Consider the following 57,671-nt stretch of genomic DNA (forward strand, 5'->3'; position numbering starts at 1 on the left):
AACGTCCGGATATTCCTATGTTTATTGTCTAGTTGTTTGGCGCTTGGCACGGCTGCGCCGCGCCCTCGCTTGTGACAGTTGCGTAAGTCCTGTAATTATCAATAAATTAGTAATATTTAAAATCCTTTAAAATATGAAAAATCAATGTGTTACCACGGGAAACCGCAGAGGTTAATCGTTCCTTTTTTGGGAGCTTTGTCATTCACAGGCAATACCATCGGCTGGTTGATCGTAAAAGGGACTGTGCCACCTGGTTGCTCAACCAAAAGAATGCCATTGAAAGATTGCCATCGCAACCGAGTATAAAAGGGTACTAAATTCTGACGACATACGAGCAATGCGAAAGTTAAACCGCACTTATCTAAGAAGGCCTCTGCATACCGAAGGGCAGCAGTTGCAAAGCCTTGACCCTGTGCTTCTGGGCTTGTCATTACTCCACCAATACCGCCAATGCGGATTGATACATCATCTAGCGTTACCTTGCGGATAACAATCCCGATGTGCGAAACAAGCCATCCACTTCCATCTTCTACAAGTAATCTCCATTGTGGTAAAGACCATTTAATGTGCCGTCCTGGGCGATGAGCAATGACCTCTGGTGGGTAAATTGCTGCTCTGAGAACACGCAACGCTTCTTCCTCATCCACAGTCAGTTCGGTGATAAGTTTCAAATTAAATCTTAAAGGGCAGTTTTTTATCATCAATCATTCACACTCACAAGTTTGGGCAGTCTAGATATAGGGACATCCAAGAAGTAAGAAAGAACCTCTTGCCGCCAAGTATCATAAAGTACTGGCAAATCATCAATTTCAATACCAATAGCTTTTTGACTCAACTGCCAATGATCCCAAAGGTAAGGATTGCGTCAGCGTTGACCTTCTTCGTCTGCTTCTATGACTTGTGCAATTAAATCTTCTTTCTCTGCTAGCGAAGCTTTATCAAATTTTCGTTGCCACCAATCCACAACTCCTAAGCGGTGGACTGCTTCATCTGGCAGGATTCTTTCTGCTGCAAACTTGGCTGAGTCTGGGTCATTGATTTTGCTGGTACGACTATTGATGAATAGCAAAGCCACAATATGAAGTTCGTAATGCAACTCAAATGCTAAAAAGCCTTGCCAATTACGAATGGGTAAATCACCCATATAATCCCAATGCTTCTGCACCTGCTTTTGGATATCCTCAATTGGGTCACGTCCTGATATAGCCTGCGCTCTGAAACGAGTATTTTGAGCGTGTGCGCCATCATCACCTATTTGTCTACTCAAAAATAGCTGTAATTCTGGGTCAGGAAAGGAGTCAATTATCTTAGCGCAGACTTGTACAATAAACAGGTCATGGGCTGCACCAGCTACACGGAAGCGGTAAAAATTCTCTTTTTCCTCTTCAGTTTCCGGCGATCTAGGTTCTTGCGTTCGCTTTTTCGGAATGTGAGGGGCGTACTTATCAAGCAGTTTATCAAAAATTTCCAGTTCTAAATCAGTAGTCCAAGCTGGACGAGTAAGTATTGCTGTCATAAAGTTCCTTTGGGTAGTGGGGAGTGGAGAACAATTTAATCCAAAATCTAAAATCTAAAATTCTTAGCCTCTAGCCCCTATTTTCAAATTGGTGTCTACCGTTAACGTTCGCACTCTTGGTATGATTTCCGCAGCAAAACGCTCCATTTCTGTAGCAAAAGGCTGGAATTGCAGCATGAAAGTACCAATTCCTACTTTGGTGAATTCAGCAATTCGATGGGCTACAGTTTCATAGCTACCAACCAATCCTGCTGCTGTACCGCCATTGCTACCAACACCAGGGTACTTAGCCATGTTTTTGAACATAACTACTTCAGAATCTACTCCTTTGAGTAATTCTGAGCGATCGTCTTGTGCTAGTACCATCGCTCTGAGGTTTTGATATTCCGCTTCCGCTTCTTCGTCTGTCGGTCGAGCAATGACAAAAGCTGACATGGCGAAGCCCAGAGGTTGAGAGCGAAACTTAGTTTTTTGAGCAACAGCTGCAATGGTTTCGCGGATGACTTCAATCGGACGACCATTGAGAAAAAATGTATGGGCTTCTTTTGCAGCTAGTTCTTGGGCTGGTTCTGACTCTCCTCCTACATATACACGCGGATGTGGTTTGGCTATAGGTGGAGGATTGAGCTTCAAATCATTGATCTGAAAATATTCACCGCAGAAATTGACTTTTTCTCCACTCCACAAAGCTTTTACGACCCTAATCCATTCATCCGAATAGCGATAACGTTCATCGTGGGTAAGGAAATTTATCCCCGGTTTTTCCATTTCTGGCTTGAACCAGGCACTTACTAAGTTAATCGCAAAACGTCCACCACTGATTGCATCAATACCTAAAGCCATCTTTGCTAAGACGGCGGGATGAAACAGTAATGGCTTAACAGCTGCAATAATCTCGATAGAGTTTGTTGCTTCTGCAAGTGCTGCTGCTGCTGTCCAGGTTTCTAGCTGGTCAAGTTCTTGGTTTCTGGGATTGATGATATGTTGCGCTATTAAAGTTGTGGTAAATCCGCACTTTTGGGCCAATTTGATTAAATTCTTGGCTCGTGAGTAACTAGCATCACGAGGTTCAAGAGGATGGTTGATCACGCCGCAGTTGCCGTAAACGGGAATCCAAATCCCATAGCGTGGTTCAGACATAGCTTTCTAGAACCTTTGTAGTGGGGACTAAAACTTTATTTTTGCAAATAAAACATACTATAAGCCGATAGATTTATAGTAGTATACTATGTATGAGATTTGCATAGGTGAGGATAAAAAACAAGGTGTATCTCCCCAGTCCCCATTTAATTTGGAGGCAAGAATGTCAGAACCACGCTACGGTATTTGGGCCCCTGTTGGAGGTAACTTTGGCCCTCTAAAAACGCCAGATGAACCGATTGATGCTAGCTATGAACGCACGCGATCGCTAGTATTAGAAGCAGAACGTTTAGGATATGTTACAACCTTAGTCGCCCAGCACCTTGCCAATCCCCGTAGTCTGGATTTAGAACAGTTGGAAACTTGGACAGCTTGTGCCGCGTTGGCTGAAGCTACAGAAAGTATAGAAATTATCGCCGCGATTAAACCTTTATTATTTCATCCAGCCGTTCTAGCCAAGATGGCTTTAGGTATTGATGCTATAAGTCATGGACGTTTTGCCATAAACCTAATTAGTGCTTGGTTTCGGCCAGAAATGGAGCGTACTAATATCCCCTTTCCTCGCCATGATGAACGTTATCGCTATTCTAATGAATGGTTGCAGGTTGTTAGGGCTTTGTGGAGCGGTGAGAGGGTAAACTTCGAGGGTGAATATTTCAAAATCCAAGATTTGAGCCTTCGACCCTTCTCTGTTGCTCAACCCTATCCTCGTATCTACCTGGGAGGAGCATCAGACCCAGCACAGATTTTAGCAGCTCAACAAGCTGATGTTTACTTTATCAACGGTCAGCCGATTGAAGATGTCCGCCAAGTAATTAAACAAGTTTTGAGCCGACCACGTTTCTTACCCCAACCAGTGCGCTTTAGTCTGTCAGCCTTTGTTATTGCCCGGACTACAGACGAAGAAGCGCAAGTAGAACTAGAACGACTCATGGCACTGCAAAAGTTGGAAGAACAATATAAGTTAAGTGTTACTAAGGGAGTTGACCCAGAAGTAGCCATGTTTAAACTCTTCGCTAAAAATCCGGCTGTCGGCGGCAATGGTGGCACAGCCGCAGGATTGGTTGGCAGCTATGATACAGTTGCAACTCGCGTTGCAGCTTTCGTTGATGCAGGTATTGACACTTTCATGCTGCAATTTAATCCCTTTGTGCGGGAGATGACACGTTTTGCCCAAGAAGTTATGCCCCGTGTGCAACACTTGCAAAAAGTTGCTTAGTTAGTTGTTGACCGAAAAAAGGCAGGGGGCAGGAGGAAAGAATTTATTTTCTCGCTGTCATTCGGTTTCAAGTACACCAGTTCCAACCGGATAAAAAATTAACTTGCAACACTTAATGTTTGATAAGCTAACAATTAGAGTATCATTTTAAATGTAACTTACCGTATACACTCTTTGTATATATTATGCAAATATCTACTAGATAATTTAGTCAGACAAATCAGCGATACCTCCGGTATAGCGATCGCTAGCGCAAGTTTATAGACAAAAAAGCAGATGAGCAAAACACGCCAGTCTAAAAGCTCATTGGCGAAGACCGCACTGATGACAAATTACTAGCAAAAAGTGGTGCTTAAAGGTTGTGGAAAATGTAGGTGGGTGGATTTTTGCCTGTAAAAGCCGCTCACTGTGGCAAAGAAATATGTGACTGCCAAAAAGGAGAAAAAGAATTGCTAACAGAAAATGAACTACAACTATCTGCTGATGTGCTGGTAATTGGTGGTGGCCCTGCCGCAGCATGGGCAGCATGGGCAGCCGCATCCCAAAGAGTCAAAGTCATCATTGTTGACAAAGGTTTTTTGGGTACAAGCGGTGCTGCTGCTGCTAGTGGTAACGGCATCATGGCTCCTTCTCCAGAGAATTGGGACAAAGTTGTATCGGAGCGTTATCGCGCAGGAAAAAACCTCGCTAACTCACGTTGGATCGAGCGTGTTATCGAAAAAACTTGGCTCAGTTTGCCCTTAGTGGAAGATTGGGGCTATCGTTTCCCCAAAGAAAATGGGGAATCTGTGCGCCAGAGTTATTATGGCCCTGAATATATGCGGGTACTTCGTAAAAACCTCTTGCGTGTTGGTGTGCAAATTTTCGACCAAAGTCCGGCTCTAGAACTTTTATTGGCTGACGATGGCTCAGTAGCTGGGGCAAGAGGTGTGCAGAGGCAACATCATCGTAGCTATACTGTTCGTGCTGGTGCAGTAGTCTTGGCGAATGGCGGTTGTGCATTCTTGAGTAAAGCATTAGGGTGCAATACTAATACAGGTGATGGACTGCTGATGGCAGTGGAAGCTGGTGGCGAACTCTCTAGTATGGAAGCTTCTAATCACTATGCAATTTCGACCGCTTTTAATGCCACAGTGACGCGGGGTGTTCCCTTTGGCTGGGCTAGTTACACCGATGAAGCAGGTAATGATCTTGGTGGTTATGTCGATGGTCGTCGCGATCCATCGTTCCTTCCCAATGCCCTGATGAAAGGCTCCGTTTATGCCCGTTTGGATAAAGCCACACCTGAAGTCAAGGCAGTAATTGAAAAGTCTCATTTCATCTCTTTTCTACCGTATAAAAAAGCTGACATTGACCCCTATACAGAACGAGTGCCTGTAACACTAATTTTAGAAGGTACAGTCCGTGGTACAGGTGGAATCCGTTTGACCGATGATAGTTGCGGTACAAAGGTTCCTGGCCTCTACGCCGCCGGTGATGCAGCATCACGGGAGTTCCTAGCCGGTTTAGCTTCTGGAGGCGGTGGTCCCAATGCTGCTTGGGCAATTTCCACAGGTCAATGGGCTGGAGTTGGAGCAGCGGACTTTGCTAAGAGTCTGGGCGCTCAAGCAAATGAACGGGTTGCGCGTCCTACTGGTCAAGTGGGATTGCATTCGCCTATGGCGGGGCGTAGCCCATCGCCTTCACCATCTTCTGAAACATTCGATAGTGAGGCGATTGTGCGTGGTGTACAAGCCCAGATGTTGCCCTTAGAGAAGAACTACTTGCGTTCTGAGCAGGGACTTCTGGATTCCCTCGCCAAATTAGAAACGCTGTGGCAGCAAGTACAAGGGAACCCGAAACAAGATACAGTGCGCGATGTAGAATTTTCTCGTCGAGCAGCTGCTCTGACGGCTGTAGCGCGATGGGCATATTTTAGTGCTTTACATCGCACGGAAACGCGCAGCGAACATATTCGTATGGACTATCCCGAAACTGATCCAAATCAGTGTTATTACCAAGCAACGGGCGGCTTAGAAAGACTTTGGGTAAGGCGTGATTGGATAACAGAACCGCAAAGCGTCTACGCTACACCACCAGCACTAACCACTCAAACCACACCCTCTGTATCAAAGTTGTAGTAGGAGCAGAATCATGATCGAGCTTGTCAGCCATAAACTCTGTATTAATTGCAATCTGTGCGTCCAAGTATGTCCGACTAATGTTTTTGACTCCGTACCGAACCAACCACCTGCGATCGCCCGACAGGAAGATTGTCAAACTTGTTTCATGTGTGAAGCATATTGTCCTGCGGATGCACTCTATGTTGCGCCTGAATCTCATACCAATGTTGCAGTCAATGAGGATGATTTAATTGAAAGTGGCATCATGGGTGAATATCGTCGCATCTTAGGTTGGGGATATGGCAGAAAAAACAACAGTGAATTAGATACTGCTCATAAACTACGCCAACTGCCGCGCCCCTATCAAAGTTAGTTAAGTAAGCTTGATTCTTAGGAGAGAGATACAACTAAGAATCAAGCCTTTGCAGTCCTAGAGTGTAAGTTTTTAGTCAGATATCGACTCAATAGCACCCTGAAAAGTAATTTTTGTGACGTTATCAGAGTTTTCATTGGCTGGAAAAGTTGCCTTGGTAACTGGAGTGGGACAAGGTTTGGGGCTAGAAATTGCCAAATCACTTGCTAAAGCTGGTGCGTGTACTATCCTCAATGGGCGAAATTTTGAACGGCTTAATCAAGCAGTTGCAGTCATTGAATCAATTGGCAGATTAGGTTTTTCGTTACCGTTTGATGTGACAGATGAAGTTGCGGTTCAAAGTGCGTTTATTGAGATTCGAGAAAAGCACGGTTGTTTAGATATTCTGGTTAATAATGTGGGAATGCGCGATCATCGTGGATTGTTCGAGTTTGAAATGGATGCAGTGCGTCGATTAATCAATGCTGATTTGATTGCACCATTCAATTTGTCACGAGAAGCGGCAAAACTGATGATGCACAGGGGTGAAGGTCGAATCATTAATATTACGTTAATTGCAGGACAACTTGCAGGTGCAGGTGACGCAGTTTATACGACAGCTAAAGGAGGACTCGAAGCCCTAACCCGTACACTTGCGGCAGAACTTGGGACTTTTGGAATTACAGTCAATGCAGTCGCTCCAGGCTTTTTTGCAACAGAGAGTAATGCTGATGTAGTGGCTGATCCAGGAGTCACGGAATGGTTGAAACATCGAACTTCTCTCGCACGTTGGGGATCTCCACAAGAAATTACAGGCGCTGTTGTGTTCTTCGCTTCTCCAGCCGCATCTTACATCACCGGACTGGTTTTAGCTGTTGATGGTGGCTACCTTTTCCATTTCTGATTAATTGTTTTAGCCGTAGACATACTTTTTCGGATCTTGCATTTGCAGCTTATCTATGTGAATATTCTATGAGCAAAATACGGCAAATGGCTCGATTTATCGTAGTATTTATATTGATTGTAGTCTAAATGTACTTATGTTAACTAAGTATTTACCACATCGACTGATGAAGATTGTCAGCAGCTTTCTTCAAAATTATGAAATATCCAGAATTGGCATATTTGCCTTATTTTTTGCCTGCGGGTTAAGTTTGACTCTTGTAATATCTGCGTGTTCTTCCAACAACACAAGTAATTCTGCCGCAACGCAGACAGCAAATCAAAGCCCGACAAATCAAGGGGTTGTAGTTCGGATTGGCTATCAAAAAGCAGCAACTATTCTCAACACCATGAAAGCGCAAAAAGATTTGGAGAAAGCTTTTGCTGCTAGTGGCGCTTCGGTGACATGGGCTGAATTTCCTTCTGGGCCGCCAATGTTAGAGGCAATTAACGCTAAGAGTATTGATTTTGGCTATACTGGTGAATCACCGCCAATATTTGCCCAAGCTGGAGGTACTCCCATAGTTTATGTTGCTTACGATCCTTGGAGTCCCAAAGCAGAAGCAATTCTTGTGCCGAAAAGTTCATCTATTCAAACTCTGGCAGACCTCAAGGGTAAACGAGTTGCTGTTGCTAAAGGTTCAAATACTAACTACTTATTGGTAAAAGCCTTAGAAAAGGGAAAAGTAGATTACAAAGATATCAAACCAGCTTTTCTCCAACCTCCCGATGCTCGTGCAGCTTTTGAAGGTAATAATGTTGATGCTTGGGCAATTTGGGATCCTTACTTAGCTGCGGCGCAAGCTGCTACAGGCGCACGCACTTTAACTGATGCAACTGGGTTAGCACCCAATCGTGGTTATTATCTAGCTGCAAAATCTTTTGTTGACAAATATCCCGATGCCTTGAAAACAGTTCTCGATGAAGTAAAAAAAAGAAGCAACTGGGCGCAAAATAATCCCGCAGAAGTTGCCAAATTTCTCTCACCAGAATTGCGTATTGATGCTGGGGTTCTAGAAGTCGCAGAAAAACGACGTGAATATGGTGTACTACCGCTAACAGAGGAAGTAATTCGCGCACAACAGCAGATTGCCGATACCTTTTACAAAATCAAGCTGATACCGAAATCTATCAATATTAGCGAAATTGTTTGGAAAGGCAATCAATAGAAGGCAGGAGGCAGGAGGCTTCTCTTACGTCGAACTCAGGTTTTGGTAAAACAGAGAAATTCTTCATGAGGAGAATATCATGTCGGAAGTTGTGAAGTCGGATATAAAAGTACGAAGTTGTCTGCCATCAGATGCAGAGAGCGTCTTAAAGGTACACCGAGCAGCAATTCATGAAACCGCTTCATCGTGTTATCCAAAAGAAATTATTCAAGATTGGGCATCTCCAATTACGCCCTCTAAAATCAAAGCTTTTGCAGACAACACTGAAGAAACCCGAATTGTGGCAGAAATTAATAGTCAAATTGTGGGCTTCGGTGCAATTATTGTCAGTAATAGCGAACTACGTGCTGTGTACGTGTCTCCAAGTTTCGGTCGTTCTGGAGTAGGAACTGCAATACTTCAAGAGTTAGAGCGATTAGCACGTGAGCAAGAATTGTCGGAATTACATCTGAACGCTTCGCTCAACGCTGAATCGTTTTATCAAGTTAATGGTTATATGAATGAAGGTTTTGAAGAACATACCCTACGTTCTGGTCGAAAAATGCCATCTATTCGGATGAAAAAAAAATTGTAATTAGAGGATTTGAAAATTCAATTTATAATTTACAAAGTTCCATCTCCCGGTTGGTGAGCGAAGTCGAACCACATCCTCCTTATCTTCCCTATTCCCCACTCCCAAAAGCTTATGGACATTAACACCCAACAAATAAAAACTGATGTACTTGTCATTGGTGGCGGTACAGCTGGGACAATGGCTGGAATTAAAGCCAAACAAGCGAATCCTGATGCAGAGGTGCTGATTTTAGAAAAGGCTAACATCAGACGGAGTGGTGCGATCGCAATGGGTATGGATGGGGTGAATACCGCAGTCATTCCCGGTCATTCTACACCAGAACAATACGTGCGTGAAATCACCCTTGCTAACGATGGGATTGTCAACCAAAAAGCCGTATATCAAACAGGTAAATTAGGTTATGAAGTCATCCAAGAATTAGAAAGCTGGGGTGTGAAATTTCAAAAAGATGCCCAAGGCAACTATGACTTAAAACAAGTGCATCGTGTGGGTAAATATGTCTTACCCATGCCAGAGGGAAAAGACCTCAAAACCATTCTTACCCGACAAGTTAAACGCCACAAAGTCAAAGTTACAAATCGCGTCATGGCAACCCGTGTATTAGTCAAAGCAGGACGTGCTATTGGGGCAGTGGGATTTGATGTCAGAAACGGTGATTATATTGTCATTCAAGCTAAAGCAGTCATCCTGTGTACAGGTGCTTGTGGCAGATTAGGATTACCTGCTTCCGGCTATCTCTACGGCACTTATGAAAATCCTACCAATGCTGGAGATGGCTATTCAATGGCTTATCATGCAGGTGCAGAACTTAGTAATATTGAATGCTTTCAAGTTAATCCTTTAATTAAAGATTACAACGGCCCCGCCTGTGCTTATGTCGCCGGGCCTTTTGGCGCTCATACTGCTAACGCCGAAGGAAATCGCTTCATTAGCTGTGACTATTGGAGTGGTCAAATGATGTTGGAAATCTGGAAAGAATTAAATTCTGGAAAAGGGCCAGTCCAATTGAAAATGACCCATTTGGATGAAGATACAATTGCAGAAATTGAATCCATACTTTGGGCGAATGAACGACCGAGTAGAGAACGTTTTCATCAAGGTAGAAATGAAGATTACCGCACTCACAGTGTAGAGATGCACATTTCTGAAATAGGCTTATGTAGTGGTCATAGTGCTTCTGGTGTGTGGGTGAATGAAAACGCTCAAACAACCATCCCAGGTTTATATGCAGCCGGAGATATGGCCAGCGTTCCCCATAATTATATGATTGGGGCATTTGTTTTTGGTCGCATAGCCGGAACTCATGCCATTGAATATATCCAAAATTTAGATTTCCTTGAACCAGATATAGAGTTTTTAGAAGCAGAAAAAGCCAGGATTTATGCACCTCTAACTCGTCCTAATGGTGTACCTCATACCCAAGTCGAATATAAATTAAGACGTTTAGTGAATGATTATCTGCAACCACCAAAAACAGGTAATAAAATTGATATTGGCTTGAAACATTTTGTTCAATATCAACAAACATTAGATGTAATGGGCGCTCGTGACCCCCATGAATTAATGCGTTGCATAGAAGTACATTTTATTCGAGACTGTGCAGAAATGGCAGCCAGAGCATCATTATATCGTCAAGAAACTCGTTGGGGACTTTATCATTACCGTTTAGATTATCCCGAAAAGAATGATGATGAGTGGTTTTGTCATGTCAACTTAAAGAAAGATGAGTTAGGGAAAATGATATTGTTTAAGCGTCCTGTTGATACTTATATTGTGGGTGTGGATATACATCATGAAGTTTATGATATAGCAGCGAGACAAAAATGAAATATTTATTTTGGGATTTTGATAATACACTAGGTTATCGTCAAGGAATGTGGAGTGAAACATTACATTCAATTTTAATATTGAATGGAATCCACAATATAGATTTAGAAGATATTCGACCATTATTGAAGAATCGCTTTCCTTGGCACTCGCCTGAAACTCCCCATAGTTTATTGTTTAATGAAAAAACATGGTGGGAATACATGAATGAATACTTTGCAGAAATATATGAGAGAGTAGGGATAAATAGAAGTCAGGCAATAAAATATGCTTTCCAAGTCCAAAATGAATATAAGAATATTGAAAAATGGCATTTATATGATGATGTAATTCCTACTTTACAATATACAATCAAGAATAATTATAAAAATATAATTTTATCAAATCATATACCTGAGTTACACGAAATCATCGACGAATTAAATATTACAGAATACTTTGAAGAAATATATACGTCTGGAAAAATTGGACATGAAAAACCCAGCCTCAAATTTTATACTCATGTCATCAATGATTTAAAGATAGAAAAAACAGAATGTATAATGATAGGTGATAGCTACAATGCTGATATCACTGGAGCATTACGGGCAGGTATACAAGCAATTTTAGTCAGGAAGCCTAATGATAAAAACTATAAACTTTATAGTCCAGATTTCAGAGAAATACTAAAAATAATTAGAAAACTTTCAACTATGGAAGAAAGCATTTTTGTGAATTAAAGAATTGAATGAGTTATAAAGCCATAATTTTTGATCTCGATAATACACTGTTGAATTTTGAGCTATGTGAACGCCAAGCTATACTTGGCGCATTGGAAGATTGTGCAGTATCTTTAGATTTAAATGGAGTCAGTGAGATTATTTTTCTTCAAGTCTTTGAAACTTATAATTCCAAGTATTGGAGACAGCGAGATATCTTTTCTCCTAGTGAGTTAATCGAGATGTCTTATCGAAGTACACTTGCTCAATTAGATATACAAACAGATCAAATCAGCAATCTTAGTCAAAGTTTTTGGCATATTTTTAATCATTCGGGCGTAATGGAACCTAATGTAAATGAAGTGCTAACTGTTCTCGCACGCAATTATCGTTTGGCTGTCATTACAAACGGTTTTGTATCAGCACAACTACCGAGAATGCAAGCTGCTGGAATTGAGCATTTTTTTGAAGCAGTTGTAGTTTCTGAAGCAATTGGTTTTGCTGAACCATCCCCTGAAATATTCCATCATGCTTTATGTAGGTTAAATTTAACACCAGAACAAGTTATTTACGTTGGAGATTCTCTGAAGCACGACTATGCAGGAGCAACACAAGTAAAAATGGATTTTTGCTATTACAACAGAAAAAATCAAGTTTTACCACAAGTATCTCAACCAAAGTTTATGATAAATGAACTCTTAAAGTTGTTGGAATTGTTTAACTAACAGCTTTTTGATTTATTCATTTAAACTTAAAGCTTAAATGTTTTTTTAAATTATTTTGATGATTTTTATAATATGTCTATATATAATTCAATTGGTCAACAATACTCAAAAACTCGCGTTCCTGATATCCGTATTGTCAATAAATTAATTGATTTACTCAATTTATCCAAAGGTAGCATTATTGCTGATATCGGCGCTGGTACTGGTGGTTACAGTTTAGTGCTAGCTAATAAAGGATTTATTCTTAATGCTGTTGAACCTTCTGTAGTTATGCAAAAACAAGCAGTAAAATATCAGCAAATTAAGTGGTTTACTGGCTATGCAGAAAATTTACCTCTACTAGATAACTCTGTTGATGCTGTTGTAAGTATCCTGGCAATTCATCACTTTTCTCATCTCGAAAAAGCTTTTCAGGAAATACAAAGAATAATTAGAGAGGGGGCAATAATTTTATTAACTTTTGATATTAGATTAGCTCAAAAGATATGGCTTTATGATTATTTTCCGTTTTTGTGGGAAGATGCTTTACGATTTTTACCACTTAACGAACAGGTTAATTTAATTCAGAGTAATACTAAAAGGCGTGTTGAAGCCATACCCCTTTTGTTACCATACGATTTATCTGATTTATTCGCAGCAGCAGGCTGGAGACGACCAGAGTTATATCTTCAACCAGAAGTACGTGCAGGAATATCATCTTTTGCTTTAGCTAATCAAGATTTAATAGAGCAAGGAATAAAGTTACTTGCAGCAGATTTAAGTAGTGGAGAATGGAGCAAAAAATATGGTGATATTCACAATTTGACAGAGATTGATATAGGCTATCGTTTTATCCGTGCAACGTTGGATAACTAAATAATTGTAATTTAAAATTAAATTATGATAAACAAAGTTAGTGTAAGTGAGAAAATTAAAATTAGACAAGCTGAGATTAAAGATGTAAAGAGAATTGCTAGTCTTTGCGAACAACTTGAATATTCTGTGACAAATCAACAAATAGAGCAGCGCCTTATTAAAATTAAAAATAACGATGCTCATATTGTGTATGTTGCCACTTTAGAAGATGAATATATAATAGCTTGGGTGCACGCTCATATTTGTGAGTCAATAGTTATTCCGACTCCAGCGATTATTTTAGGATTAGTTGTAGATAAAGATTATCGTCATAGTGGAATTGGACGTTTTTTGATGCAGCAAATTGAACAGTGGGCTTCTCTGGCTGGATGTGATAGTGTTTTATTACGTTCTAATATTAAACGCAAAGAAGCTCACTTGTTTTATGAGAAAATTGGCTATACCAATATCAAGCAATCATTAACTTTTCATAAAAAATTGCTGTAGTGACAAATATGCAGTTAATTAATACATTTGCGACTTACTGTCTGCTTGCTGATCGTCTGCGATTTAAATATTTGAATGAACTACATCCTATGCATCTAAACAACCTACAATCGTGAGATAATTCATGCAAGCTTACACTATTTATTTTACCGTTTAGCAGTTTCAGTACAAAATCATGGAGTTATTTTATGGCTTTAATCAATCAAAGAATAGATGTTCCTGTGATCGTTGATGAATCAAAATGTTTAGAAAAATGCACAGCCTGTATTGAAGTTTGTCCCTTGGATGTATTGGCGAAAAATCCAGAAACAGGTAAAGCTTACATGAAATATGATGAGTGTTGGTTTTGTTTACCTTGTGAAAAAGAATGTCCAACCAATGCAATTACTGTACAAATTCCCTTTTTGTTACGTTAACTATCTGTGGTAAAAATTAATGAATGATGACCTAAAGCATTGGCTAGAAATGTTGCGATCGCCTGACGTAAATGACCGCTTAGTAGCTGTCAAAACCTTACAACATTTAGGTGATGAAGAAACAATAGACGCTTTAATTATCGCTTTGAAAGATGAAAATATCGCTGTTCAAAAAATAGCAATATCTGCCCTTTGGGAAATTGCTAATCCTGTTGCCATCCCTGCCTTAATTGAATGCCTCGGTTCAGCAGATACAGATATTCGCACTGAAGCCGCATCAGCATTAAACGAGTTAGTTACACAAGACGAATTGTTACTTTTACTAGATAAACTCCAAAGTAATGATGTAAATATTCAATTAAATATTTTAGTGCTTTTGCGGAAGATACATGATATTCAATCTTTACCCGATATTTTACCATTTTTAGAATCAAAAAATCCTGAATTAAGAGAAGCAGCCGTTACGACACTGCGATATATCAATCAACTAGAAAAATGTCCGCAAGCTTTAAATTTAATCTTTGATCAAGAAGCAAGTGTACGTCGTGCTACTGCTTTAACTTTAGAACATTTACAAGATGCAGAAGTGATTACAATACTTGGTCAAGCACTTACAAATGATAGCGACTGGCAAGTTCGCCGGAATGCAGCTAAATCTCTGGCTATTCATGAAAATCAGCAAGCAATTTCAGCATTAGAAATAGCTTTAGCTGATGAACATTGGCAAGTGCGGAAATCAGCAGCACAAGCTTTGCAAAAAATTCCAGATATTCAACTTATGCCAAGATTAATTCAAGCATTAACGGATGAATATGCAGATGTCCGCAAAGAAGCTGCGATCGCACTTGGGAATTTAGCTCATCCTGACGTTATTAACCCCCTACAACAAGCCTTAGATGACCCTGACAAAGAAGTGTCTATCCAAGCGCAACGTGCAATTCAGAAGATTCAAACAGATAGAATAGTCTCAAGGGAGCAGTAAATAACTAAGGGAAAGTGTAATGGACAATCCATTTCCTGGAATGAACCCGTATTTGGAACAGCCTGAACTTTGGCATCAAGTTCACAATCGTTTGATTGTAGCGATCGCTGATGACCTAACTCCCCAAATCGTCCCTAAATACCGAGTTTCCATTGAAGAGCGAGTTTACACTAGTGTAGATGATGTCTTACTCGTAGGAATTGCTGATGTAGCAGTTGCTAAACGTAACACTACAGATAACAGTACAACTTTGACTGCTGCGAAACTTGCTGAACCCAGTAAAGTGAAAGTTCCTGTACCTGAACAGATAACTGAGCGATTTTTAGAGGTACGAGCAACTCCAACCAAAGAAGTTGTCGCTGTGATTGAAATACTTTCTCCTAAAAATAAACGCTCCAAAGAAGGTAGAGCCGCCTACGAAAGCAAACGACAGAAAATTTTGGCTTCTGCAACCAACTTAGTAGAAATTGACCTCTTGAGACAAGGGCAGCCAATGCCTATTTTCGCAGCATCAACCACAGATTATAGTTATAGTATCTTGGTCAGTCGCAGCTACAACAGGCCTGACGCAGATTTATATACTTTTGATTTAAAAAACCCAATTCCTGTTTTTCCTGTACCTTTGCGTGAGGGAGAACCTGAACCTATAGTTGACTTGCAAAGGTTATTAAATGAAGTTTATGAACGTGCTAGATTTGACTTGGCAATTGATTATTCACAACCTTTAAAGATAGTGCGTAGGCGTAGCCAACCGCAGGCATTGTCCGAAGAAGAAGCTTGGGTGAGAGAAGTTTTGCAGAGGATCTAAATCAGAGCGATCATTCTTGGTAACTCAGTAGTGCCAACCCGATCAAAGCTTTGCTAATTTCGCAATACAAATTCTTTACTCCAAATTATTGACCTCTGCTTATCATCAATATTTATCAGGTGAACTTTATCGACAAAACAATGATAATTTAAATCTAAATGTTGTGCTTCTTCTAACACTTGCAAAAATTTATCTGTATCTTTTGTAAATTTTCCTAGCGTTAAATGCGGAATGAATGGTAAATTTTTCCTGAAATATTCAGCTAATATACCTGTATACAATTCGTTGTGTAGTTTTACCATATCTACTTTTCCTTCTTCAACCATTAAAAACATATACTCATCCCATGATTTTTGTAATCCTTTGAGACAAATAGGAAATATTTTCCACTTACTCAAGATACTATCAATATGAAAAATGAGATTGTTTTGATTAATAGATTTGATGATGGGAAATACAAGTGTAATATGTGGCTCAATTAAATCAGATTGTGGGTCATATTTCTGCCTTATTTTATTGATATCCTCTGTGTTAATATTGGGGTAATGTACGAGTGCATAAGACATACTCATAAATTATTAAAGGTTACACATCAGATTTCAAATTATCTACGAACGCGAACAGCGTGTACAAAGACAGAGCTTACACCAACATGAGGTACAGAAATATCCTTTCTAACATCCAGAAGATATGACTACAGTCCATCAGCAAGAAGTCGTCCAACTACTCAAACAAATCATTGAACCTATTTTAAAAAATGACATCGTTAGTTTAGGAATGGTACGAAACTTACGCATAGTTGATGACTATATTTACTTACGTTTATATATTGGTTTTCATCAGCACCAATTACAGCCAGAAATTAAATCTAAATTATCATCTCTATCTTGGTGTAAAAAAACTTATATTCAAATTTGTACAATTCCCGGTGTTAAAACAACTCTTGCAGTCTCTAGTGGTAAAGGTGGTGTGGGCAAATCCACAACAGCCGTTAATATCGCCGCAGCTTTAAAATTACAAGGTGCAAAAGTAGGACTATTAGATGCTGATATTTATGGCCCCAATGTTCCCCAAATGTTGGGTTTAGGACAAGCTGATATTCAAGTGATTAATACTCCCACTGGTGATAAGTTTTTACCTCTAGAAGTTCAGGGAATAAAAATAATGTCAGTGGGTTTACTTGCAGAAGCAAATCGTCCTTTGGCATGGCGGGGGCCTGTATTGCATAAAATTATCACGCAATTTTTGCAAGATGTGGAATGGGGGGAATTAGATTATTTATTGATAGATTTACCTCCCGGTACAGGTGATGCTCAAATTACAATTATCCAAGAAAGCCCAATTTGTGGAGTCATTTTAGTGACAACTCCTCAACAAGTGGCTGTTGCCGATGTACGACGTAATATATATATGTTTCGCCAAGTGGGTGTTCCTGTCCTTGGCATCATTGAAAATATGAGTTATTTAATTTGTGGTGATTGTGGTTCACGCACACCGATTTTTGGTAGTGGTGGTGGCGAACAACTGTCCGTAGAATTACAAGCGCCTCTGTTGGGACAAATTCCCATTGATCCCCGCATTTGTAGCGGTAGTGATACTGGAAATCCGATTGCGATAAGCGAATACGCTTCACCAGCAAAGCAGGTTTTTACACAAATAGCTACTTCATTAAATACTACTTTTACGTTACACAATAAAACTACGCAGCTTGACCAAGTTTAGTAGCTTCAAGAACTTCAATTAATTGCCCTGTTTTAACATCGTAGATATAGCCATAGATAGGAATTTCATTCGGAACTAATGGATGCAAACGAATCCGTTGTACATCTGTATAGACACTTTTGGCTTGGTCATCAATAGTCAACCAATTGATAAACTTGCCTTCGCCTGATCCTAACCCAAATCCAATATCTGACCAACCTATTTCATCTAGCTTGGCTGTTTTGAGGCTACTAGAAAGTAAATTACTGATGATTTCATTAGTGAAGGTTTCCATCCCGCAATTAGTGTGATGAATTACAAACCATTCACGCGTACCAAGTAATTTGTAAGAAATCACTAAAGAGCGAATTGCATCATCGCTAGCACGTCCACCTGCATTACGAATTACATGGGCATCTCCTTCAGCTAGTCCAGCAAATTTAGCTGGGTCAAGTCGAGCATCCATGCACGTGAGAATTGCAAACCGACGAGATGGGGGTATGGTGAGATGAGATTACCTTTATCACCGAATTTATCAGTGTAATTAAGATTAGCTGCCAGAACTTCTTCTACAATTTGGCTCATTTTTAGTTTATGTGGGCGATCGCTAGATTAGCAAACCAAAAGCTAAATTCCTACCTAGTAAATAGACCACAGGGTAGGGGCGCAAGGCCTTGCGCCCCGACGACAGGTGTGGTTCAAATACATGAAAACTGCTGTAATTTATTTTACGCAGAGGCGCAGAGAGTAGGAGTTTGAGACAAGTTTTTGCGATCTATGCGGGGTAAAAGACGAATGTTCGTAGTTCGATGCTTTCTCTTGGAGGAGCGTTGGCTGGGCTGGTGGGGTCTTCAAAGGCTGTATGGGCGGCAAAACGGGCGTGTCCTTCTTCTGCGGAGTCAAAGCATTTGATAAATAGTGCTTCGTCTCTGTGCATTTGCGGGAAGTAGAACCATTTATGTTTGGAGTTATACGTGACTCCGTATGTTTCACCGACGCGATCGCGGTAGACTAAATCACCAGCTACAAGGTCAGTTATTGCAATGCTTTGTGCGTCACACACTGTTAAGGGTGACTCTTGGATTGGTTGTGCGATCGCTCGCCAAACATTGATGATGGCAAATCGTTGTTTTAGTAGCGCATCAATATCCTCTATACCTCGCGCTGCTAATTCCAAACGGGCGCGAGTATAGCCTGATTTGGCAGTGAAGTCGTTGTGTACGCGCTTGGCAGGTTCCTTAATATTATTTTCACCTGGCTTGGAGTTACCAGCATTACGAAGGGTGTGATCGAATATCACTACCTTTGTTGCACCCGTCACCTCTTTTAACAATTGCTCGGCTTCTGGATAGTAGACTCGGCGTACTTCGTCTTCATCGTAAAAGTCGCGGACATTAGTATTATGTCCAGTAAAGGCGAATCCTTCTCTATCTAACGAGATGTTCTCTGAGATGGAGCGAGCGTTGTAAATTGGCAGTTTGTGCGTCTGATAAGTTGCATTTGTGCGAGGAATCCCGGCTGGCGGTTCGTAAATATAGTTAACAGGTTTTTCTGCCATTGGAATCAGGTAACTGAGGTTAGCCTCTACGTATGGCAGTTCTTGGGAAATCGGTCTATCTAGAACTTGGTTATTTAAGCTCATAGGTCATCCCATTTTGGATTTTGGTTAATTTTTGGTCAATACTTAACACTTAATGATTCACTTCCATTGTGTCCTATTTTTGAGATGCACCAACAGGAACAGGTTCACCGAGAACTTTGGCGAATCTTTGCAAATAGAAGTCCACAGGGTTTGCTACTGCTTGGATTGAGGAGCGATCGCGTACCAGATTCCACCATGTCTGCAAACGAGGTGTTTCTGCCGGTAGTGCGAATTTGCGGAAGTGTTCTAAGAGTGGTAAACGTTCAAACCAAGGATAGAAGCTGATATCAACTAGGCTAAACTGATCTCCTAAGAAGTAATCACCTTGGCCTAATCCTTCCTTCTCAATATATAAAAGTGCTTCTGTGAACTCTCTTTGTCCTTGTTCCTGTTCTTGGCTATCTTTACCACGCAGAAATTTGTTAAAAGCTGGGACAAAGCGAGTATTGGCGTAGTCTATCCAAATCCGAGCGATCGCTTTAGCTGCGGGATCGCGGGGTAACAAAGGTGGTTCTGGAAAAACTTCATCTAAATATTCATTGATAATAGCGGACTCGTAAATTTCAACATCCCCATGTTTGATAGCTGGAACTTTACCATAGCGCGAAATTTGCGTATACCCATCTGGTTTATTTTGTAAGTCAATTTCTATCGGGGTGAAGTCAATACCTTTTTCCAGTAAGACGACACGAGTACGTTGAGAGAAGGTAGAGGCTTTGGCGAAGTATAGTTGTATGTTGCTCATGAAATTTTTTCCTTATAATAATCGTGAATCCAGACTATTAGATTGCACAACTCAACCTAAAGCAATAAAACAGAAGCTGTTCGTGAGCCATCGCCCACTATGGATGAAAGAAACCATTCTGTTTTCTGATTAGTGCAGTTAAATAATTCACTGGCAGGTATCTACATCAGTTATATAAGATACTACAGCTTGTCGGTCGGTTTAAAGTATTATATATATTATACAGTCTTTCTGAAAATATGCATACCTAATTATTAGTGCAACTAAATAAATAGCTAGATATACAGCAACTTTGTGAAGCAGCGCGGTCTTGGGGGTTTCCCCCATGAGCGACTGCTGAACCCGCAGGGTGAGGTACAGATAATCGTAGGGAACATGGCTGTGTCCCTACCCGTATACTTAATTTACCTGAAATACGTTTTAATCAGGCGTTTGTACTTTGGGATTCTTTTTGTTGGCTGTGGCGTTTATCGCTCATTTCAGTGTACGGAAGAGAAAATCTCAAGCAGAGAATATGACGCTGTGCGTCTGTTCCTCTAGGGCTTTCACGCTCTTGCTAAGTTTATTGTAAAGACCTCTTGATTTTTATCAGCGATTGTGAGAAAGTCTGATTTAATATCTAATAAATACGGTAAATCGATAGATTTACCGTGTTATATAGCTTGACTGGAAGCAAGCCGTGGTTTTAGCTGTGCTTTAATCTCGGCAACATCCGATCGCACTGATTAGAACTACAAAAGTATAACAGCCATGCGATCAAAGCATCATACGAGCACTGAATGCCGATATTACTGTCAGGAGAATCATATCAAGTTTGGGTGATTACTTCTAATAAAATATATCAATTTAGGTTGGATTAAACGGCAGTGAAACCCAACATGAATAAGGATTAAATGTTGGGTTCCCCTGCGGGAAGCCCCTTCTCTACGAGATGCTGTTCGCATTCGGTTCTACGTTCTTCAACCCAACCTACAGATATTATTAAGTGCTTAACCAAACTGATATCGCTCCTATGTAAGTTACCTTTCAGTAAAGTAACCCCAGATATCATCCCAAATCTAGTTCGATTTCCCTGTTTCTCTAGAGGTGAGCATTTCGTGTGTGGCTAGTTGTTCTAGTTTTCAGATGCTCATGTATTCACTTATGACTAGATTTTTGCATTATTTTTTTCCAGTGGAGAACATCTCATGCAATTAGATCCAAATTCTCATCAAGGTTCCGAACAAGATACTCAGGCTAATAGCGAAATAGATAAACTGAAACAACCCCGTGTAGCTAGCAAACGTTTCTTTGGTAGTTACGCCAGCAGACGCTCATTTCTCGGTCGCGCCGGTTTGTTTAGTGCAGCTAGTGTTGTGGCAGGGGTTTTCAGCTCATCCCTTTCCTTGAAGAAAGGAGGAAATGTTGTTCAGGCCCAAAGACCTCCTGCAACGTTTACTCCTGCAACGTTTAACTATAGCAACTTTCGTAATAGAGCTTTTCAAGTACGTACAAGAGCAGCCAAGGTTAATTCGGAAGTTCCTATTCCTCCTCATCCCACCAATGGAGATGAGGCGAAGTATGCTAACAAAATTGCGACGGATACACGAGGATTACCGCATAACAAGCTGGGCGAAGTGGATCTGAAGGCTTATCAATCTTTTATTAATGCGTTGAACTCCGATGATCCCAATGAGTATGAAAATATCATCCTGGGTGGCAAACGGAAGCTGGTACAACCCCTCGGTCCATTAGCGGTTAGCTTGAGTGGGCTGAATCCGACCCAATTGACAATTCCAGTGCCACCTACCCTCGATAGTGCAGAGCAGGCGGCTGAATTCCTCGAAATTGCTTGGCAACAACTGTTGCAGGATGTACCCTTTAGCGAGTTCCGCAATAATACAACTAACCCGCTGATTCTGGCAGCAGTTCAGGATCTGAATCGGTTGTCAGCATTCAAAGGACCTAAACAGAACGGACAGGTTACACCCGAACTCCTATTTCGAGGCACCGCGATTTACGTTAATGCCTCTGGTGGAACAACTTACCACACGTTACCAGGGGTAGATGTGGGACCATACGTTTCCCAGTTTTTACTGCGTCCTGTGCCCGCAGGAACACAGAGTTATGTTCAGCTTAACCGTGTTCCCCTAGCTATTCCCGAAAACAGTTTTCAAACCAACTATAACGAGTGGTTGCTGGTACAAAATGGTGGCGATCCTGGTCGAACGATTAAATTTGACCCAACCCCTCGTTACTTTATTAATGGGCGCGACCAGTCAGAGATTGCCCACACGCCACCACCCGTCTATGCAAATGCTGCTCTAATTCTACTCGCCAAGCCAGTCATTAATGACCTCCTAGCTGGTGGCGTTGGCTCACCTTACAATCCCGGTAATCCTTATAACAACTCGAACACCCAAGCGAGTGGTTCTGCGACATTTGGCCCAGGGTATTCACAATCTATCATCGCTTGGGTTGCTCCACATGCAATCAGAGCGGCTTATTGGCAGAAGTACTATGTTCACCGTCGTCTGCGAGCAGAGGCTTATGGTGGGTTGGTTCACAACAACAAGGTGAATAAAACAAACTATCCGATTCACCCCGATGTTTTCAAGTCAGAAGTACTAGACCGCTTCTTCAGCAAAAACAAATCCTATCTGCTACCGCAAGCTTTTCCTGAAGGGGCACCATTCCACTCTTCTTATCCAGGGGGCGCTTCGGTGTCTGCAGGTGCCAGTGTCACGATTTTGAAAGCACTATTTGATGAGAGTTATGTGATTCCGAATCCGGTGGTACCCGATCCCAAAGATCCCACCAAGTTGATTCCCTATCAAGGCCCACTGCTGACCGTGGGCGGCGAATTGAACAAACTGGCGGCAAATATTGGCTTGGGTCGTGATAGTGCTGGGATTCACTGGCGCACAGATGCAGCAGCGTCGTTGGCCCTTGGCGAAGCGATCGCCATCAGCATTCTCAGAGATGAAAAGCTAACGTTCCGCGAAAAATTTGAAGGTTTCACCTTCACCAAGTTTGATGGTACAAGAATCACAGTTTAAAGCTTTGACTGTTTAGAAAATATAGAGACACGATATTTCGCGTCTCTACATTTACTTAAATCCTATTTAGTTTCAGAGTTCTACAATGTCTGATCTTCGGAGATTTTACTCTCGATGCCTGCGGTGGTCACTGAGCTTTGTCGTTCGCGCAGCGTCTCGTAGAGAAGTGCGGGCTGCGCCTACGCGATTTATGTTATTGAGCATAGCGGTAGCGATCGCGCTCTTGATATCTACAACACAAGCACTCAATCCCAAAAATATAGTATCAGCACAAGAAGCATCGCCGGACATAGAACTAGCTAAGAAAATCGGTAAAGAAATTATTGCTGCTTGTCCCGTTGTCTCTGATGCTAAAAATTTAGCTGCCTTCAACTCATGCGCTGACAAACTCGCTAAGCTAACAACCCTCCGCGAAACCATGAATGCACCCTTCTTGTGGGGCGCTCAAAGCAAAGTCGGTAATTATAATCTCAAAGATAATCAAACAACTGAATTTAATCCATTAGTTTGGCGTCGCATTTACCTAGCTACTTTTATGTTCAAAGGTGAACCAAAGGTTGAACAGGTAAACAATTTAATTGTGATTCACCTTCCCATTCAGTTCCGTAATCAGCTTGATATTGGTGCTTATCCTTATCCTTTTTGGCACTCATCGAAAAAGTGGAATTCTTACCAGCAAAGTACTGAATTACTTCTGTTTCTAGAACAGAAAAAGCTTAAAGGGGCGCTGCGTTCAGCTGTGGTTGACCCACAACGACCAAAGGTAAATCATGTATGGGATGGTAATTGGGTTTGGAATGATGCTCATGGTCAGAAACAACCTTATGTGACACTGTATACTCGTTTGTTTTCTCCATCGAACCCATACGTTGCTAAAGTTGATGCTGCTTATCGGGCATTTGAGGTTAATTTACGTCAACACGCTTGTATTGTTTGTCATAGTCCAGACAACGCGGCCAAGCAAAATCCTTTAGTAATGCTGAGTTATCCAAATCAAGCGCTCTCCTTACGACACGAAACGGTGCGCCAAATTAAAGAAAAACGAATGCCACCTCCGGCTGGTATCATTAACGATCAAGAGCGACAAAAGTTAGTTGAACTCGCCCAAGCATTTGCCCAAGCAGGCGACCAAGCCCTAGCTTACGAAGGAGAAAAAATAACTTCTTTCAAGTTCATTCAAACAACTGGTGATTGAATCTGATGTGGTGCTGTCAGTGCTAGTTCCTGCTGCCGTCACACAGGCAGCCTCAGAAGTCGCTCAAGCAATAGGCAACGTTGGTAAAAGCATTCTGGTGTCAATGTCACACTGTTAAAAGCGTTTTTTGATGAAAACTTTGTTATCCCCTCACCAGTAGTGCTTGATCCCAATGACCCAACAAAAGTAATTTCTTACAGTGGCCCACCACTAACTGTGGGTGGAGAGTTGAATAAACTAGCAACTAACTATGCTATTGGTCGCGGTCACGGCGGTATTCATTGGCGTTCAGATGGTTCTGATGGTTTGGCTTTAGGAGAAGAGGTTGCTATTAGTCTGCTCAGGGATGAGAGACTGGGTTATAACGAAATATTCAATGGCTTCACCTTCACCAAATTTGACGGTACAAGAGTCACAGTTTAAACAGATTTTCGGTGTTATGGGAGTGCTGAGTAAAATACCTTTACTCAGCAATACCTTCACCAAAAAAAGAGGATTAAGAGATAGGGTCGATTAAAAAATTAGTTTAGAAGGTAGTTTCATTGATATCAATTGCTTATACTCCTGCCACAATATAAGGAAAATAAATTAAATACAAAGGTATAGCTCGACTGAACCTTATAGATATGAAAAAATCCAACTACTATGACTATATTGCACAAATCTATGACCAAACACGCTGGCTAACAGAATCAGTTGCAGAGGAAGTTGCCGATTTTATTCTTAAGCTGACTTGTGCCACGCCTGAAACCTCTTTTTTAGAACCAGGTGTTGGCACAGGATTAAATGTTATTCCTCTTGTCAAACGGGGTTATTCTGTGACAGGAATTGATGCTTCTCAAGAAATGCTTGCTCAGTTCCGTCAAAAATTAAATGTCACTCCTCCTAATTTGAACCTGATCTACGGTGATGCTTCACAATTAGCTTTTCCAGATAACAGTTTTGATGTTGTCTTGACTGTCCACATGATCCATACTGTCTCTGATTGGAGAGTATTTTTAGACAATATTGAACGAGTACTAAAGTCTGGAGGCTTTTATCTCAATTGTCAGTGGATTACACCACCAGCCAGACGAGAATTTGAAGGATATTTTCGAGATATATTATCTAAGTATGAAGGAGCAAAGCAAAAATCGCCAAGTATTAATATAGCAATACAAAATATAGATGTAGAAGGATATTTACAGCGAAAAGGTTACGTATCAAATTATTTCGTAGCTAAGGAATGGAGAGTTAGCAATACGGTTGAAGAGATACTAAGTTTTTTCAAAGCACGAGCATACGGTTTATGTTGGCAAGTATCAGATGATATATTTCATCAAGTAATAAATGAATTTGAAGAATTTTGTATCAATCATTATGGCTCTTTAAAAACTAATCTCTCCTCTGAAGCTAAGTTTGAAATATGGGTTTACAAAGCAATTTAAAACCTCACATAAATTATGGATATTTCAATACGCAGCGTTAAGGATGATGAATTATCAGCACTGCTAGACCTGTACTGTACAAACATCTGAACCCAACAGATGCTCCCTTACCTGACGCATCAACTCTTCAGGAAATATGGAACGAAATATTGAGCGATGGCGTTCCGCCCAGCGTAGCTGATCGCAAGATTAATTACTTTGTAGCAGACTGGGAGGGAAACTTAATTGCCTCTTGTATTTTGGTGATCGTCCCTAATCTGACGCGAGGCGCTCGTCCCTATGGACTAATTGAGAATGTAATTACTCATCCCGATTATCGTCGCCAAGGTGTAAGAAAGTGCCTGATACATCATGCGTTACAATCTGCATAGAGTCATAATTGTTACAAAGTAATGCTCCTAAGTGGAAGTCAAACCAAGCAAGTACTCCAGTTTTATGAAAAAACTGGGTTTAAGAGGGGTATCAAAACTGGTTTTGTGGCTACACCAATATCTCACTGAGGTGGTGTTAAGCTTTTTCGTAGCTAAATATATATAGTGCTTGACTTATGTTTTCACAAGATGTAATTTATCAATATTAGATAAAACATCGGTAAGTTGATCGATTTTTAGTACTTTAGGAAATTCCAAATAAAAAATAGTTAAAAAACTCTCTCCTCCTTATTTCTCTGTGCGGCAGTCGCTCATGGGGGAAACCACGCCAGATGCTCCACTTGGGGAGACCCCAAGACCGCATTGGCTCCCCAAGACCGCGCTGCCTTGCCTCTGTGGTAGCCTTTAACGAGACACTCCGCGAATGTATCTAGGTTTATTTTGGTAATTTATTTCTTGGAAGTCCCTTAACAGAAATAAAGATATTTATTGTAAATTAGCCTGAGTTTAGAGTTAATAGTTTTTGTATAGTATCAAAGATTGAAAATTTTCTGAAAATTTATTGGTATAAAATACGGATTTTTCGACAAGAAATAATGTAATGCGAGAAATAGATTACTGAAAAATACAACGAAAAGGGGGATTGTTCATCTAAAATCTAAAATGATATAAGTTTTAAGAAAAGTTGAATCTTATTGATGAACTACAGGTATTCAATTAGAAATAGCAAAAGTGAGAATATTAGGGATGAAAAAAAATATTGCTTTCTCACATTAATATTCATTCAGGGAATAGCGATCGCACTCTTATTCATCAATCCAACCGCATTGGCAGCCACAGTCAATCCCTGTCCCCAAGGTATGGCGATGATTTCAGGAGGAACGTTCAAAATGGGGTCTGATAATTCCAGTTTTGTGGAGGAGCGATCGCCTGGAGATGTAACGGTGACTAACTTCTGTATTGATAAATATGAGGTAACAAACGCACAATTTGGTGAATTTGTCAAAGCCACAGGATATGTGACAGTTGCAGAGCGTCCCTTATCTGAAGAACAGTTTCCCGATTTACCTGATGAGCAGCGATTACCGGGTTCTTTAGTGTTTGAGATGGCAAAACCAGGTGTCAAGCAAGTTTCCTTTTTGAGTTGGTGGCATTGGACTACTGGCGCGAATTGGCAACATCCTTTTGGCCCAGACAGTGCGATTGCTAGCAAATCCAACTATCCAGTTGTTCACATAGCTTACGAAGATGCCCTAGCCTACGCCAAATGGTCAGGAAAATCCCTACCCACCGAAGCTCAATGGGAATATGCCGCCCGTGGTGGCTTGGATGGTGCAACCTATGCTTGGGGCAATGAATATTCTGAACATAGAGCCAACACTTGGCAAGGAATTTTTCCCTTTTTCAACACCAAAGCCGATGGTCACTTGGGCATTGCTCCCGTCGGTTCTTTTGCACCCAATGGTTATGGTCTCTATGATATGACCGGCAATGTTTGGGAATGGACTACTGATTTCTTTCAAGTCGGACACGATCGCAAATCCCATCAAATTAATCCTATTGCCTTAAATCAAAGCTTTGATCCCAAAAAGCCAGATGAATCAAAGTTACACGTAATTAAGGGGGGATCATATCTGTGCGCTCCCAATTACTGTAGCCGCTTCCGTCCGGCGGCGCGGGAGTCAGAATCACCGGATACGGGAACTACTCATATCGGGTTTCGGCTAGTTAAAAATTTGGTTTCCAGCACACTACCTTTGATGAGGAATAATAATGGCACAACTGACTGATCCTCACAAGAGAGATTCTTTGTATGCATCTCTCAAGTTAACTTCTGGTGCGATCGCCTTTTTGACAGCCCTGATGCTAATATTTTCTAGCCTCCTACCTCTACCTGCTTGGGCGGACTATGGCGACAAATTGCCATTACCCCAACCATCTTTTAAAGGCAAAATTGGCATTACTTACCAAGAATCTGAACCAGACTTCCCCAAACCGATTAAGGCTCCAGAAAATGCACCAAACGTGTTGCTGGTGTTGCTTGATGATGTCGGTTTTGGACAAACCAGCACCTTTGGCGGTCTGATCGATACGCCTAATTTAGACCGTCTAGCAGAAAAAGGATTGCGTTATAACCAATTCCACACTACAGCACTCTGCTCTCCTACCAGAGCCGCATTGCTCACGGGACGCAACCATCATTCTGTGAATACAGGTGTGGTTGAGGAGTTAGCCACAGGCTATCCAGGTTATACTGCGATTTTACCTAGAAGTGCGGCAACGATCGCTGAAGTATTGCGAAATTATGGATATAACACGGCGGCCTTTGGCAAATGGCACAATACCCCAGACTATGAAACCAGTGCGGCAGGCCCATTTGATCGCTGGCCGACAGGTTTAGGTTTTGAGTACTTCTATGGATTTCTGGGCGGTGATACCAATCAATGGAGTCCAGCTTTGGTGGAAAATACCCAACATATTCAGAAACCAAGTGATCGCCCTGATTATCACCTCACCCCCGATCTAGCAGATCATGCAATTAAGTGGATTCATACCCAACAAGCGATCGCTCCTGATAAACCCTTCTTTACCTACTTTGCCACTGGCGCTACCCATGCCCCACACCATGCGCCCAAAGAATGGATCGATAAGTACAAGGGTAAATTTGCTCAAGGTTGGGATAAATTACGCGAAGATATCTTTGCTCGTCAGCTAGCCCTTGGTGTAATTCCTGCCGATACTAAGCTGACTCCTCGCCCAGCGGAACTCCCGGCTTGGGATTCCCTCACTCCCACCGAGCAGAAAGTTTATGCGCGTCAGGCGGAAGTATTTGCAGGTTTCCTCAGCCATACCGATGCACAAATTGGTAGAGTCATTGACACGATTGATCAACTGGGTGAATTGGATAACACCTTAGTCTTTTTCATCGCCGGGGATAATGGTGCGAGTGCTGAAGGCGGCTTAACAGGTAGTGTTAATGAATTAAAAGTCTTTAATGGCATAGCAGAAAGTCCTCAAGAAGTTCTCGCGGCTTTAGATGATTTAGGTGGGCCAAAAACCTTCAATCATTTTCATGCAGCTTGGGCTTGGGCAGTAGATAGCCCCTTCCAATGGACAAAACAAATTGCTTCTCACTTCGGTGGAACCCGCAATGGTTTAGTTGTGGCTTGGGGCAAACACATCAAAGATCGTGGTAAAGTACGGAGCCAATTCCATCATGTAATTGATATTGCGCCTACAATTCTGGAAGCTGTGGGGATTGAAGAACCAGAGGTTGTCAACGGTGCAGAACAACAACCCATCGAAGGTACTAGCCTTGTCTATAGCTTTGATGATCCTGCTGTACCATCCCATCACAAAACCCAGTATTTTGAGATGTATGGCAATCGTGGCATTTACGATCAAGGTTGGGTAGCAGCCGCCCGTCATGGACGCTTACCTTGGGAGCGTGTCTCCAAAACTACCTTCGATGAAGATAATTGGGAACTATACGATATTACTAAAGACTTCAGTGAAGCCAACGATTTAGCCAAGCAGAACCCTGACAAGTTAGCAGAATTACAAAATCTATTTCTCAAGGAAGCAAAGAAATACAAAGTTCTACCCTTGGACGATCGCTTACTTCAACGGTTTGATGTTAAAATCCGTTCCAACCTAATCACAGGACGCAATAGCTTTACTTATTACACATCTGTTGCAGGGATTCCCGAAGGTAGCGCTCCCAATATTAAGAATCGCTCCTTTAGCATCACTGCCGATGTGGATGCTGCCAAAAATGGTACTGAAGGCGTTTTAGTCACCCAAGGCGGACGTTTTGCGGGTTGGAGTTTCTTTTTGAAAGAAGGTAAACCCACCTTTGCTTACAACTTATTAAATAGCGATCACACAATCATTCAATCTTCCCAACCAATTGCGATCGGTAAATCCCAAATCAAATTTGACTTTACTTATGATGGCGGCGCTCCCGGAGCAGGTGGTACTGGTAAGCTCTTGATTAATGATCAGCAGGTTGCCCAAGGCCGCATTGATAAAACCATAGGTTATCGATTTGGTTTAGATGAAACCTTTGATGTTGGTCAAGATACTGGTACACCTGCGGTAGATACTTACCAAACACCCTTTGCATTCACCGGCAACTTACAGCAAGTCACCCTGGAATTGAAGTAATAGGGATTGGGCATCCCTTCGACTTCGCTCAGGGCAAGTGGGCATTGGAAGTGTGGGAGGAGAGGGAAGCATATAATTCTCTTTTTCCCCACACTCCCTACACTCCCTCCTCCGCCCCTCCGCGCCTCTGCGTCTCTGCGTAAGATAAAAAATCATGAACGAAATCTTGTCATTAATCGACAAACTCGCACTTTTCACATTTATCGTGTTCACCATGCTGGGTGCAGGGTTAAGTCTAACTGTACAACAGATTTGGGAACCACTCCGCAACCTCCGCTTAGTCATATCATCGCTGCTGACAAATTTTGTGCTGGTGCCACTTTTTGTATATTTACTATTGCAAGTAGTACATTTAAGTGAACCACTCAGAGATGGCTTACTGATCATGGCAGTAGCATCAGGGCCTCCAGCACTACCTAAACTTGCCCACATAGTCAAAGGCAATATAGCTTTCTCGGTGGGGTTAATGATGTTGCTAATGTTGGGCACAATTTTTTATATGCCGATTGTATTGCCCTTAGTGGTGGAAGGTGTACAAATTAACTCCTGGGACATTGCCAAACCCTTATTGTTAATGATGGTCAGCCCATTGATTATTGGGTTATTCATCAAAGCAAAATTGAGTGCGATCGCCCCCATTATCCAGCCAATTTTGTTCAAATTATCTAATGCTGGATTGCTTTTAGGTCTGGTAGTCAGGCTGATAGTTCACACTAACGATATCATTGGCTTATTACAAACAGGTGCAATCTTAGTTTGTGCCGTTTTCATAGTCTTCTCCTTTACCGTGGGTTATCTTTTGGGCGGCCCTGGTATCGATACTCAACGAGTGCTAGGAGTCGGAACAGCTCAACGTAATTTTGCCGCAGCATTGTTAGTAGCTACAAGTAATTTTGAAGATCCCAGCGTCGTGAGCATCATCATGGTGACGAGTATTTTAATGATGATCGTAGTTTTGATCGCCGGGCCAAAGTTCATAGAACTAGACCAAGGAACGGGTGTAGAGATAGAACAGGTAGAAGGTTGAAACCTTCCCTAAGAACTGTGTTTGGCAAATACGCTAAGTCAATAGTTTTACCGTATTATGTATTAAATACGTAATTATATCAGATAAAAAACTATATGTGAGGTAGCAGATGGTTCAATCACAAACAAGCTCTTTTGATGCAATTAGTCCAACAGCTTTGATGGTAGCTTATACTAGGCAGTTTACTGATATCCCCTATGGCAAGGAATTATCTCAATTAGTGAATGCCGAAAGCTTCATAGAACAACTGCAACAAAAAAAATTAAGTCAGCCGAGTGAAGTTTCTGTTCTTGTTGAGGCTCGTTACAAAGCTGTTAATCAAGTAATATCTCAACACTTGCAATTTGAGACTACCCAAATTATCGAGTTAGCATCTGGATTATTGCCTCGTGGTATGGCAATGTCTCAAAATCAAAATATCACTTTTGTTGAAAGTGATTTACCTGCAATGATTAGTCAGAAGCAGCAATTCGTAAAACGATTGATTGGAGAACGGCAGAATTTGTATTTTGAAGCAATTGATGCTACTAATCAACCTAGTCAGTTTCCTTTGAATGTAAATTATTTACATCAAAACCAACCTATAGTTGTTTTATGCGAAGGATTATTAACAGACCTAACCTTAGCAGAAAAGCAAAAAGTGTTTGCTAATGTTCGTGAGATGCTGCGAGTTTACGGCGGTGTATGGATTACACATGACCTAACCACTTTTGATGGCTTGAATCAACTACGGCAAATTAGTCCTGGGTTGCAAAGACTCAATCAAACTGCAAGTAATGTCTCAGGTCGAGCTATTAATAATTATCACTTTGAAAACATCGACCATGTGAAACAGTTCGCTTATGAACAAGGGTTTGATATTAAAGAATATAGTATGCTCGAAGTGATGAATCAAATTACTTGTTTAAAGCCTTTAGGGATTGAGCCAGAGGTTGTTAAATCAATATTGGCTATTGGCTCTACTTTTGTTTTAACCCTTTGTAATTCTTGATATCTTTACAGGTTTTTTTGTATGTACCCTCGAAAAGGGGGAATGTCATAACTGCTTTTGAAGTATTTCGTGACCGTTTGGTCAAATTATAGTTCAAATCACAAGGGAGAAATCAAAGGTATGGCAAATATTGCATTGATTGTTGGGGCTGGTAGTGGACTCAGTGCTTCACTAGCCCGTTTATTGGCAAAAGAAGGCTTTGCTATTGCTTTAGCAGCGCGACAAATTGATAAGCTCAAAGCATTATCTGATGAAATCGGAGCCGTCAGTTTTACTGCTGATGCTTCTCAACTAGATGAAGTTGAACAACTATTTACAGATGTCGAACAAAAACTAGGAGTACCAACATTGGTTGTGTATAATCCTAGCTGGCGCGTTCGGGGTTCATTTGTGGAACTTGACGCAGCCGATGTTGCCAAAACACTAGAAATTACTGCGTATGGTGGCTTTTTAGTTGCACAAGCGGCGGCAAAACGTCAGTTAGCTGTGGGTGGGGGAGCTATCTTTTTTACAGGTGCTTCCGCCAGTGTTAAGGGTTATCCTCAGTCTGCACCGTTTGCAATGGGTAAATTTGCTTTACGGGGTTTGGCTCAAAGCATTGCCCGTGAATTGGCTCCTCAGAATATCCATGTGGCGCATTTTGTGATTGATGGAGGAATTCGTTCTGCTACCCGGATAGAACCAGATAATCAACCAGATAGTTTACTTGATCCAGATGCGATCGCTCAAACTTACCTGAACATTCTGAGCCAACCTCGCAATGCTTGGACTTGGGAAGTAGAATTGCGTCCCTGGGTGGAAAAATTTTAACCTAATGTGGTAATTTTCCTTCCTAAACCCAGTAGAGAGGGAATGCAAAGAACTGTGTTAGCGTCCACTTGCATGATCATTAGTGTCTACCAGCACTACTGATGTTATTTCGTAATGAATACACTCATCTAGCTCACATTCCACAATTATTCGTTTAGCATCAGGAAAATGCCGTTTTGGACGATGACAAGATAACTTTACTATCACTAACTTTTTACTGCTGGTAGGTGCTATTTTTTAGCTCACAACACTCATTAGACAGTCAGGGAAGGTATTGTATAAGTTAGCTAATTTTTGGAGACAGCAATCACACGCCATAAGTTAGTTATAGTAAGGTTTTAATAGTTTTTAAAGACGTATAATACCCTTTGACATAGCCAATATTCGGTGATAGTTTTTTGGAAAACTCCAAGCCATTTAACTAGGAGGAACTTTCGTGATGTTTCGCCCAATCTTTCATCTTGCCTTCCCCGTCCAAGACCTTGAAGAGGCTAAAAAGTTTTATGTTACCACTTTTGGTGCTAGGGTCGGTCGTGTCCGTGACAAGTGGATCGACATATTTCTCTTTGAAGGCCAGATTACTTTGCATGAACGACCTTCTGAAGTGTTACCGGCGATAGAACATGGCGTGCGTCACTTCGGGGCGATTTTGGCGTGGCGTGATTGGGAGGTTCTTGCTCTTCGCCTTGATGAAATGAGGGTTCAGTTCAAGGTAAAGCCAAATGTTTCTGGCGTGGGTACCAACGCAGAGCAAGCGAAGATGTTATTGAGTGATCCGAGCGGAAATGTGATCGAAGTAAAGGCATACAGAAATCCATCTGTCGCTTTGGAGATGCAAGACTTGGAAGATTATAGTAACTCTATCGACTTACTATAGTATGCAGTAATAAATTTGCCTCTGATAATTTTGATGGGTATAGCTGATAAATCCGCAGTTAATCTTAAACTTGAATACTATGAGGATTGTAGTTGTTAAATGTATTCCTGTTTAGGTAAGTGTTTTAAGATGTATCTTTTTTGAAGATTCTACACACTATTCCAGCTTTGCCTCTATAGTTAGCTATGTGATTAAAGCTGTGCTTTTTGATCTTGACGATAGGCTCATAGATCATGACGCAGCAATTAGAATTGCAGCAGGTGCATTATTTGATAAGTAATTAAACAAAATTAATCACATAGTTTTTTCCAAATCCTCTAAGGATTTTTTCAATAGATGCAATAAAAGTTTGCCAGCTAGAATAAGCATCTATTTCAATCCATTCATGCTTAATCGGACTTTGGACAAAACGTTGCTCTAGATATACATAGCAAAGTAATCATTGTAGATTTCTGTATTAGTCATGACAGTGAGTTCTATTTGTTTCTGTTCTTCATCTGTTGCCGAACTTGTAGCGGAGTCTAAGCTTTCTTGAGGAATAAAATCACCACAGTATTCATTCGCAGGTACAGCTGCATTCATCTTCTGGGGATAACTCAATTTGAGATTATTCATGATGGTAATGAATTGACTACGACTGCGATCGCTAAATCTGGGATTAAGCCGCTTTTCTTCGCCAATGGTGGAAACAGTACGCCCTTTATAGTCATGGGCAGGATATACCAAAGTATCATCTGGCAAGGTGAATAAGCGTTGTGTCACCACATCGTATAAAGTTCCAGCATCGCCTCCCTGAAAATCTGTGCGTCCACAACCACGAATAAATAAGGCATCACCAGTTAACAGATGGGTTTTGTTTACCAAATATGCTACGTGACTGGCGGTGTGGCCTGGTGTGGAAATTGTTTCGATGATTACCGATCCCACCTCTAGGATTTCGCCACCGACAAGGGAGTGATCGGCTTTTGTCACAGCAGTATTCTGGGGAACAATTACCTGAGCGCCTGTTTGTTGCCTGAGTTTGCCTGCCCCTGTGATGTGATCGGCATGAAGGTGAGTTTCTAGACAGTAGCGTAGCTTTAATCCCAGTTCACCTAATGATTGCAAATCGCGGTCAACTTGCTCTAATACAGGATCAACTAGAACAGCATCTCCTGTCTGCTGGTCGGCAATTAAATAAGTGTAACTACTAGTTTCAGGGTCAAAAAATTGCCGAAATAGGAAAGTTGACTGGGGTATCTCTGCACTGCCATCAGTTACGCTTAACAAAGGCATCGTCACAATAGTCCGCACACGCACTGGTAGCGACTGCAACAACGCCTTAGCTAATTCCTGCGCCTGTCCCCGTAATTCTGGAACAGCAATACTTTCCCACAAGTCGCCCTTGCGGGGAGTTCCCAAGGTATAAAGCAGCGTCGAAACGTTACCGTCTGTTGCATATAAAGCACCGTGGGTATCTGTATCTAATCCTAAACCGATGGCATTGGGGCGAATTAATTTCTGCGATCGCAAATTAGTAATCAGAGGATGAGGCGATCGGCGATAATCTGCTGCTACCCCCGTACAATTCACCACCCGGCTGACGTGCAAGATATTATTAGTTTGGGTTTTGCGTTGGCACACGGTAACAGCTACACCCTCCGGCAAAGCTTGATATTCCCGAATCCGCCCTGCGGTAATGGTGAGTTGAACAGAATCTAGCATTTGGGTGACAACATCCGCCACTCTTGGGGCAATGCGGTGACGATGCACATCCCAATAAGGTGTCAAATGACGCAAAAAACGTTGCTGTTCCTCGGTCGGTAGTTTTTGCCAGATTTTCTGAATCATGGGACGCAGAGAATCAATTACTGCTCGCCAGTCATAGCCTTGGGCAGCAGCAATTTTCACCTCGGCACGCACCCGATGTAACCAGCCGCGTACACTTTTTGGTAAATTTTCTGGGGTCAAAAAGGAGGGATAAGGTTGAGCCGCTTGATGTTTGAGGGGAAATAATCCTCGTCGGGACACAGCATAAATTTTGCCCCGATGTTGGCGATCGCCCAGAGATAAAACCATATCCACCATCGTCAATCCCGTACCAATTAGCAACACAGGCGCATCAGCATCAAGGTCTGCTAGGGCATCGGCTGACCAAGCATTCCGCAGATAACTTTCATCATTACTGTTTGCGTTTTCAATGGCGGGAGGTGCAGAGGGTGAGTTCCCCAATGCCAACACAACTCTGTCTGCGGCAAAACAGCGACCACTACGCAGAGAAATCATTGCGCCTTTTTCTTCAGGCTGTACACCTACCACTTCATCGGTCAAGCGTTCTAGTCGCACATCACTAGGTGCTGTGGCTTCTGCTTCTGCCAAAACTGATTGAATGTATAAACCATAGACCTTACGAGGTATGAAGGTACTGGCATTGACTTTTTGGGGCAAAAATGCTGTTAACTCATCGCGGTTGTGTTGAAGCCAACGTAACAAATGCCCCGGATCATGGGCAAATGCACTCATGTTGCCTGCCGATACATTCAGCAAATGACAATTGGTATCTGTGCTATAGGCAATTCCCTTGCCCATTTGATCGCTACGCTCAATCAGCTTAATGGTGAGAGGTTGGTTGGCAGTCTTCAATAGATGGGTAGCGACTAGAGAACCACTAAAACCTCCGCCAACAATAGCGATCGTGGTTGGAGTATGGGCAGTTAAAAAACTAGGGTTCATGGCGGTCTTAGTTAAAATAAATAGTTACGCCTGTTTCATAAAGTCTATCTACCGGGACTAAATGCATTTCCAACCCAGCTAAAAGAATTAAGACTTGATTTCTTATAAATTCTTATAATACCTGCTTTTAGGCATTAAATACATGTAATTGATAAATTAACCGTAGTTTTTGGTTACACGGTAATCATGCTTATCGAATTATTCATGCACAGTTTGCAGGGTTAGCGCTACTATAAGCCAATGTGCAATTGCTCATGGTTTTTTGAGAACTACCTCAAAAAAACCTTTATTTATAAAGTAGCGCGATGACACAGACAAATACAGAGCGTTTATACTCCTTTGAAGAATATCTCGTTTATGACGATGGTACTGATAGCCGTTATGAGTTGGTGGATGGGAAACTAGAACGCATGAATCCACCAACTTTTAGACATTTACTACTTGCTAAATTCATAGAACAGACATTTGATACAGAAATCAATCGCTTGAGTTTACCTTGGCTATGTTTTAGAGAGGCGGGGGTAAGAACGGGATGGCAAAAGTCAAGATTGCCTGATGTTTATGTTGTCACGGCTGAACAGGTGATGGAATTTCTTGATGAGTCTGCTGTTTGTCAGTCTGTGCCGTTATTAGTAGTGGAAGTTGTCAGTATTGATTCAGTAAAACGCGATTATCGATATAAACGTTCTGAATATGCAGCGTTAGAAATTCCTGAGTATTGGATTGTAGACCCAATAGAGTCAAAAATTACGATTTTATTGTTGGAAGATGGATTGTACGAGGAAAAAGAGTTTAGCAAAAATCAGCAAATTGTGTCTGCAACTTTCCCAAAAATTGTGCTTACAGTTGAACAAGTGTTAGCTGCGGGTAATGTTGGTTAAAAAATAGCGATGCTTAGGTTGGGCTGCGCTTACGCAATACTCAGTAGTGTTTACAAAAAACTTATTTTAGTCGATTAGCCAAGAAATTCGACTAGTGAGGATATTAAATTATCTCACGATAGCCGTTCGCGCTAGCGTCTCCATTGGCGTAGCCTCTCCCTTTGGGAGAAGGAGAAGGCTTAAGCTTCGTTTATCGCACTCGTTTTCTTAGCCACCAAACCATAAAACCAACAATGATTCCAACCATCAGACTGGAACTGAAAGGGTAGTCGCAAAAATAAGGAATTTTAGGAAAGATATCTTTCATACTTTCTTTACTACAAAAATCTTTGGCAGGGTCTTTTAGCAGAGATACGGTTGCTATACCAGCACCAGCAACAGCTACAAGTTCTTGAAAGTTACGCTCTCGTTCAGATTTTTCGACTTCTATGCGACTGCGAGTAGAGTTAATTGTATCTTCTAAAAGTTGCAAGCCAAGCTGCATATTTTCGATATCTTTGGTAATTTGTGGTAAGTATTTTTTGTTGGCTATGCCGCTAAATTTTTCTAAAAAATCTAACTGATTATTTTGACCTGCTTTTTCTTTAATCAAAGCTAAACGAAGTTGATAATTAGATAAATTAATTTCAATAATTTGTTTTTGAAAAGATAAGTTGAGTAAGTCGATTGTGTATTGCTGGAGAATGTTATCAATATTATTTAAAATCTTGCGAGAAGTTGTAAGATTCTGCTTTTCTTGCCTTGAATTACTTTGATTGGTAATTTTTCTATTTTCTTCAATCTGTTTATAATGATTGAGCAGAGATTCTTTGACTAAACGACTTTGCCAATAAGCCCACGAAATCTTACTTCGATAACAAAATAACCCCATCCAATCTTTATAAAATTTCGCAGCTTGTTCTGCGCTTTTTCGATGAGGATAAATAGCAATAATCACATGATATTCGTGATTATTTGAATGAGTGGTTACTTTTTCTCCACTCTGATTTATATTTTGCGATCGCCCTACTTCAAAAACTTTCCCATCTAAAAAAGTACCTTTTTCTGGTTGCCAATAAGTATCTTTAAATAAAGCATAATAGCAATCTTTGGCAATATCTTCAGGATTTTGAGACGAGTTTTCTGGTAGCCAACCAGAAAGCAACCAGGTTTTTCCAATTGTTACCAGTTCTTTATTGACTTTTTGTTCAATTTCAGTTTTTAAGGTTGCAAAAGACTCAGCTGGTTGAGTTTCGGTTTGATTATTAATAGAACAATCAAGTTGTAAGCCATAAGTGTCATTTAATCTAACAGCATAATAGTATCCTTCTAAAGTTTTATTCTGGGAAATCAAGTTAATTTGAGTAGGATGGGTAATCTCTAAATACTCGGTTTCAATATCAGGATCGTGGAATTGAGTATCAGAGGGTAATTGAGCTAAAAAAGCTGCTTTGTTTTTTTGGGTTTCTGCATCAGTTGTATTTAAAGAAGTTTTTAAAGCATATAAAAATAAATCAAGTGTAGGATAGATTAAATCGCTCATGACAAGGAAAAAACTAATTTGATTGATTGGATTGAGATAAAACTTGTTTGCATTTTTCTAAAAATGTGGCTTGTTTAACTGTTTCTTCTGGTTTTTCAGAACTACCAACAATGACTACAACATTATTGAGTTGGCTTTCGTAGCCTGTAGCTTCATCTTTTGGTTTAAAGCCTCTAGTTATTGGAGCCTTGTCAAGAGCATTGAGTCTACTAATTTCTGCTTCATTAGGAAGTAAATCATCAGGAATTTCTTCTAGATTATCTAATTGAGATTTATAAAATTGATAAGACTGATTTAAGTCAGGATTTGGGGTAATTATTTCTAATAAAAGTCCTTTAATATAGTCTTCCCAAGCTTTGGGTTGGGTGTATAATTGCTTTGCAACTTCTTTTAAATTCTGTTTCTCTTGTTCTCCAAAGGGGGTTTCTAAGTCTCGAAACGCCAAGAGAAAAGCGAGGAGAGTGATAATATTGTCAGCCTTTGCGTTCATAGGTTTTTATACCAAACTTACTAGGACTACTAGTATAAACTTAATTTAAGTGCGATAATTCTAACAGATATTTGATGTTCAGTTTTGATTTTCTATGTCTGTAAAGAATAATCTATTAAATAAAATGTTGTTTATTATACGTTTCGTTACGTAAATGAATATATTTTATTGCACGGTTTTCTAGTTATTTTCCGTAGAAACTAAAGAATGCTGTGAATTAGGTATTAAAACTGTGGACAGATTTTGTCTACAGTTCAACAAAAAATTCTAATGGTTAGTGGGGTAATAAAAATGGCATCGGAATGGGCTGCTCAAATTATTGGAATTAATTATTACCCAGAGTCCACCACTCTAAGCAAGCTAACAGCAGCAGCAGATGATGCAGAGAAAATTGCCCAACAATTAGAACAATACGGTTATAGACCTTGTCGCACTGAGTGTTTACCTGGAACTTTAAACCCGAAGGGAGAAAGTAAAATTGATCGCGACGGGACGGTAAAGATGTCAGACTTGACAATGGCGATTACTAATCTTTTTAATCCTCCTAACCAAATGCCAGAAACAGCATTATTCTTCTTTTCAGGACATGGGTGGTGCAAAACTGTGAACGGGAAGAAGGAAGTATTTCTAGCTACGAGTGATGTCTTACCTACTAAAAAAATCTATGGTATACGCCTAAATTGGTTGGGAGAGCAGTTGCTAAAAAGTCCGGCTAAACAAGTCGTTGTTTGGCTAGATTGCTGCTATAGCGGTGAATTGATAACATTTTTTGACAAAAATAAAAATAAATTTAAAGATAAAGACTACTGTTTAATTACTGCAACCCGTTCCTACGAAACTGGTATAGAAATTCCCCATAAGCAGGGGTTGTTGACGAAGGCGTTACTTGAAGGATTGAAAGCCGAAAATGACTCAGATGAGATGATCAATAGCCACAAATTGGAAGATTTCATTACACGCCGAATGCAGAGTACATCCCAGCATCCGTTAATTGCCAATTCCCCACGAGCAATTCTGCTGACAACTAAGTTTTCTCAAAAAAGCTTTCAGGATAAGTGTCCTTATCGTTCCCTGTCGTATTTTAAGGAGACACAAGAAGATGCTGAGGTTTTTTATGGGCGGAGTACGCTGACTGAGCAATTGATTAAACAGGTAGAAAATAAGCATCGCCTAATTGCAGTATTAGGAGCTTCCGGTAGTGGAAAATCATCTTTGTTACGGGCTGGTTTACTCTACCAGATGAAGTTAGGGCAAAAGATTCCAGGGAGCAATCGCTGGACTTATATTACTCCCTTTACGCCTAAAGAATCTCCTGTTAAAAGTTTAGAGGAGGCTTTTGCCAGGGATATGAAAGACACCCTACCCGCGCTGTCGCGCACCCTCCCCTTGCCAAGGGAAGGGTTGGGGAGGGGTGATTTTGCTCATGTCATCGGTGAGAGGTTAAAAGCATTAAACACACCAGTCATTTTGATTATCGACCAGTTTGAAGAATGCTTTACTATATGCGATGACAGGCAGCGTCAAGCATTCTTTGACTGTTTGCTGAAATTAATTGACTGTACAGATAACCTCTATATTTTCATTGGGATGCGATCGGATTTTCGGGGGAGATGGCGAGAATATCCTGAATTTGCCGGGAGAATCCATAAACCTTACATCAACGTCGGACATCTCAACCGTCAGGAAATTGAAGAAGCGATTACTAAACCAGCTGATTGGGTAGGATTAGGCATAGAGGGAAGATTAAAACAGCAACTAATTAATGATGTTGAGGATTACCGCGAAAGTTTGCCTTTGCTGCAATATACCTTAACAGAATTGTGGCGTGAGTCGAGAAATCAAGGTGATGACTTTTTCTGGCTGAAAACTTATGAGAATTTAGGCGGGGTTGAAGGAACGCTACAAAAACGCGCTGATGCAGTTTACAAAAGTCTTTCACTAACAGAAAAAACTGTAGCGCGGCGAATTTTTTTGAAATTGACGCAAATGGGAGAAACCATAGATGTACGGCGGCGCGTGCGTTTATGCGAATTGGTTAATTCCCATCATTCCTTGGAACTTTTGCAACAGGTGAGTGAGAAGTTAGCCGATAAGGATGCACGATTAATTACAAAGAGGGATGAGCCGGATTCCCAGGATGTGATTTTAGATGTTGTCCACGAAGCCTTAATCCGCCATTGGCAAATGTTGCAGGAGTGGAAAAAGGAATATAAGTTGGGAATTGGCACTGAGCGTCAGATTGAAGCAGAAGCTCAAGAATGGGAGAAGGAAGGTAAAAACCCAGATTTTCTCAGAAAAGATGGCAGATTAACAGTAGCAAAAAAATATTTAACTAAATTTGGCAATTGGCAAATGTTGAATGGGGTAGCTGAGGAGTACATTCGGGAGAGTCAAAAACTGCAAGTTCGTCTTGAGCAAGAAAAGAAAGAACACCAACAAGAAAAGTTGGTAGCAGCAGGGCGGAAAAATCGAGTTGTCACTTTGTTTAGTATAGTAGGGTTAGCTGGAGTAGCTATCTTTGCATGTTATCAATGGTACAATGCCCACAGTTGCTATAGGCTACGTGTTGATTCACAATCAAATTCCCAATGTGAACGATAACGATCGCACTCTCTGCGATGGCATTGGTACAAAGAGCAATTAGCTTTACAGCCGGAAATCAATTACTGCTACTGCGATCGCACTTTTGAGAAACTTCCGGGGCGATCGCTTACAAAAGTCAAACAATGCACTGATGAAAACAGGCGATCGTTTCACTGGTCTTTGCTGATCTAAAGTTGACTGCTGTTCAAGTTTTACAAGGATGCTGAAAATTCAGCAGGAGAGTGTTCCCTTCGACTTCGCTCAGGGAACACTTTGCTTAGGGAAGACTTTTTCTAATAAAAAGCGATCGCGCAAATCAATTTATGGCTTATATGTACATTCTTGAATGTGCTGATGGTAGTTACTACACGGGTAGTACAACGGATCTTGAGCGGCGGCTGTGGCAACATCAACAAGGTGAGGGCGCAAACCACACAGCAAAACGGTTGCCTGTAAAACTAGTTTTTTGTGAGTATTATCAGTGCGTAGTGGATGCTTTTGAGCGTGAGAAGCAAGTGCAAGGTTGGAGTCGAAAAAAGAAGCAAGCTCTAATTTCAGGGGATACAAATTTGTTGCATAAGTTAGCCGAATGTCAAAATGAAACTCATTACAGTAGGTTGGCTGGCTTCGGTGGTGATGGCTTCGACGCTTCGATACAAAAACGCTCCCTGAGCGAAGTCGAACGCTCCCTGAGCAAAGTCGAAGGGAGCGACTGATCTTGCAGCAACTTCTGCTTTGACGTTTCCGTGTTTCGCGCAAGCTGTAGCAACTTCCGCTTTGCTTGTAGCAACTTCTGCTTTGACGTTTCCGTGTTTCGCGCAAGCTGTAGCAACTTCTGCTTTAACGTTTCCGCGTTTCGCGCAAGCTGTAGCAACTTCTGCTTTAACGTTTCCGCGTTTCGCGCAAGCTGTAGCAGCTTCCGCTTTGACGTTAGATCAATTCGTAATTCAGAATTCGTAATGTACGAATTGGTATAAAGCAAATAGATTTTAGGCTTTTTCAGAAAAATCAACAATTCCACGTATGACAACCTTTTCAACAATTGTCCACTATAGAGTTATAAGAAATTGAGAAAATGAGTATTAATTATGGGAAGGCGAAAACGCAATTCACGTACTCTTGGCAAAGCTGAACTACGTCTAGCAAGCGTTAAATCTATTAGTCAAACTCTTGATGTCGGAGAGGGGTTAACAGTCAAAGATTATACTGGAAAAATCGAAAGGATGCGGCAATCTTTAGAAGCATACAATACCACCCTCTCCACTATTAATGTTTTACTAACCCAGCTCGTCGAAAATGAACAGGATTTAGCAGACTATTCTGAGAAAATTTTGCGTGGTATTGCTTATAAATATGGTAGTAATAGCCATGAATATCAGATGGCTGGAGGTACTCGTAAAAGCGATCGCAAGCGTACTGTGCGTCAAAGCGTCGTTTTGCCGAAGTAAGGAGGCGCAATTAAACGCAATCGCATCCATCGCAGACTCAAGCTGTTGATTCAGCTTTGCATTTGGGATACCATCGCCTGTGCAATATCTTTAGATGTAGCGCCTGTTACTAACATCGTTATTTTTTGGTCAGGTTGGGGAATTCTATAAATACGGTTCAGTTATTGCCCAACCCTGGATGTGGGTTGCTCTGAACCGTGTTGTCACGATATTCTGAGTTTTGAGGATCGGCTGATGGATAAATCAATTATTCAGTTGGTTGACGAATTACCGACTGACAATATTACTGTGAAAGTTTTAAAGGCTCTTGATTATGTAGCACCAGGTGAATGGAGCAATTTGACAGGGTTTGACAATAATATCCGCGCTATTACTGGAGAAACCGATGCTAAAGTAATTCAAAAAATCCGCGATCGCGCTGCTACTTTATACGAAGATCCTCAACAAGGCTACCAGTTTGCAATCAAACTTTATCAAACAATTGATAAGGCAGATACAGCTATGGCAGCAGCAGCTTTAGCAAATAAAGTTAGTGAAAAAATCGGCTTTCTCTCTTTTTTAGGCAAAATTACTCCCAAAGCTGATGTCACTCAATCCATTGACTTGGTACTAAAAATTGCCGTCGAAATCATCGCCTTTTGTAAACTAAATGGTATTCCTCAACCTAATCCCCAAGAGTTTGCTAATTCCCTGACTAACAACTATCAAAATGCATCCCTAATGCGGATGGTAGCTTTAGTTTGTCTAGATGGAATTCTACCCTTGGGCCCTGACTTTCTCAGCAAAATTCACGGAGTTATTAGTGGTACTGATGCTAGTGCAATAACTCAAAATCCGGTTTTCTTAGCCGTTAATAACTTTCTTCCAGGCAATAATCCTTCTGATAAAGTTGGTTTTATCAGTCAGGGTTTCAACTCTGTAGAAGGCTGGATGAATAATTTAGTATCCAAGACAGGTATAACCCCGCAATCAATTTCTAGTAGTTTGGGTAATTTTATTCAGATTGCTGATGATAATTTAGATTTAGTTGCAGCATTCTTAGATCAAACTACCAATTACTATGAGCATACAGGAATTCAAACTGTCGTTCGCAGTTTGATTTTGCAAGCATACACTTTAGTAAAAGAGGAAATTAAACAAGAGGAACAAAAGCCGATTCAAGATGTCTCATCTGCTGTTAAATCAGATAAAAATCAGTATGAAGTAAGCAAAACAGTAGAAGTCTGGGATAATGATGATGAGGATTGGTATCAGGGAACAATTGAGAAAATCCAAGATGACCAGTTCTTGGTTCATTACCTTGGTTACGGTTCATCTTATAACGAGTGGGTGGGCGAAGATGACATTCGGACTCGCGATCTTCGCTCTGCTGATGAAAATGGATATGCAGTAGGTCAAAAGGTAAAATGTTGGGATGATGACCAAGAGGCTTGGTATTCCGCAACGATTGAGCAAATCCAAGGTCAGCAATACTTCGTTCATTACATTGATTATGACTCATCTTATGACGAGTGGGTTGATAGCGATGAGATTTCCTAACTGTTGAATTAGCACGGGGCTGACGAGAGCAATATCTGCGATGGGCTATTGAGTATCGCGCCCTGTGCTAGCATACAGCATTTATCAAAATTCATAATTGAAGAATAATTTTCTTAGTCAGAATTACTCAGGACTTACGCACAAGGAACGGAAAATCGTAGACGCATTCGCGGAGCGTCTCGTAGAGAAGCGGCTTGCCACAGGCTACCACAGAGAAGCCAGGCGCTAACAGCGGGTTCCCCGACTTGTAGCAACTGGCGCGACGCAGAGGACACGGAGGAATAAGAGTTTGAGAGGTTTTTTGCGTAAGTCCTATTACTGTTGAGATAAGAATGGTTCAAATAAATGATAAGCCTCATAATTACGAAAATGTCTAGCGTATAAGTCAACACCATCACTAGCCGATTCAAAGCCATCATCTAATACTGAATTCACATCTATTACCTTTTTCAAAGACCAGGTAATAGTTTCTCCATCCTCATTTTTATAGCTTCCTTCTTCTTTTTTAGCATAACTTATAGCCTTTTCTTTGGCTTTTTCTAAAGAACTAGATTTGAGCAAAACAAAGCATTCCTGGTACAAGGGTTGATAATCCGGTGCATCGGAAGATGATTCATAAAGAATTACGGCAATGTAGAAGGATTCTGTTTTATCTGCACTTTCGGGTTTCATCCAATTTCCTCCAAGACTACTTCTTGAATCTACCATCATTCAATAACTTCCAAGCCCTTTTAGCGGGGGCTGATTTATCATTTTTGATCTCTTCTAAATAGGAGTTTAAATACTGGCTGGGAAACTCCCGTCTAATTGATGCTTTGCAGCACGTACTAATGAAAGTATCAGCAAATAAACTTAAGTTGTCGTTTGCTTCACAACTTCCACCTGGTCTAACTTGACTTATTACCAAGGACAGCTTAAATAAATGTGCATTCAATGAATATGTTACAGTCTGGGAATGGCTAGCCATCGGTTGCAGAACCAATTCCACAACGAAAAGACCAACCAATGGGTTAGGTAGAGGTTTTTGTAGCATCAGGAAACAAACCCTTTTTAATTACAAATTATTTTGACACTTGCGCTACGATATCCCCTATTGCTTTGATGCAATGTATATGAGGAGTAGGACAGGTCAAAAATATGACAGAAGAATTCAATACACAGGCCGCAGAGAATCTGGTGGCGATCGCTAACCAATTCGCCCAATTGGAGAAGGTTACAAGCGTTAAAGCATTTGGCAGTGGTAATATAAATGACACTTTTTTAGCAACTCTAGATTCCTCAAAGGAACAACATTTTGTCCTGCAACGCATTAACACACAGGTGTTTCGTCAGCCACAACTGATTATGCAGAATATGCGTACCTTAACTGAACACGTTCAAAAAAGGTTGCAGGATATCCCCCTTAATCGTCGCTGGGAAGTGCCACGCGTACTGTTGACCAAAAACGCTCAAGACCACTGGAAGGATGCAGATGGCTCATTTTGGCGGGCAATCAGCTTTATTCAAGGCTCCCAGTCTTTTGATAGTATAGGCGATCGCTCTCACGCGAAAGAAATCGGTTATGCTTTGGGGATGTTCCACAATCTGATCAGCGACTTACCACCAGAAAAACTTGCTGACACTCTTGAAGGGTTCCATATTACCCCGTTTTATCTCCAGCATTATCAGGAAGTTTTGCCAAAAACTAGTGTGCGTCAATCTTCTGAAGTTAATTATTGCTTACAGTTTGTTAGCGATCGCCAAGCCTTTGCACATATCCTAGAAAATACCAAAGCTGAAGGCAAACTACCCCTACGTCTGATGCATGGCGATCCAAAAATAAATAACGTGATGTTTGACATTGTTACCCAGCAAGCCGTCAGCGTCATCGACCTCGACACCGTGAAACCCGGTCTGGTACATTATGATATTGGTGATTGCCTGCGATCGGGTTGCAATCCTGTTGGAGAAGAAACTGAGAATTGGGAAAGTATTTATTTCGATACCGATTTGTGTCAGGGAATCATCAAAGGTTATCTCTCGGTGGCAAAGGCATTTCTTACTGAGAATGATTATGCCTATATTTACGATGCAATTCGTCTCATCGCTTTTGAACTAGGACTGAGGTTTTTTGCTGATTATTTAGCAGGGAATATATACTTTAAAGTCAAGCACCCAGAACATAATTTAGCAAGAGCGATCGTCCAGTTTAAGCTTACCGAAAGTATTGAATCTCAAGAAACGCAGATTCGTAACATTATCAAAGACGTAAAATGAACGATCAGACATTTTCCCTGCAACCCTTTCCTTCTACAAAATCCCTGCCTAATTTGAAAATTGCAGGCAATATCATCCGAATTTATAATCAACTTGACATCTGCTATATGCTAAAGGGCGATTTAAAAGAAATTGCGTTGGCATACCCCTACGGGGAAGCAAGCTACGCGCAGCGTCTCGTAGAGAAGCCTACCGTAGGTATCGCTCCACCATCAAATACACGCTCACGCAAGCATGAATTGTGGGAAGATACATGTTTTGAGTTATTTGTTGGCATCAAAGATTCTGCACAGTATTGGGAATTCAATCTTTCCCCTGCCGGACACTGGAATGTCTATCGCTTTGATAGCTACCGTCAAGGAATGCAAGAGGAAACAGCTTTTACAATACTTCCGTTTAATGTTCAGAATCAAGCCGATGGTTTAGCACTTGCGTTTGATGTCGATTTAAATAAAATCGTCTCGCCAGTCCAAGAAATTGAAGTTGCCATTACTACAGTTATTAAACATAGAGATGGTGAGGTGACTTACTGGGCGTTAACTCATCGAGGTGCAGAGGCTGACTTTCATTTGCGGGATAGTTTCATCGTTGAGTTGTGATAACAGTGTTTAAACAGCAAACCGTGTATTTCAATAATATGTAGTTAATAAATCTAAACTTTATATGAGCTTGCATAAATTTTAAACTCACACCTGATGAATCTATGTATATTTCAAGTAAACCTACTAAAAATGCACTTCTTAACTTTTTCGTTGAACTTCGATAGAAATCCAGGCTTAGAAGAGGGTCGCTTGTGTTTACGTCATATTGAAAAAGGTACGTTACAGGTTTGGGTAGCTACATCAGCTACTGCTGGAAAGCAATTTGCAGAGAGCTTTCATCAGACAGGAGGTATGATACCACCTGAGTACAGAGTACCAGGACTAAAATTTTGGACTGTTGATACTAAACCTATCTCAATGAAAGAGAAAAAAGGTGTAGAAGGCAACTTTTACCAAATTGCCCCATTTGAAGTCAAAACTGATAAAGGAGGTGTTAGAGGCGATTTTGGTATTCATAAAGATGCTAATGTTCCTGGTTCAATGGGATGTATTGTATTGACACCTGAACGTTTTCAGGAATTTGAAAAACAAGTTACTCAATTGGCAAAAGAGGGGAAAGATTCTATACCGCTCTTTGTCACGTACAGTTAAAACGAATATATCAGGTAATGGCATGTAGATAAGCAATTATCAGTCTAGATTGTCATTGCCTCGATTTGACAGTTTTGGAAGTAGATTACAATCGCATTTATTTAGAGTATGAACTGGTTGATGCATTAGCTCAGAGAAATAATACCAGAACTCCTTGTGCTGAATCGAATTATGCCTGCGGTAGCTCCACAGCAAAGAGTAAAGGCAATTTTAAGAACTATACCTGTTTCTAATCACCCCTCGAATATTTTCAAAGTGCGATCGCACTAGCAGGCAGAAAAATTAGGTTAAATATCTCTGTGTTGAGATATTTACATATTTACACCTTCATGCTGCTTATTGTTTTATCAGAGAAATAATCATTTAGGACGAATGTTATTTTAGGATAATAAATAAACTAATTTACTTCTTTCGTTTGATAGAGTTAATTAAAAGATAAGTAAGATATATAAATAAAAGCCAATTATCAAATATTAGTTTTATGCAAACAAAATATGGCAATCTTCAGGGTGTAAAAGATAGTAAAACAAAACAATTACAACGGGTTTTTAAACAAAATAAACCAAAAGATAGATTCATTCTGGCGAAATTTATTGAAGCCTTATCTGCAATTACTAAAAAAATTGTCTCTGAACAAGACAGGTTGCTACTGGTAGGAGTACAGACAAAAGATGTATCTGTCCAATTGTTTGAGGATGCGGTTTCTGGGAGGGCTAAATGAACTCAAAATATGACTTTCAATACTTTCAAGGGAGTTCTCTTTCCGATCTATTTGCTCAAGACATCACAGATGCATCTTATGGGTTTATCCTAAATTACCCTGCAACTGCCAGTTGGGCTGCTTATCCCAACCTGGAAAAATATTTTATTCAAGATGGCAGTAGTGAAGCCACCAAAACCTCCTTTGACAAGATTTGCCAAAAGGAACCTTGGAAAATTTTAGCTGTGTTAGGCGATCGCATTCCAGGAATTGCAATTAATCCGCCGCCAAAATCGCTGCTTGCATACTGGCAAGAGCATTTCGGCTTCAACTATTCCAATAGGTTGATGATGGAGCGCTTGACTTATCTGGATGATCTCAGTCAAAGCGTTCGCTTTGACAAACTCATCACCCTATTTCCCTTTGATCGTCTAAAACCTGAAAAACACGCTATTGATTCAGACACACATTACCGCTTACTCAGCAAAGTAACCCTAGCTGAACTGGGGGTGCAATGTCCAAAATACGAGAGTTACAATTTGCACGAAGTCAATCTTGAAGATATTCAGTTACCACAATTTCCCTACTTAATTAAAACGTCCCACGGACTCTCAGGAGAAGGCACTTATATCATCAAAAGCCTTAGCGATTTGAACTACTGCCTTGAAGAAATTAGGAAATATCTCAATATTAAGTTGCTTGATAAAATTATTGTCTCGGAGTTCGTCAAGAATGAGGTGCAGAATTACTGCGTACAGTTCTATGTCAACAAGGCGGGAGAGATAACCCTCATCGGCACTACCAGGCAACTCGTCACTCCAGAAGGCAACTATTTAGGGGGACTGATTGACTACTGCAACACTGATATGAACAAGTTCTTTGAAATGATTGCTGCCATTGGTAAATATGCTCACAAACAGTGTTATTTCGGCGTGATTGGCTTCGATGTGTTAGAAGATCAAGACGGACAATTTTATGCGATCGATGCCAATTTCCGAGTCAATGGTTCAACTCCGTTGTGCTTGCAGCGCCATACCTTACTGGGACTGGGAAAGGAAGTAGCTAAATATTCCAGTGACTACCGCATGGAAGGAACGTTGGATTCAATTTTAGTGACCTTAAAACCAGAACTAGAGTGCAAAGACTTGATTATTCTGTCGGCTTTAGAGAAGGTCAAATATGGAAAAATCTACACGGAAATTTATGCGATCGTTACTGGAGAAACTATCCAGGAAATGCAGTATATCGAGCAGAAATTACAGAATAAGGGATTACAATGGCTCCCTTAAACAGATTTAATAAGATAAAGTTGCAGCATTGCCACACACTGTAGCATTAATTTGCGTGTAACCCAGCACCCAGAAACTCAAGGAAGCGAGAGGTTCAATTAAATCTGCTTTCGCATCTGTCTTGAGGAGTGAATCAGACTAAGAAACTATTTGTAAAAAAGTAAATAGCATCAGAAGATTGTGTCATTTGAAAGTTGAGTCTGAAGTTGGGAAACGGCGACAGATGAGATTTTGTGAGATTTGTTGACCAAGTTCCTGATGTTTATTAGTCAAAAGTCTGAAAAGTCTAGAAAATGCTTACATATACTTCCTGTGGCGTTTTCAGATTCCCCAATAGACAGAGAACTGCAACCGTAATAATAATTAACATATATATGTATAGGAGAGCTATTAAGAAAATTTTTAATAGCAACTGATACTAACAAAGCGACTGAATTATCTACTGAAGCTAAAGCCTCTAACGCTGTCGAAGCCAATTCCTAATCCCTAATTTATTTTAAAAAGTAACACTTATGCAATTAAAGCCAATCAATCAGCAAGTTGTTTCGGTCGTTGGAGCCTCCAGCGGTATTGGACGGATCGCAGCTCTTGAGTTTGCAAGACGCGGGGCAAAAGTGGTAGTCTCGGCTCGCAGTGAGTCGAAGCTAAAGTCTTTAGTCGAGGAGATTCGCGGCTTTGGCGGTGAAGCAACTTTTTACGTAGCTGATGTGGAAGTATTTGAGCAAGTTAAAGCGATCGCAGATAAAACTGTAGAAGTCTACGGGCGACTCGATACATGGGTACATGTCTCTGCTATCGGTATCTTTGCCACTTTCGACAATACAACACCAGAAGAGTTTAAGCATGTCATTGATGTCGATCTCATGGGACAAGTCTATGGTGCAATGGCGGCGCTACCGCATCTAAAGCGTGAGGGAAGGGGGGCACTAATTCACGTTTCTTCAATGGAAGGTAGGCGATCGCTCCCCTACCAAAGTGCTTACTCGGCAGCCAAGCACGGAGTCGAGGGCTTTATCGAAGCCATGCGCCTTGAGTTGCAACATGAAAAATGGCCGATCAGCGTCACCAGTGTGAAACCAGGGGTGATCAACACCCCCTTCTGGAATAATGGTCTGACGAAATTAGGCGTAAAGCCTTTTGGGATACCACCTTACTACGAGCCTAAACTTGTAGCTGATGCTATCCTCTATGTAGCCGAACATCCAACTCGTGACTTCTTGGTTGGGGATGTAGCTAAAATATTAGATGTGGTACAGCGCGTCTCACCATCATTAGTAGATTCACTGTTACTGCTTGTCGGTTTCGATTTACTACGTTCTTCTGAGCCGAAATCTGAAGATGCACCAAATAATTTTTACCAATCTGTTTCTGAAGACGACAGAGTTAACGGGGATTTTGGTAACTTAGTTATACCGAGTGTTTCTGACTGGCTAGATAAAAATCCGCTTCTCCAGTGGGGTGCGATCGCTGGTACAGTAGCATTAGCGTTCCTAGCAGCTCAAGTATTCAAAAAAGAAGGATAAATAGACTTGTCGGAAAAGTTGCAATCCAGTTTTTACAAGGATTTCTCTCAAATCCTTGTAGACTTTTTAGCAACATAGTAATGAGATTTTGAGATAATTACTAATAATGCCATTTGATAGTTCTAAAAATATTTTTAACTATTCATACTTTGCACAACCATAAGTTTCTATTGCCACCTAACTCCAATAAAATAATTTAGGTTGTATCAGTACATGACTACAGAAAGATGAGTATGAAGTTATTTTTGAGGATGATTAATTGAGTAAATCTCAGCAGTCAAATTGTCTGATCCAGGAGCATTCCAGCCAATGAGAGACTATCAACGCACCCTACCGCCTGTGTGGATTGGGGAGGCGATCGCCTTTTATGCCTTTATTGCCATTGGCATCGCTGAAGCAGGATTAGGAGTTCTTCTGCCCTCGATTCTGTCTACCTATAACCTGACTCCAGCAACCGTTACTCTGCTGTTTGTCAGTCAAATTAGTGGGTACATTCTGGCAGCATTCACCAGCAGTCTTGTGAGTAGTCGGCTGGGATTAGCCCGAATGCTGTTGATTGCTGCAGGTGCGCTGACAATGGCACTGACGATCTATGCCACCTCATCCTCCTGGTTTCTGATGGTTGCTGCTGGATCGGGGTTGGGATTGGGCATTGGGTTGATTGATGCGGGCATTAACACCTACATTGTGCAAGATTCCCGCAGTGCTAGTTTGATTGGTTTGCTCCATGCTTTCTATGGTATTGGCGCACTCTTAGGCCCTGCGATCGCTACCACTTTGTTAGCAGTTGGCATGAACTGGCGACAGGTTTATGGGGTATTAGCCGGGATTGTCAGCCTATTAATTGTCAGCGTGCTGGGCATTATCATCTTCAACTACACACCAATGACATTACGGGTATTGCCATCAAAGACAACTGCTTTAGAAAATTTGAGCAGAGCGCTCCAAAATCCGATAGTACTGCTAACTGGGCTACTTTTGCTGGTTTATGTTGGCACTGAAGCCTGCATTGGCAACTGGGCATACACTGTGCAGTCTGTCGCTCGTCACACTCCCACGTTGATTGCTGGTTACAGCGTTAGTGCCTACTGGCTGGGATTAACATTGGGACGTTTCATCTTAGGTTATTTCTTGCAATGGCTTGGGGCAGTCCGCACAATCAGTATGTCGCTCAGTCTTGTGATCATTGGATTGCTTGCTTGGTGGCAACTGCCAGATCAATGGATTAGCTTACCGTTGATTGGCTTTGGATTGGCAGCCATCTTTCCTGCAACCATTTGGTTAATTCCTCAACGATTACCTGACCCCCATGTTCCTGCGGCTGTTAGCATTGCCACTAGTGCCGCCAGTTTGGGGGCAGCGATCGTACCCACTGGAGCAGGCTGGATTGCAAGTTGGGCAAATTTAGAAATCATCCCAATGTTGATGCTGCCATTGGCGCTCTTAATGGTGGGCTTACATTGCTGGCTGGTGCAACATTCGGTAAAAGGCAAGTAAGTTTTCGCACTGAATGGCACGAAGAAAAGCTCAAACACTTATAGTTAAACAGTTTACAATTGCTTGCGTAATTCATGCTGGGGTTTTGTCATTAAGGGGTAAGCTTTTGGGCGGCGTTTTTGAACTCGTGCTTCACTTCTGCCAAGGCGATCGGTAGGGCGGCAGATCAAGCATTCAAAAAGGAAAGATAAATAGACCTGTCCGAAAATTTGCAATCAAGTTTTTACAAGGGTTTGAGAGAAATACTTATAGATTTTTTGGCAATATTTTACAATAGGTTCATCTAGCCAGTGCTTCACACGAATTTTGGCCGTCTGGGGCTAATTACGCTCTTTTAAAAGAGTAAAATAACAATAGTATTTTAAAATACTTTATTTCTCATAATCTCAGTAGATTTCTATTAAATTTCATAGCAAAAATCTTGTAGAGCAGTAACTGATTCTGGTAGTCCCTGCCTTAAAAGCGATTCTAAGTATTCTTCATATGTTTGAGGGGGATTCTTAAGACTACTTCTATGCCTCTTTACCACTTTGCAAATTTCTGTTGGGTTAAGGTCAATCAGATGCAGAATGAAATCATCTGGATGCTGGGACTCAATACCATATAGTGAAAGAGCTTGAGCAGGAAAATCTTTAAGGTTAAAAGTGACTATAATACTTGCATTACAACGAATCGCTGCGGCGACGACATGGCGATCATTTGGATCTGGAAGTTGTAAACCTGCGATCAGTGCTTCATAACCTGTAACGAGACAATCTCGGACATTGCTATTCATCAGATTTTTAGTTCTGGTAAGCTTCTCAAGCGTGAAATCAGGACGATTCTTTAAAACGTTTCTAATCCATTCTGAGTGAATTGCATCCGTCCACCGTGCCCTAAATAGGTCAGTGACTGCAAGCCGCATAAGAAAATCTCTCAATGGTGCTGGATATAAGACACATGCATCATAAATAGCTGTAAAATTAGACACTATAATTGCTCTATTAGTTTGAAATTATTACCCTTAACAGTGGTAACAAATTTTCTTTATAAATGTCCTTTATACGTAAGGATTCAGGTCTAATATTCAGGAAGCAGGTCTTTTCCCATAATTGTGATATTCCGCCTCAGATGTCACATTTGTCAATACCTCTTGACCTGAATCCTTACCTTTATACTAAGTAAATTTTGATCTTAACTTATAGTTTCAATTGCATTAAAGTTAAAACTAAGTCAATTGGTTACTAGAGGGCTTCCTGACTTAGTTTACTTGATTGTTAGATGTACTTTTATTCCTAGAGTTGCCTTTAGCAGAGCATCTGGCTAATCATGCGAAACTGTTATGTATCAGGATTCTTATTCGTACCCCATATCTAGTTCTTGAGCTTGAGCAGTAAGCTCATCAAGAGCTTGCATTCGTAAAGTATCAATTTGATTTTTGTAACTGAGTAGATCCTGATAACGCACCCGTCGTCGCGTTCCTACTTTACGGTATGGCATCTCTCCAGATTCCAATAACCCTACCAAATAAGGACGAGAAACATTTAAAATATCAGCTGCTTCTTGTGTCGTCAGTTCTGCGTGTACGGGTACAAGAGTAACAGCATTACCTTTAGCCATTTGTGTCAGGATGTCAACAAGCAGATGAAAAGCCGCTGCTGGTATGGTAACTGTTTCACTTATAGTGTTATCTTGGACAACTTTGATATTACGGTATGCATCATTATCCCGTACATAGGATGCCAAAGTTTGACTACTTTTTTTAGCTAGCGTAGCATCTTCTTCCGTAGGTACAGCAGCCCTGCTAGATTGGTATGTACTGAGTGTCATAGATATCAGCCTCTCCTTATCTAATATCGAATTGCACTCCACTTATCCATACAAAAATATGGATTGCAATTATCATTCACCTCATAATAGCTCTTATTCAAAATGAACGCAATGTACGAAATGAGCGAAACAAACTTTTACAGTAAGTATCCTACCAAAAGTCCTCCAACTGGGGTTGAAGGACTTTTGGTGAAAGAAAAATCAATTTTTATCTTCTAATCCAGCAATAAACCAGTAAAAAGTCATTTTTCGCTGGCTTGTGGCAGTAGCAACAGGCTTGGGATCGGTGCAGATACTGTAATGTGGTGATGTGCGCTCAGGCGATCGTTATGTTTAAAAACGTGACGATTTTATCCAAAGTTGTACTTAATGACACAATTGTGCTTTCAGATGGTCTGCCAATCGAATTGCTAAGGCAACAATAGTAAGCGTAGGATTAGCATAGCCTCCTGTAGGGAAAACAGAGCTACCTGCCATAAATAAATTAGAGATGCCATGAACTTGACAATTTGCATCGACTACTCCTTGTTTGGGGTCGTGATGCATACGTGTTGTTCCCATATTGTGATGAGTACTCAGCGAAGCGACTGGACGATCTCCATCCAATTCAATCTGCAACTCACCCAGTCCGGCACTAGCAAACTCTTGTGCAAATATTAGCTGCGATCGCTTTACACTGCAAATATCTATTTCCCTCCAATAATTAGTTAATTTTGCTTGGGGACAACCTAGCTTATCTAATTGATTACTGAGTGTCACCCGATTATTTGGATTTGGGGTTTGTTCAGTTTGGCTGAGAACTTCAAACTTTGTATATTTCTGTTCATTATCTTCATGGTAAGACCATCCTCCATGACTCAAATCAGGGAATAAATATTCTTTTTTGACACTATATTTATACCAATCAGACACTAAATCATCAATATTTGTAATCACATTTTGCAAATGCTGAAAAATATTTTTAGGTAACTGTTTTTGTCGAACTGAAGAGAACAAAATTTTTGCCGAAGCCTTTGCTGCCGATCTAAACCTTTCGTCTCTGGGATATAACAACGCGGTCATATTTAGTAATTTATCGCGGCGCATAACTTGTTCTGTTAGGGCAAATTTTCCCATGACTGTGACATTATTCACGCGACGTAAATCATACAAAGCCATCGAATTAAATATTTTGCGATTTTGCGGGATAAGCATACCACAACGAATAAAAGGATGATCCATGAAGAACCTACCCACTAAATCATGTTGATTGCCTAATCCATTTTTTTGAATTCGGTTTGACAATAACAATAAACGCGCGTTTTCAATTCCACCTGCGGCTAAAATAAATACTTTTGCCGCAACCCAAAATTTTTGACCAGATAAACAAACAACTTGCACACGTTTCACTGTTTGGGCTGCTTCATCTGCCTCAATTTCTACCACATTGGCGTTGAGGAATGTAGTGATATTAAGAGATTGATTAATTTGATGCCGATATTCATTGGTAAAAATATCGCGCGGGCCAAACTGAAACATACTGGTAGTAACTCGGTCACTTGTGAAATGTGTCCGAGGAGATTGAGGATTTTCCCAAGCCTCAGCTTCATAAGCAAAAGAACCGAGTTTACAGACTGCTTGAGCGCGCTCATAAAATGGATTGAGGTGAGATTTACTAAAAGGCCACCCACTGTAGGGTACCCAATCTCGTTTTTCAAAATCTATTGCATCTAACGGCACGTGCCTCAGACCAAGTTGATTTTTATTAATTTCAATATTCCAGACATTAGCCAATCCACCAAATTGACGATGACGCATATCTTGCAGTGGTGGAAAAGGATCTCCAACAGTTTCGCCTTGACCAAGAGATGCAGTCTCTTGATTAAATTCTAAATCACCACTTTCTAGTAAGCACACTCGAAAGTCTTGCCCAATTAATTCTCGTGCGAGTGTAATTCCTGCTGGGCCAGCACCAACTATACAAACTTCGGTACTAATAACTTCATCTATTGATAATTTGCGGCTATCAATCAACATTAATTAATTCCTTTTAATCTGATTTATTATTCTTAACCACAGATGAACATATATGATGTAAATCTGTGGTTTCATTTTCATAAAATTGACTTTTGTAAAAAGTTTACTGTTTCATTCAGCCGATGAAACACTCGGTATTGCAGAACGAATTGCATTAATAAAATTTTGGGCATAATTCTGCGTTGAGAAATCGAGGGCGCGTTGTCTGGCAGCTACTCCGGCACTTTGGGCAAATTCTTGCTCGTCAAGATAGCGGAGAATTGCGATCGCTAATTTATCCGCATCGCCGTAAGGTGTTAATAGTCCGTTCATGCCATCGGTAATAATCTCTGTCGGCCCGCCTGCACTGCCAGCAATTACAGGTTTACCCAGCGCCATCGCCTCAATAATCACAATCCCAAAGGGTTCTTT

General features: G+C 40.9%; 55 protein-coding genes and 1 pseudogene (1 of these 56 running past the window's edge). 39 read left to right on the top strand and 17 right to left on the bottom strand.

Annotated features, from left to right (window positions below; translation table 11 throughout):
- Positions 1-149: 149 nt before the first annotated feature.
- The 4 genes from V7K60_RS26930 to V7K60_RS26945 all read right to left on the bottom strand — a co-directional run bounded on the left by V7K60_RS26930 (position 150) and on the right by V7K60_RS26945 (position 2,656).
- Positions 150-671, bottom strand: a complete 522-nt coding sequence (locus V7K60_RS26930; RefSeq protein WP_334930051.1) for a GNAT family N-acetyltransferase — start codon at positions 669-671, stop codon at positions 150-152.
- Between the two features lie 29 nt (positions 672-700).
- On the bottom strand, positions 701-835 hold the full coding sequence (locus V7K60_RS26935; protein WP_334930053.1) for a hypothetical protein: 135 nt from the start codon (positions 833-835) through the stop codon (positions 701-703).
- Positions 836-865: 30 nt separating this feature from the next.
- Positions 866-1,516 carry a hypothetical protein gene (locus V7K60_RS26940; protein ID WP_334930055.1) on the bottom strand — a complete coding sequence of 217 codons (651 nt, stop codon included), beginning with the start codon at positions 1,514-1,516 and terminating at the stop codon, positions 866-868.
- A gap of 63 nt (positions 1,517-1,579) precedes the next feature.
- Positions 1,580-2,656: an LLM class flavin-dependent oxidoreductase gene (locus tag V7K60_RS26945; protein ID WP_334930057.1), complete on the bottom strand. Its 1,077-nt coding sequence runs from the start codon at positions 2,654-2,656 to the stop codon at positions 1,580-1,582.
- 163 nt (positions 2,657-2,819) lie between these two features.
- Between V7K60_RS26945 and V7K60_RS26950 the strand changes: the two genes are divergently transcribed.
- The 14 genes from V7K60_RS26950 (at position 2,820) to V7K60_RS27015 (ending at position 15,811) form a co-directional block, all read left to right on the top strand.
- Entirely contained in the window at positions 2,820-3,875 is a 1,056-nt protein-coding gene (locus tag V7K60_RS26950; protein WP_334930059.1) for an LLM class flavin-dependent oxidoreductase, read from the top strand.
- A gap of 386 nt (positions 3,876-4,261) precedes the next feature.
- The gene (locus V7K60_RS26955) at positions 4,262-5,995 is read left to right on the top strand and encodes an FAD-binding protein (RefSeq protein WP_334930061.1); all 1,734 of its coding nucleotides are present in this window, start codon (positions 4,262-4,264) and stop codon (positions 5,993-5,995) included.
- Between the two features lie 13 nt (positions 5,996-6,008).
- The gene (locus V7K60_RS26960; RefSeq protein ID WP_334718286.1) at positions 6,009-6,350 is read left to right on the top strand and encodes a 4Fe-4S binding protein; all 342 of its coding nucleotides are present in this window, start codon (positions 6,009-6,011) and stop codon (positions 6,348-6,350) included.
- A 115-nt stretch (positions 6,351-6,465) separates the two neighbouring features.
- Positions 6,466-7,233, top strand: a complete 768-nt coding sequence (locus V7K60_RS26965) for an SDR family oxidoreductase (protein ID WP_334930063.1) — start codon at positions 6,466-6,468, stop codon at positions 7,231-7,233.
- A 136-nt stretch (positions 7,234-7,369) separates the two neighbouring features.
- Positions 7,370-8,440: a sulfonate ABC transporter substrate-binding protein gene (locus tag V7K60_RS26970; RefSeq protein WP_334930065.1), complete on the top strand. Its 1,071-nt coding sequence runs from the start codon at positions 7,370-7,372 to the stop codon at positions 8,438-8,440.
- Between the two features lie 79 nt (positions 8,441-8,519).
- Positions 8,520-9,014 (top strand): GNAT family N-acetyltransferase, encoded by a 495-nt coding sequence (locus tag V7K60_RS26975; protein WP_334930067.1) that lies wholly within the window; start codon positions 8,520-8,522, stop codon positions 9,012-9,014.
- Between the two features lie 111 nt (positions 9,015-9,125).
- The gene (locus V7K60_RS26980; RefSeq protein ID WP_334930069.1) at positions 9,126-10,841 is read left to right on the top strand and encodes a fumarate reductase/succinate dehydrogenase flavoprotein subunit; all 1,716 of its coding nucleotides are present in this window, start codon (positions 9,126-9,128) and stop codon (positions 10,839-10,841) included.
- Complete coding sequence (locus tag V7K60_RS26985) at positions 10,838-11,560, top strand: HAD family hydrolase (RefSeq protein ID WP_334930071.1); 723 nt, start codon at positions 10,838-10,840, stop codon at positions 11,558-11,560. The genes V7K60_RS26980 and V7K60_RS26985 overlap by 4 nt, the downstream gene beginning before the upstream one ends.
- 8 nt (positions 11,561-11,568) lie before the next feature.
- Positions 11,569-12,264, top strand: coding sequence for an HAD family hydrolase (locus tag V7K60_RS26990; RefSeq protein ID WP_334930073.1), 696 nt, complete (start codon positions 11,569-11,571; stop codon positions 12,262-12,264).
- A 72-nt stretch (positions 12,265-12,336) separates the two neighbouring features.
- Positions 12,337-13,119 carry a class I SAM-dependent methyltransferase gene (locus tag V7K60_RS26995; RefSeq protein ID WP_334930075.1) on the top strand — a complete coding sequence of 261 codons (783 nt, stop codon included), beginning with the start codon at positions 12,337-12,339 and terminating at the stop codon, positions 13,117-13,119.
- 24 nt (positions 13,120-13,143) lie between these two features.
- On the top strand, positions 13,144-13,605 hold the full coding sequence (locus tag V7K60_RS27000) for a GNAT family N-acetyltransferase (RefSeq protein ID WP_334930077.1): 462 nt from the start codon (positions 13,144-13,146) through the stop codon (positions 13,603-13,605).
- A 188-nt stretch (positions 13,606-13,793) separates the two neighbouring features.
- Positions 13,794-14,021 (top strand): 4Fe-4S dicluster domain-containing protein, encoded by a 228-nt coding sequence (locus V7K60_RS27005; RefSeq protein ID WP_012408944.1) that lies wholly within the window; start codon positions 13,794-13,796, stop codon positions 14,019-14,021.
- Positions 14,022-14,040: 19 nt separating this feature from the next.
- Complete coding sequence (locus tag V7K60_RS27010; RefSeq protein WP_334930079.1) at positions 14,041-15,003, top strand: HEAT repeat domain-containing protein; 963 nt, start codon at positions 14,041-14,043, stop codon at positions 15,001-15,003.
- A 19-nt stretch (positions 15,004-15,022) separates the two neighbouring features.
- Entirely contained in the window at positions 15,023-15,811 is a 789-nt protein-coding gene (locus tag V7K60_RS27015; RefSeq protein WP_334930081.1) for a DUF4058 family protein, read from the top strand.
- Positions 15,812-15,864: 53 nt separating this feature from the next.
- On the opposite strand, the gene V7K60_RS27020 is transcribed toward V7K60_RS27015, so the two are convergent.
- On the bottom strand, positions 15,865-16,377 hold the full coding sequence (locus V7K60_RS27020) for a 2'-5' RNA ligase family protein (protein ID WP_334930083.1): 513 nt from the start codon (positions 16,375-16,377) through the stop codon (positions 15,865-15,867).
- A gap of 124 nt (positions 16,378-16,501) precedes the next feature.
- On the opposite strand from V7K60_RS27020, the gene V7K60_RS27025 reads away from it, so the two are divergent.
- Positions 16,502-17,533, top strand: a complete 1,032-nt coding sequence (locus V7K60_RS27025; RefSeq protein WP_334930085.1) for an Mrp/NBP35 family ATP-binding protein — start codon at positions 16,502-16,504, stop codon at positions 17,531-17,533.
- On the opposite strand, the gene V7K60_RS27030 is transcribed toward V7K60_RS27025, so the two are convergent.
- The 4 genes from V7K60_RS27030 to V7K60_RS27045 form a co-directional block, all read right to left on the bottom strand.
- The gene (locus tag V7K60_RS27030; RefSeq protein ID WP_334930087.1) at positions 17,511-17,978 is read right to left on the bottom strand and encodes a beta-class carbonic anhydrase; all 468 of its coding nucleotides are present in this window, start codon (positions 17,976-17,978) and stop codon (positions 17,511-17,513) included. The two genes, V7K60_RS27025 and V7K60_RS27030, sit on opposite strands and share 23 nt — an antisense overlap.
- Positions 17,939-18,097 carry a hypothetical protein gene (locus tag V7K60_RS27035; protein WP_334930089.1) on the bottom strand — a complete coding sequence of 53 codons (159 nt, stop codon included), beginning with the start codon at positions 18,095-18,097 and terminating at the stop codon, positions 17,939-17,941. Before V7K60_RS27035 ends, V7K60_RS27030 begins: the two co-directional genes overlap by 40 nt.
- Before the next feature lie 190 nt (positions 18,098-18,287).
- Positions 18,288-19,154: a CmcJ/NvfI family oxidoreductase gene (locus tag V7K60_RS27040; RefSeq protein ID WP_334930091.1), complete on the bottom strand. Its 867-nt coding sequence runs from the start codon at positions 19,152-19,154 to the stop codon at positions 18,288-18,290.
- 73 nt (positions 19,155-19,227) lie between these two features.
- Positions 19,228-19,899, bottom strand: coding sequence for a glutathione S-transferase family protein (locus V7K60_RS27045; RefSeq protein WP_334930093.1), 672 nt, complete (start codon positions 19,897-19,899; stop codon positions 19,228-19,230).
- A 1,187-nt stretch (positions 19,900-21,086) separates the two neighbouring features.
- Here V7K60_RS27045 and V7K60_RS27050 point away from each other — a divergent pair.
- The 12 genes and pseudogenes from V7K60_RS27050 (at position 21,087) to V7K60_RS27105 (ending at position 33,802) form a co-directional block, all read left to right on the top strand.
- On the top strand, positions 21,087-22,937 hold the full coding sequence (locus V7K60_RS27050) for a vanadium-dependent haloperoxidase (RefSeq protein WP_334930095.1): 1,851 nt from the start codon (positions 21,087-21,089) through the stop codon (positions 22,935-22,937).
- Between the two features lie 85 nt (positions 22,938-23,022).
- Positions 23,023-24,132: a c-type cytochrome gene (locus V7K60_RS27055; RefSeq protein ID WP_334930097.1), complete on the top strand. Its 1,110-nt coding sequence runs from the start codon at positions 23,023-23,025 to the stop codon at positions 24,130-24,132.
- On the top strand, positions 24,125-24,250 hold the full coding sequence (locus V7K60_RS27060; RefSeq protein ID WP_334823046.1) for a hypothetical protein: 126 nt from the start codon (positions 24,125-24,127) through the stop codon (positions 24,248-24,250). The genes V7K60_RS27055 and V7K60_RS27060 overlap by 8 nt, the downstream gene beginning before the upstream one ends.
- A pseudogene (locus V7K60_RS27065) lies at positions 24,226-24,555 on the top strand (twin-arginine translocation pathway signal protein); the annotation flags it as partial. The gene V7K60_RS27060 and the pseudogene V7K60_RS27065, both read left to right, overlap by 25 nt.
- A 203-nt stretch (positions 24,556-24,758) precedes the next feature.
- The gene (locus V7K60_RS27070; RefSeq protein WP_334930099.1) at positions 24,759-25,559 is read left to right on the top strand and encodes a class I SAM-dependent methyltransferase; all 801 of its coding nucleotides are present in this window, start codon (positions 24,759-24,761) and stop codon (positions 25,557-25,559) included.
- A gap of 149 nt (positions 25,560-25,708) precedes the next feature.
- Positions 25,709-25,930 (top strand): GNAT family N-acetyltransferase, encoded by a 222-nt coding sequence (locus V7K60_RS27075; RefSeq protein WP_334930101.1) that lies wholly within the window; start codon positions 25,709-25,711, stop codon positions 25,928-25,930.
- An 890-nt stretch (positions 25,931-26,820) separates the two neighbouring features.
- Positions 26,821-27,720, top strand: coding sequence for a formylglycine-generating enzyme family protein (locus V7K60_RS27080; protein WP_334930103.1), 900 nt, complete (start codon positions 26,821-26,823; stop codon positions 27,718-27,720).
- A complete protein-coding gene (locus V7K60_RS27085) occupies positions 27,704-30,097 on the top strand; it encodes an arylsulfatase (protein WP_334930105.1) in 2,394 nt (797 codons plus the stop codon). The genes V7K60_RS27080 and V7K60_RS27085 overlap by 17 nt, the downstream gene beginning before the upstream one ends.
- A gap of 154 nt (positions 30,098-30,251) precedes the next feature.
- Positions 30,252-31,124 (top strand): bile acid:sodium symporter family protein, encoded by an 873-nt coding sequence (locus V7K60_RS27090; protein WP_298905466.1) that lies wholly within the window; start codon positions 30,252-30,254, stop codon positions 31,122-31,124.
- 109 nt (positions 31,125-31,233) lie between these two features.
- Complete coding sequence (locus tag V7K60_RS27095) at positions 31,234-32,115, top strand: class I SAM-dependent methyltransferase (RefSeq protein WP_334930107.1); 882 nt, start codon at positions 31,234-31,236, stop codon at positions 32,113-32,115.
- A gap of 120 nt (positions 32,116-32,235) precedes the next feature.
- Positions 32,236-32,925, top strand: a complete 690-nt coding sequence (locus V7K60_RS27100) for an SDR family NAD(P)-dependent oxidoreductase (RefSeq protein WP_334930109.1) — start codon at positions 32,236-32,238, stop codon at positions 32,923-32,925.
- A gap of 439 nt (positions 32,926-33,364) precedes the next feature.
- On the top strand, positions 33,365-33,802 hold the full coding sequence (locus V7K60_RS27105) for a VOC family protein (RefSeq protein ID WP_334930287.1): 438 nt from the start codon (positions 33,365-33,367) through the stop codon (positions 33,800-33,802).
- A 417-nt stretch (positions 33,803-34,219) separates the two neighbouring features.
- On the opposite strand, the gene V7K60_RS27110 is transcribed toward V7K60_RS27105, so the two are convergent.
- The gene (locus V7K60_RS27110; protein WP_334930111.1) at positions 34,220-36,514 is read right to left on the bottom strand and encodes an FAD/NAD(P)-binding protein; all 2,295 of its coding nucleotides are present in this window, start codon (positions 36,512-36,514) and stop codon (positions 34,220-34,222) included.
- A gap of 305 nt (positions 36,515-36,819) precedes the next feature.
- Here V7K60_RS27110 and V7K60_RS27115 point away from each other — a divergent pair, with 305 nt between their 5' ends.
- A complete protein-coding gene (locus V7K60_RS27115) occupies positions 36,820-37,395 on the top strand; it encodes a Uma2 family endonuclease (protein ID WP_334930113.1) in 576 nt (191 codons plus the stop codon).
- A gap of 190 nt (positions 37,396-37,585) precedes the next feature.
- On the opposite strand, the gene V7K60_RS27120 is transcribed toward V7K60_RS27115, so the two are convergent.
- Entirely contained in the window at positions 37,586-38,917 is a 1,332-nt protein-coding gene (locus tag V7K60_RS27120; protein WP_334930115.1) for a hypothetical protein, read from the bottom strand.
- 13 nt (positions 38,918-38,930) lie between these two features.
- Positions 38,931-39,407 carry a hypothetical protein gene (locus V7K60_RS27125; protein WP_334930117.1) on the bottom strand — a complete coding sequence of 159 codons (477 nt, stop codon included), beginning with the start codon at positions 39,405-39,407 and terminating at the stop codon, positions 38,931-38,933.
- A gap of 291 nt (positions 39,408-39,698) precedes the next feature.
- On the opposite strand from V7K60_RS27125, the gene V7K60_RS27130 reads away from it, so the two are divergent.
- The 4 genes from V7K60_RS27130 (at position 39,699) to V7K60_RS27145 (ending at position 44,977) form a co-directional block, all read left to right on the top strand.
- The gene (locus tag V7K60_RS27130) at positions 39,699-42,008 is read left to right on the top strand and encodes an nSTAND1 domain-containing NTPase (protein WP_334930119.1); all 2,310 of its coding nucleotides are present in this window, start codon (positions 39,699-39,701) and stop codon (positions 42,006-42,008) included.
- A 305-nt stretch (positions 42,009-42,313) separates the two neighbouring features.
- Complete coding sequence (locus tag V7K60_RS27135) at positions 42,314-42,706, top strand: GIY-YIG nuclease family protein (RefSeq protein ID WP_334930121.1); 393 nt, start codon at positions 42,314-42,316, stop codon at positions 42,704-42,706.
- 372 nt (positions 42,707-43,078) lie between these two features.
- On the top strand, positions 43,079-43,438 hold the full coding sequence (locus V7K60_RS27140; RefSeq protein ID WP_334930123.1) for a hypothetical protein: 360 nt from the start codon (positions 43,079-43,081) through the stop codon (positions 43,436-43,438).
- Positions 43,439-43,672: 234 nt separating this feature from the next.
- On the top strand, positions 43,673-44,977 hold the full coding sequence (locus V7K60_RS27145) for an agenet domain-containing protein (protein WP_334930125.1): 1,305 nt from the start codon (positions 43,673-43,675) through the stop codon (positions 44,975-44,977).
- Positions 44,978-45,292: 315 nt separating this feature from the next.
- On the opposite strand, the gene V7K60_RS27150 is transcribed toward V7K60_RS27145, so the two are convergent.
- Entirely contained in the window at positions 45,293-45,649 is a 357-nt protein-coding gene (locus V7K60_RS27150; protein ID WP_334930127.1) for a DUF4288 domain-containing protein, read from the bottom strand.
- Between the two features lie 465 nt (positions 45,650-46,114).
- On the opposite strand from V7K60_RS27150, the gene V7K60_RS27155 reads away from it, so the two are divergent.
- The 7 genes from V7K60_RS27155 (at position 46,115) to V7K60_RS27185 (ending at position 53,435) form a co-directional block, all read left to right on the top strand.
- Positions 46,115-47,233 (top strand): phosphotransferase enzyme family protein, encoded by a 1,119-nt coding sequence (locus tag V7K60_RS27155; protein ID WP_334930129.1) that lies wholly within the window; start codon positions 46,115-46,117, stop codon positions 47,231-47,233.
- Entirely contained in the window at positions 47,230-47,832 is a 603-nt protein-coding gene (locus V7K60_RS27160) for a DOMON-like domain-containing protein (protein WP_334930131.1), read from the top strand. The genes V7K60_RS27155 and V7K60_RS27160 overlap by 4 nt, the downstream gene beginning before the upstream one ends.
- 132 nt (positions 47,833-47,964) lie before the next feature.
- A complete protein-coding gene (locus V7K60_RS27165) occupies positions 47,965-48,426 on the top strand; it encodes a hypothetical protein (protein WP_334930133.1) in 462 nt (153 codons plus the stop codon).
- 481 nt (positions 48,427-48,907) lie between these two features.
- Positions 48,908-49,147 carry a hypothetical protein gene (locus V7K60_RS27170; RefSeq protein ID WP_334930135.1) on the top strand — a complete coding sequence of 80 codons (240 nt, stop codon included), beginning with the start codon at positions 48,908-48,910 and terminating at the stop codon, positions 49,145-49,147.
- The gene (locus V7K60_RS27175; RefSeq protein WP_334930136.1) at positions 49,144-50,415 is read left to right on the top strand and encodes a carbamoylphosphate synthase large subunit; all 1,272 of its coding nucleotides are present in this window, start codon (positions 49,144-49,146) and stop codon (positions 50,413-50,415) included. Before V7K60_RS27170 ends, V7K60_RS27175 begins: the two co-directional genes overlap by 4 nt.
- Before the next feature lie 512 nt (positions 50,416-50,927).
- The gene (locus tag V7K60_RS27180) at positions 50,928-51,938 is read left to right on the top strand and encodes an SDR family oxidoreductase (protein ID WP_334930138.1); all 1,011 of its coding nucleotides are present in this window, start codon (positions 50,928-50,930) and stop codon (positions 51,936-51,938) included.
- Between the two features lie 309 nt (positions 51,939-52,247).
- A complete protein-coding gene (locus V7K60_RS27185) occupies positions 52,248-53,435 on the top strand; it encodes an MFS transporter (RefSeq protein WP_334930140.1) in 1,188 nt (395 codons plus the stop codon).
- Between the two features lie 400 nt (positions 53,436-53,835).
- Here the strand turns inward: V7K60_RS27185 and V7K60_RS27190 are convergent, their stop codons facing one another.
- The 4 genes from V7K60_RS27190 to V7K60_RS27205 all read right to left on the bottom strand — a co-directional run.
- The gene (locus tag V7K60_RS27190) at positions 53,836-54,405 is read right to left on the bottom strand and encodes a PIN domain-containing protein (RefSeq protein ID WP_334930142.1); all 570 of its coding nucleotides are present in this window, start codon (positions 54,403-54,405) and stop codon (positions 53,836-53,838) included.
- Positions 54,406-54,770: 365 nt separating this feature from the next.
- Entirely contained in the window at positions 54,771-55,244 is a 474-nt protein-coding gene (locus V7K60_RS27195) for a helix-turn-helix domain-containing protein (protein ID WP_334930143.1), read from the bottom strand.
- 366 nt (positions 55,245-55,610) lie between these two features.
- Positions 55,611-57,260, bottom strand: coding sequence for a GMC family oxidoreductase (locus tag V7K60_RS27200; RefSeq protein WP_334930145.1), 1,650 nt, complete (start codon positions 57,258-57,260; stop codon positions 55,611-55,613).
- 111 nt (positions 57,261-57,371) lie between these two features.
- Positions 57,372-57,671: the 3' end of a glycosyltransferase family 4 protein gene (locus tag V7K60_RS27205; RefSeq protein ID WP_334930147.1), read on the bottom strand. 831 nt of this gene lie beyond the right edge of the window; 300 of the gene's 1,131 nt are visible here — the last part of the coding sequence; its start codon lies beyond the right edge, outside the window; the stop codon is at positions 57,372-57,374.

It is taken from the genome of Nostoc sp., assembly GCF_036917555.1.
Classification (GTDB): Bacteria; Cyanobacteriota; Cyanobacteriia; order Cyanobacteriales; family Nostocaceae; genus Nostoc.

Excerpts from the sequence above, each read along its gene's own strand:
- V7K60_RS26940 (WP_334930055.1), bottom strand. The coding sequence starts at position 1,516 with ATGACAGCAATACTTACTCGTCCAGCTTGGACTACTGATTTAGAACTG.
- V7K60_RS26945 (WP_334930057.1), bottom strand. The coding sequence starts at position 2,656 with ATGTCTGAACCACGCTATGGGATTTGGATTCCCGTTTACGGCAACTGC.
- V7K60_RS26950 (WP_334930059.1), top strand. The coding sequence starts at position 2,820 with ATGTCAGAACCACGCTACGGTATTTGGGCCCCTGTTGGAGGTAACTTT.
- V7K60_RS26960 (WP_334718286.1), top strand. The coding sequence starts at position 6,009 with ATGATCGAGCTTGTCAGCCATAAACTCTGTATTAATTGCAATCTGTGC.
- V7K60_RS26970 (WP_334930065.1), top strand. The coding sequence starts at position 7,370 with ATGTTAACTAAGTATTTACCACATCGACTGATGAAGATTGTCAGCAGC.
- V7K60_RS26975 (WP_334930067.1), top strand. The coding sequence starts at position 8,520 with ATGTCGGAAGTTGTGAAGTCGGATATAAAAGTACGAAGTTGTCTGCCA.
- V7K60_RS26980 (WP_334930069.1), top strand. The coding sequence starts at position 9,126 with ATGGACATTAACACCCAACAAATAAAAACTGATGTACTTGTCATTGGT.
- V7K60_RS26985 (WP_334930071.1), top strand. The coding sequence starts at position 10,838 with ATGAAATATTTATTTTGGGATTTTGATAATACACTAGGTTATCGTCAA.
- V7K60_RS26990 (WP_334930073.1), top strand. The coding sequence starts at position 11,569 with ATGAGTTATAAAGCCATAATTTTTGATCTCGATAATACACTGTTGAAT.
- V7K60_RS26995 (WP_334930075.1), top strand. The coding sequence starts at position 12,337 with ATGTCTATATATAATTCAATTGGTCAACAATACTCAAAAACTCGCGTT.
- V7K60_RS27000 (WP_334930077.1), top strand. The coding sequence starts at position 13,144 with ATGATAAACAAAGTTAGTGTAAGTGAGAAAATTAAAATTAGACAAGCT.
- V7K60_RS27005 (WP_012408944.1), top strand. The coding sequence starts at position 13,794 with ATGGCTTTAATCAATCAAAGAATAGATGTTCCTGTGATCGTTGATGAA.
- V7K60_RS27010 (WP_334930079.1), top strand. The coding sequence starts at position 14,041 with ATGAATGATGACCTAAAGCATTGGCTAGAAATGTTGCGATCGCCTGAC.
- V7K60_RS27015 (WP_334930081.1), top strand. The coding sequence starts at position 15,023 with ATGGACAATCCATTTCCTGGAATGAACCCGTATTTGGAACAGCCTGAA.
- V7K60_RS27020 (WP_334930083.1), bottom strand. The coding sequence starts at position 16,377 with ATGTCTTATGCACTCGTACATTACCCCAATATTAACACAGAGGATATC.
- V7K60_RS27025 (WP_334930085.1), top strand. The coding sequence starts at position 16,502 with ATGACTACAGTCCATCAGCAAGAAGTCGTCCAACTACTCAAACAAATC.
- V7K60_RS27030 (WP_334930087.1), bottom strand. The coding sequence starts at position 17,978 with ATGGATGCTCGACTTGACCCAGCTAAATTTGCTGGACTAGCTGAAGGA.
- V7K60_RS27035 (WP_334930089.1), bottom strand. The coding sequence starts at position 18,097 with ATGAGCCAAATTGTAGAAGAAGTTCTGGCAGCTAATCTTAATTACACT.
- V7K60_RS27040 (WP_334930091.1), bottom strand. The coding sequence starts at position 19,154 with ATGAGCTTAAATAACCAAGTTCTAGATAGACCGATTTCCCAAGAACTG.
- V7K60_RS27045 (WP_334930093.1), bottom strand. The coding sequence starts at position 19,899 with ATGAGCAACATACAACTATACTTCGCCAAAGCCTCTACCTTCTCTCAA.
- V7K60_RS27050 (WP_334930095.1), top strand. The coding sequence starts at position 21,087 with ATGCAATTAGATCCAAATTCTCATCAAGGTTCCGAACAAGATACTCAG.
- V7K60_RS27055 (WP_334930097.1), top strand. The coding sequence starts at position 23,023 with ATGTCTGATCTTCGGAGATTTTACTCTCGATGCCTGCGGTGGTCACTG.
- V7K60_RS27070 (WP_334930099.1), top strand. The coding sequence starts at position 24,759 with ATGAAAAAATCCAACTACTATGACTATATTGCACAAATCTATGACCAA.
- V7K60_RS27080 (WP_334930103.1), top strand. The coding sequence starts at position 26,821 with ATGGGGTCTGATAATTCCAGTTTTGTGGAGGAGCGATCGCCTGGAGAT.
- V7K60_RS27085 (WP_334930105.1), top strand. The coding sequence starts at position 27,704 with ATGGCACAACTGACTGATCCTCACAAGAGAGATTCTTTGTATGCATCT.
- V7K60_RS27090 (WP_298905466.1), top strand. The coding sequence starts at position 30,252 with ATGAACGAAATCTTGTCATTAATCGACAAACTCGCACTTTTCACATTT.
- V7K60_RS27095 (WP_334930107.1), top strand. The coding sequence starts at position 31,234 with ATGGTTCAATCACAAACAAGCTCTTTTGATGCAATTAGTCCAACAGCT.
- V7K60_RS27100 (WP_334930109.1), top strand. The coding sequence starts at position 32,236 with ATGGCAAATATTGCATTGATTGTTGGGGCTGGTAGTGGACTCAGTGCT.
- V7K60_RS27105 (WP_334930287.1), top strand. The coding sequence starts at position 33,365 with ATGTTTCGCCCAATCTTTCATCTTGCCTTCCCCGTCCAAGACCTTGAA.
- V7K60_RS27110 (WP_334930111.1), bottom strand. The coding sequence starts at position 36,514 with ATGAACCCTAGTTTTTTAACTGCCCATACTCCAACCACGATCGCTATT.
- V7K60_RS27115 (WP_334930113.1), top strand. The coding sequence starts at position 36,820 with ATGACACAGACAAATACAGAGCGTTTATACTCCTTTGAAGAATATCTC.
- V7K60_RS27120 (WP_334930115.1), bottom strand. The coding sequence starts at position 38,917 with ATGAGCGATTTAATCTATCCTACACTTGATTTATTTTTATATGCTTTA.
- V7K60_RS27125 (WP_334930117.1), bottom strand. The coding sequence starts at position 39,407 with ATGAACGCAAAGGCTGACAATATTATCACTCTCCTCGCTTTTCTCTTG.
- V7K60_RS27130 (WP_334930119.1), top strand. The coding sequence starts at position 39,699 with ATGGCATCGGAATGGGCTGCTCAAATTATTGGAATTAATTATTACCCA.
- V7K60_RS27135 (WP_334930121.1), top strand. The coding sequence starts at position 42,314 with ATGGCTTATATGTACATTCTTGAATGTGCTGATGGTAGTTACTACACG.
- V7K60_RS27140 (WP_334930123.1), top strand. The coding sequence starts at position 43,079 with ATGGGAAGGCGAAAACGCAATTCACGTACTCTTGGCAAAGCTGAACTA.
- V7K60_RS27145 (WP_334930125.1), top strand. The coding sequence starts at position 43,673 with ATGGATAAATCAATTATTCAGTTGGTTGACGAATTACCGACTGACAAT.
- V7K60_RS27150 (WP_334930127.1), bottom strand. The coding sequence starts at position 45,649 with ATGAAACCCGAAAGTGCAGATAAAACAGAATCCTTCTACATTGCCGTA.
- V7K60_RS27155 (WP_334930129.1), top strand. The coding sequence starts at position 46,115 with ATGACAGAAGAATTCAATACACAGGCCGCAGAGAATCTGGTGGCGATC.
- V7K60_RS27160 (WP_334930131.1), top strand. The coding sequence starts at position 47,230 with ATGAACGATCAGACATTTTCCCTGCAACCCTTTCCTTCTACAAAATCC.
- V7K60_RS27165 (WP_334930133.1), top strand. The coding sequence starts at position 47,965 with ATGCACTTCTTAACTTTTTCGTTGAACTTCGATAGAAATCCAGGCTTA.
- V7K60_RS27170 (WP_334930135.1), top strand. The coding sequence starts at position 48,908 with ATGCAAACAAAATATGGCAATCTTCAGGGTGTAAAAGATAGTAAAACA.
- V7K60_RS27175 (WP_334930136.1), top strand. The coding sequence starts at position 49,144 with ATGAACTCAAAATATGACTTTCAATACTTTCAAGGGAGTTCTCTTTCC.
- V7K60_RS27180 (WP_334930138.1), top strand. The coding sequence starts at position 50,928 with ATGCAATTAAAGCCAATCAATCAGCAAGTTGTTTCGGTCGTTGGAGCC.
- V7K60_RS27185 (WP_334930140.1), top strand. The coding sequence starts at position 52,248 with ATGAGAGACTATCAACGCACCCTACCGCCTGTGTGGATTGGGGAGGCG.
- V7K60_RS27195 (WP_334930143.1), bottom strand. The coding sequence starts at position 55,244 with ATGACACTCAGTACATACCAATCTAGCAGGGCTGCTGTACCTACGGAA.
- V7K60_RS27200 (WP_334930145.1), bottom strand. The coding sequence starts at position 57,260 with ATGTTGATTGATAGCCGCAAATTATCAATAGATGAAGTTATTAGTACC.